Source organism: Niastella caeni (genome assembly GCF_004834005.1).
GTDB classification, from domain to species: domain Bacteria; phylum Bacteroidota; class Bacteroidia; order Chitinophagales; family Chitinophagaceae; genus Niastella; species Niastella caeni.
In genome coordinates, this window is the sequence record NZ_STFF01000011.1 from 115,343 (window position 1) to 173,013 (window position 57,671).

General features: G+C 44.0%; 45 protein-coding genes and 1 tRNA gene (2 of these 46 running past the window's edge). 27 read left to right on the plus strand and 19 right to left on the minus strand.

All coding sequences use genetic code 11. From position 1 onward, the window contains the following. Positions 1–938, plus strand: partial view of a Gfo/Idh/MocA family protein gene (locus tag FAM09_RS27245; RefSeq protein WP_136580336.1) — the 3' portion only. The gene continues 481 nt to the left of window position 1, outside the view; 938 of the gene's 1,419 nt are visible here — the last part of the coding sequence; the start codon falls outside the window, past its left edge; its stop codon occupies positions 936–938. A gap of 501 nt (positions 939–1,439) precedes the next feature. Next, entirely contained in the window at positions 1,440–2,876 is a 1,437-nt protein-coding gene (locus tag FAM09_RS27250) for a Gfo/Idh/MocA family protein (protein WP_136580337.1), read from the plus strand. Between the two features lie 46 nt (positions 2,877–2,922). On the opposite strand, the gene FAM09_RS27255 is transcribed toward FAM09_RS27250, so the two are convergent. From FAM09_RS27255 to topA, 3 genes are all read right to left on the minus strand, one after another. Next, the gene (locus FAM09_RS27255; RefSeq protein WP_136580338.1) at positions 2,923–3,843 is read right to left on the minus strand and encodes a transglutaminase family protein; all 921 of its coding nucleotides are present in this window, start codon (positions 3,841–3,843) and stop codon (positions 2,923–2,925) included. Positions 3,844–3,931: 88 nt separating this feature from the next. Continuing rightward, positions 3,932–4,480, minus strand: coding sequence for a YcxB family protein (locus FAM09_RS27260; protein WP_136580339.1), 549 nt, complete (start codon positions 4,478–4,480; stop codon positions 3,932–3,934). A 159-nt stretch (positions 4,481–4,639) separates the two neighbouring features. Beyond that, the gene (topA, locus tag FAM09_RS27265) at positions 4,640–7,222 is read right to left on the minus strand and encodes a type I DNA topoisomerase (RefSeq protein ID WP_136580340.1); all 2,583 of its coding nucleotides are present in this window, start codon (positions 7,220–7,222) and stop codon (positions 4,640–4,642) included. 425 nt (positions 7,223–7,647) lie between these two features. On the opposite strand from topA, the gene pxpB reads away from it, so the two are divergent. The 5 genes from pxpB to FAM09_RS27290 all read left to right on the plus strand — a co-directional run bounded on the left by pxpB (position 7,648) and on the right by FAM09_RS27290 (position 13,506). After that, the gene (gene pxpB / locus FAM09_RS27270; RefSeq protein ID WP_136580341.1) at positions 7,648–8,400 is read left to right on the plus strand and encodes a 5-oxoprolinase subunit PxpB; all 753 of its coding nucleotides are present in this window, start codon (positions 7,648–7,650) and stop codon (positions 8,398–8,400) included. Positions 8,401–8,486: 86 nt separating this feature from the next. Beyond that, positions 8,487–9,479: a 5-oxoprolinase subunit C family protein gene (locus FAM09_RS27275; RefSeq protein WP_136580342.1), complete on the plus strand. Its 993-nt coding sequence runs from the start codon at positions 8,487–8,489 to the stop codon at positions 9,477–9,479. Beyond that, positions 9,473–10,237, plus strand: a complete 765-nt coding sequence (locus tag FAM09_RS27280; protein WP_136580343.1) for a LamB/YcsF family protein — start codon at positions 9,473–9,475, stop codon at positions 10,235–10,237. Before FAM09_RS27275 ends, FAM09_RS27280 begins: the two co-directional genes overlap by 7 nt. A 433-nt stretch (positions 10,238–10,670) precedes the next feature. Further along, complete coding sequence (locus FAM09_RS27285; protein ID WP_208025664.1) at positions 10,671–11,870, plus strand: NRAMP family divalent metal transporter; 1,200 nt, start codon at positions 10,671–10,673, stop codon at positions 11,868–11,870. 370 nt (positions 11,871–12,240) lie between these two features. After that, positions 12,241–13,506 carry a DUF4407 domain-containing protein gene (locus tag FAM09_RS27290; RefSeq protein ID WP_136580344.1) on the plus strand — a complete coding sequence of 422 codons (1,266 nt, stop codon included), beginning with the start codon at positions 12,241–12,243 and terminating at the stop codon, positions 13,504–13,506. Here the strand turns inward: FAM09_RS27290 and FAM09_RS27295 are convergent. The 5 genes from FAM09_RS27295 to FAM09_RS27315 all read right to left on the minus strand — a co-directional run bounded on the left by FAM09_RS27295 (position 13,498) and on the right by FAM09_RS27315 (position 18,818). Next, the gene (locus FAM09_RS27295) at positions 13,498–13,989 is read right to left on the minus strand and encodes a hypothetical protein (RefSeq protein WP_136580345.1); all 492 of its coding nucleotides are present in this window, start codon (positions 13,987–13,989) and stop codon (positions 13,498–13,500) included. The genes FAM09_RS27290 and FAM09_RS27295 overlap by 9 nt on opposite strands. A gap of 161 nt (positions 13,990–14,150) precedes the next feature. After that, complete coding sequence (locus FAM09_RS27300) at positions 14,151–14,762, minus strand: SGNH/GDSL hydrolase family protein (RefSeq protein ID WP_136580346.1); 612 nt, start codon at positions 14,760–14,762, stop codon at positions 14,151–14,153. Positions 14,763–15,097: 335 nt separating this feature from the next. Next, the gene (locus FAM09_RS27305; RefSeq protein ID WP_136580347.1) at positions 15,098–17,752 is read right to left on the minus strand and encodes a TonB-dependent receptor family protein; all 2,655 of its coding nucleotides are present in this window, start codon (positions 17,750–17,752) and stop codon (positions 15,098–15,100) included. 261 nt (positions 17,753–18,013) lie between these two features. Further along, positions 18,014–18,622, minus strand: a complete 609-nt coding sequence (locus FAM09_RS27310) for a DUF445 domain-containing protein (RefSeq protein ID WP_136580348.1) — start codon at positions 18,620–18,622, stop codon at positions 18,014–18,016. Between the two features lie 122 nt (positions 18,623–18,744). After that, positions 18,745–18,818: transfer RNA gene (locus FAM09_RS27315), tRNA-His, on the minus strand. 152 nt (positions 18,819–18,970) lie between these two features. Between FAM09_RS27315 and FAM09_RS27320 the strand changes: the two genes are divergently transcribed. The 6 genes from FAM09_RS27320 to FAM09_RS27345 all read left to right on the plus strand — a co-directional run bounded on the left by FAM09_RS27320 (position 18,971) and on the right by FAM09_RS27345 (position 25,950). Beyond that, positions 18,971–21,121, plus strand: a complete 2,151-nt coding sequence (locus FAM09_RS27320) for a carboxy terminal-processing peptidase (RefSeq protein ID WP_136580349.1) — start codon at positions 18,971–18,973, stop codon at positions 21,119–21,121. A gap of 226 nt (positions 21,122–21,347) precedes the next feature. Then, positions 21,348–21,869 carry a KdsC family phosphatase gene (locus FAM09_RS27325; RefSeq protein WP_136580350.1) on the plus strand — a complete coding sequence of 174 codons (522 nt, stop codon included), beginning with the start codon at positions 21,348–21,350 and terminating at the stop codon, positions 21,867–21,869. Positions 21,870–21,979: 110 nt separating this feature from the next. Then, on the plus strand, positions 21,980–22,924 hold the full coding sequence (locus FAM09_RS27330) for a geranylgeranylglycerol-phosphate geranylgeranyltransferase (protein ID WP_136580351.1): 945 nt from the start codon (positions 21,980–21,982) through the stop codon (positions 22,922–22,924). A gap of 2 nt (positions 22,925–22,926) precedes the next feature. Next, positions 22,927–23,511, plus strand: a complete 585-nt coding sequence (locus tag FAM09_RS27335) for a Maf family protein (RefSeq protein WP_136580352.1) — start codon at positions 22,927–22,929, stop codon at positions 23,509–23,511. 280 nt (positions 23,512–23,791) lie between these two features. Beyond that, complete coding sequence (locus FAM09_RS27340; RefSeq protein ID WP_136580353.1) at positions 23,792–25,081, plus strand: DUF2851 family protein; 1,290 nt, start codon at positions 23,792–23,794, stop codon at positions 25,079–25,081. A 116-nt stretch (positions 25,082–25,197) separates the two neighbouring features. Beyond that, positions 25,198–25,950, plus strand: coding sequence for a glycosyltransferase family 2 protein (locus tag FAM09_RS27345; RefSeq protein WP_136580354.1), 753 nt, complete (start codon positions 25,198–25,200; stop codon positions 25,948–25,950). A gap of 819 nt (positions 25,951–26,769) precedes the next feature. On the opposite strand, the gene FAM09_RS27350 is transcribed toward FAM09_RS27345, so the two are convergent. From FAM09_RS27350 to FAM09_RS27375, 6 genes are all read right to left on the minus strand, one after another. Then, a complete protein-coding gene (locus tag FAM09_RS27350) occupies positions 26,770–29,220 on the minus strand; it encodes a TonB-dependent receptor (protein WP_136580355.1) in 2,451 nt (816 codons plus the stop codon). Between the two features lie 236 nt (positions 29,221–29,456). Beyond that, positions 29,457–29,783, minus strand: coding sequence for a hypothetical protein (locus FAM09_RS27355; protein ID WP_136580356.1), 327 nt, complete (start codon positions 29,781–29,783; stop codon positions 29,457–29,459). Between the two features lie 159 nt (positions 29,784–29,942). Then, the gene (locus tag FAM09_RS27360; protein ID WP_136580357.1) at positions 29,943–32,375 is read right to left on the minus strand and encodes an NHL domain-containing protein; all 2,433 of its coding nucleotides are present in this window, start codon (positions 32,373–32,375) and stop codon (positions 29,943–29,945) included. 185 nt (positions 32,376–32,560) lie between these two features. Further along, positions 32,561–34,987: an NHL domain-containing protein gene (locus FAM09_RS27365; RefSeq protein WP_136580358.1), complete on the minus strand. Its 2,427-nt coding sequence runs from the start codon at positions 34,985–34,987 to the stop codon at positions 32,561–32,563. Between the two features lie 369 nt (positions 34,988–35,356). Beyond that, positions 35,357–35,779 (minus strand): hypothetical protein, encoded by a 423-nt coding sequence (locus FAM09_RS27370; RefSeq protein ID WP_136580359.1) that lies wholly within the window; start codon positions 35,777–35,779, stop codon positions 35,357–35,359. A 934-nt stretch (positions 35,780–36,713) separates the two neighbouring features. Then, complete coding sequence (locus tag FAM09_RS27375; RefSeq protein WP_136580360.1) at positions 36,714–38,795, minus strand: S9 family peptidase; 2,082 nt, start codon at positions 38,793–38,795, stop codon at positions 36,714–36,716. A gap of 162 nt (positions 38,796–38,957) precedes the next feature. Here FAM09_RS27375 and FAM09_RS27380 point away from each other — a divergent pair, with 162 nt between their 5' ends. Further along, positions 38,958–39,785: a mechanosensitive ion channel family protein gene (locus FAM09_RS27380; protein ID WP_243751793.1), complete on the plus strand. Its 828-nt coding sequence runs from the start codon at positions 38,958–38,960 to the stop codon at positions 39,783–39,785. 72 nt (positions 39,786–39,857) lie between these two features. Here the strand turns inward: FAM09_RS27380 and FAM09_RS27385 are convergent, their stop codons facing one another. Both FAM09_RS27385 and FAM09_RS27390 read right to left on the minus strand, forming a co-directional pair. Next, a complete protein-coding gene (locus FAM09_RS27385) occupies positions 39,858–41,378 on the minus strand; it encodes an FAD-dependent oxidoreductase (protein WP_136580361.1) in 1,521 nt (506 codons plus the stop codon). Between the two features lie 95 nt (positions 41,379–41,473). Next, the gene (locus tag FAM09_RS27390) at positions 41,474–42,673 is read right to left on the minus strand and encodes an NAD(P)/FAD-dependent oxidoreductase (RefSeq protein ID WP_136580362.1); all 1,200 of its coding nucleotides are present in this window, start codon (positions 42,671–42,673) and stop codon (positions 41,474–41,476) included. A 411-nt stretch (positions 42,674–43,084) separates the two neighbouring features. Between FAM09_RS27390 and FAM09_RS27395 the strand changes: the two genes are divergently transcribed. Further along, positions 43,085–46,102: an ATP-binding protein gene (locus FAM09_RS27395; RefSeq protein WP_136580363.1), complete on the plus strand. Its 3,018-nt coding sequence runs from the start codon at positions 43,085–43,087 to the stop codon at positions 46,100–46,102. A gap of 31 nt (positions 46,103–46,133) precedes the next feature. Here FAM09_RS27395 and FAM09_RS27400 read toward each other — a convergent pair whose 3' ends face one another. Further along, the gene (locus FAM09_RS27400) at positions 46,134–46,967 is read right to left on the minus strand and encodes a hypothetical protein (RefSeq protein ID WP_208025665.1); all 834 of its coding nucleotides are present in this window, start codon (positions 46,965–46,967) and stop codon (positions 46,134–46,136) included. A 205-nt stretch (positions 46,968–47,172) separates the two neighbouring features. Between FAM09_RS27400 and FAM09_RS27405 the strand changes: the two genes are divergently transcribed. From FAM09_RS27405 to FAM09_RS27435, 7 genes are all read left to right on the plus strand, one after another. After that, positions 47,173–47,457, plus strand: a complete 285-nt coding sequence (locus tag FAM09_RS27405) for a hypothetical protein (protein WP_136580364.1) — start codon at positions 47,173–47,175, stop codon at positions 47,455–47,457. 39 nt (positions 47,458–47,496) lie between these two features. After that, a complete protein-coding gene (locus tag FAM09_RS27410; RefSeq protein ID WP_136580365.1) occupies positions 47,497–47,748 on the plus strand; it encodes an RNA recognition motif domain-containing protein in 252 nt (83 codons plus the stop codon). Positions 47,749–48,008: 260 nt separating this feature from the next. Next, entirely contained in the window at positions 48,009–49,259 is a 1,251-nt protein-coding gene (locus FAM09_RS27415; protein WP_136580366.1) for a DEAD/DEAH box helicase, read from the plus strand. A gap of 26 nt (positions 49,260–49,285) precedes the next feature. Then, positions 49,286–49,537 carry a short-chain dehydrogenase gene (locus FAM09_RS27420; RefSeq protein WP_136580367.1) on the plus strand — a complete coding sequence of 84 codons (252 nt, stop codon included), beginning with the start codon at positions 49,286–49,288 and terminating at the stop codon, positions 49,535–49,537. 112 nt (positions 49,538–49,649) lie between these two features. Continuing rightward, on the plus strand, positions 49,650–50,723 hold the full coding sequence (locus FAM09_RS27425) for a 3-oxoacyl-ACP synthase III family protein (RefSeq protein WP_136580368.1): 1,074 nt from the start codon (positions 49,650–49,652) through the stop codon (positions 50,721–50,723). Between the two features lie 187 nt (positions 50,724–50,910). Then, complete coding sequence (locus FAM09_RS27430) at positions 50,911–51,198, plus strand: RNA recognition motif domain-containing protein (protein ID WP_136580369.1); 288 nt, start codon at positions 50,911–50,913, stop codon at positions 51,196–51,198. A gap of 142 nt (positions 51,199–51,340) precedes the next feature. Next, complete coding sequence (locus tag FAM09_RS27435; protein WP_136580370.1) at positions 51,341–52,273, plus strand: hypothetical protein; 933 nt, start codon at positions 51,341–51,343, stop codon at positions 52,271–52,273. 173 nt (positions 52,274–52,446) lie between these two features. On the opposite strand, the gene FAM09_RS27440 is transcribed toward FAM09_RS27435, so the two are convergent. Continuing rightward, complete coding sequence (locus FAM09_RS27440) at positions 52,447–52,923, minus strand: LEA type 2 family protein (RefSeq protein WP_136580371.1); 477 nt, start codon at positions 52,921–52,923, stop codon at positions 52,447–52,449. A 423-nt stretch (positions 52,924–53,346) separates the two neighbouring features. Between FAM09_RS27440 and FAM09_RS27445 the strand changes: the two genes are divergently transcribed. From FAM09_RS27445 to FAM09_RS27455, 3 genes are all read left to right on the plus strand, one after another. Continuing rightward, complete coding sequence (locus FAM09_RS27445) at positions 53,347–53,745, plus strand: hypothetical protein (protein WP_208025666.1); 399 nt, start codon at positions 53,347–53,349, stop codon at positions 53,743–53,745. 12 nt (positions 53,746–53,757) lie between these two features. Continuing rightward, positions 53,758–54,639 carry a hypothetical protein gene (locus FAM09_RS27450; RefSeq protein ID WP_136580373.1) on the plus strand — a complete coding sequence of 294 codons (882 nt, stop codon included), beginning with the start codon at positions 53,758–53,760 and terminating at the stop codon, positions 54,637–54,639. Positions 54,640–54,766: 127 nt separating this feature from the next. Next, entirely contained in the window at positions 54,767–55,048 is a 282-nt protein-coding gene (locus tag FAM09_RS27455; RefSeq protein ID WP_136580374.1) for a hypothetical protein, read from the plus strand. 61 nt (positions 55,049–55,109) lie between these two features. Here FAM09_RS27455 and FAM09_RS27460 read toward each other — a convergent pair whose 3' ends face one another. Beyond that, positions 55,110–56,444, minus strand: a complete 1,335-nt coding sequence (locus FAM09_RS27460) for a hypothetical protein (protein ID WP_136580375.1) — start codon at positions 56,442–56,444, stop codon at positions 55,110–55,112. Between the two features lie 94 nt (positions 56,445–56,538). Between FAM09_RS27460 and FAM09_RS27465 the strand changes: the two genes are divergently transcribed. Both FAM09_RS27465 and FAM09_RS27470 read left to right on the plus strand, forming a co-directional pair. Continuing rightward, on the plus strand, positions 56,539–57,354 hold the full coding sequence (locus FAM09_RS27465; RefSeq protein WP_136580376.1) for a helix-turn-helix domain-containing protein: 816 nt from the start codon (positions 56,539–56,541) through the stop codon (positions 57,352–57,354). A 61-nt stretch (positions 57,355–57,415) separates the two neighbouring features. Further along, on the plus strand, positions 57,416–57,671 hold the 5' end (the start) of the coding sequence (locus FAM09_RS27470; RefSeq protein ID WP_136580377.1) for a hypothetical protein. Its footprint extends 437 nt past the window's final position; the window shows 256 of its 693 coding nt (coding positions 1–256); the start codon lies at positions 57,416–57,418; its stop codon lies beyond the right edge, outside the window.

A 57,671-nucleotide genomic window follows, 5' to 3' on the forward strand; every position in this document is an offset into this window, starting at 1 on the left:
AAATGGGTAATCAGGGTAGCAGCGGCAATGATACCCGTATGGTAGAGACCTGGATCCAGGCTGGAGTCATTGGCCCGGTGCATACAGTGCATGTGTGGACGAACCGCCCCGTATGGCCGCAAGGCATTCCTACACCTGCGGGTAAGTTTGATGTTCCAAAAGAAGTTGACTGGGACCTGTGGCTGGGCACTGCGCCTCAACGTGATTTTAACCCCGCTTATTTGCCGGCTACCTGGCGCGGCTGGGTCGACTTTGGTTCCGGCTCGCTTGGCGATATGGGTTGCCATTTCATCGACGTTCCGTTCCGGGCGCTGAAATTAGGTTACCCGGTGTCGGTAGAGTGCAGTGTTGGCTCAGTGTATACCGGTTTTTTTAAAGAAATGTTTTATACCGACAGTTATCCGCCTTCTTCAAAAATTCATATTCAATTTCCGGCAAGGGAAAAAATGCCGCCGGTAGAACTGATCTGGTACGATGGTGGCATAAAGCCTGAACGTCCCGCCGAATTATTGCCCGATGAACCGTTTGCCGAATGGGATGGGGGCATATTATTTGAAGGCAAAAAAGGCAAGCTGGTTGCGGGTTTATTCGGAAGAAATCCCCGGTTGTTGCCAACAAAAAAGTTTAAAGACGCCAAACTGCCTGCTTCGAAATTTCCGTTCGTAGAAAAAGGCTCCGAAGGTCATCAGCAACAATGGGTACAAGCCTGTAAAAAAGGTTTTGGTACCTATACCAGTTCGTCATTCGATGCCGCCGGACCGTTAACTGAAACGGTGCTCATGGGCAACCTCGCCATCCGCAGCTATAATATTAAAGAAGGTAATAATTTCCCGGGTCGTAAAAAGCTGTTGTGGGATGGCGCCAACATGCGCATCACTAATTTTGAAGCGGCCAATGCGTTTGTGAAACGGGAGTACCGGGGAAGTTACAAGTTATAAAGTCTGAGTAAGATGTTTAGGGTTACAGCGCTTGCCCCGCCATAGCGGGGTTTCAAAGTTTTCTCCAATATAGTTTACTTATAAATTGTCAGAAGTAAGAGGTATAAAGCAATTTCTGATTTTGAGATTTGGTGATTTGGGGATCTGGTACTGGTTGGAACCTTATAAAAAATCTCAAAATATCTTTTATACTTCGTTTTACTTCCTACTTCCGGTTACCGGGCTTGGGGTCTCAGTTTTTAGCTTATTGCCTGTTGCCATTTGCCTATTACGCAATACGGCCCAGGTGTAAAGCAGCCATTCCGCTTTCTATTCTATTAACCTTCCGCTGAATTTTCGTGCTGCTTTTTGCGGTGTATGCGCTCATTGGTTTGCAAAACTTTTTTTGCAAACCAATTATCCAAATTCATGTAATAGAAATGAAAAGATTAAAGTAATTTAATGTGCTAAATCGGTTTAAATCTATACATTCAGCGTCCTAAAACTCAAGGCTTATCACGTATGAAGAAAAGCAAAAAAAACAACCAATCACGCCGGGACTTCCTTAAAAACACCTCCCTGGCTGCTGCCGGATTTTTCATTGTTCCCCGGCATGTACTGGGCAGAGGCTACATTGCGCCAAGTGATAAATTAAATATTGCAGGTATTGGTGCGGGTGGGAAAGGAACAAGCGATCTGGCGGAATTTGCAAAAAGCCCCAAGGTGAACATTGTAGCTTTGTGCGATGTAGACGACCGTCAGGCGGTTACTTCCCGCAAAAACTTCCCCAACGCGCCTTACTACCGCGACTTCCGCGAAATGCTTGACAAGGAAAAGAAAAATATTGATGCCGTTTCCGTTTCTACCCCTGATAATACGCACGCGGTAGCAGCCTTATCGGCTATGCAATTGGGAAAGCACGTATATGTTCAAAAACCATTGACGCACGATATTTACGAAGCCCGCACACTTACCGAAGCGGCTAAACGCTATAAAGTAATTACGCAAATGGGCAACCAGGGCGGCTCTGGCGACGGCGTTCGTAAAATGAAGGAAATGGTGGATGCCGGTCTTATTGGCAATGTGCATACCGTGCATTGCTGGACGAACCGTCCTGTATGGCCGCAAGGCATTCCTACACCTACCGGTACGTTTGAAGTGCCAAAAGAAGTTGACTGGAACCTGTGGATCGGTCCGGCAAAGATGATTGATTTTAACCCGGCGTACCTGCCTTTTAACTGGCGTGGCTGGTGGGCTTTTGGTACCGGCGCCCTCGGCGATATGGCCTGCCATATCATGGACCCTGTGTTTCGCATCCTTCCCATCGATTACCCCACTTCGGTAGAATGCAGCCTTGCTACCATTTATAAAGAAATGTGGAACGAAAGCATGAATCCCGATAGCTGTCCGCCTTCCTCTATTATGCACCTGGTATACCCACGTAAGGATGGAAAAGGCAATATCAAAGTATCCTGGCATGATGGTGGCTTACTGCCTGAACGTCCGGAGGAATTATTATCCGAAGAACCCATGGGTAACTGGGATGGCGGTGTGATCATGATAGGCACCAAAGGCAAGGTCATGTGCGATTGTTATGGCGCTAATCCCCGTTTATTGCCAACCCGATTAATGAAGGAAAAGACCATGCCGAAGGAAACCATTAAACGGGTTCCTGAAGGCCATTATATTCAATGGGTAAATGCCTGCATTGATGGTTACGGTAAAGGACAAACCAGCTCTCCGTTCGAGTATGCCGGTCCGTTTACAGAAAGCATATTGATGGGCAACCTGGCCATTCGCAGCTTTTTAATGAAGAACCCGGCCGCCAAAGGCGATGCCAGATACCCGGGCAGAAAACGTTTGTTGTGGGATGCGAAAAATATGAAGATCACCAATTTTGAAGAAGCCAACCAGTTTGTGAAGAGGGAATATCGGGAAGGGTGGAATTTAAGCTTGTAAATATTGAATAACCGTGTCACGGTTCCAAACCGTGGCACGGTTAATTTTATTCATTTTCATTTTCTTCGTCCTTATTATCACTCTCGGGCTTTTCATTCTCCGTGATCAGTTCCGCCAACGCCAGCAATTCTTTTTGCTTGTAGTTGTTCTTCTCATCAGTAAAGCATTTGCTGAACTCTTCCATCAAAAATTGGATCACGCGTTTGTTGGAAAGCTGTTTGAAATAAGAAGCAGCCGGCGCCACATTGATGCGCTTGAAGTAATTCTCAACGTCTTTATGGGTAAATACCTGTCCGCTCATGGGATCAATAAAGAACTCCGTTTTATACAACGGGTTTTCTACATGACGGGTAAAATCGTAGTCAGTTTTAAAATACCCCAACACAAACTGATGCGGAATGTTGATGGCACGAACCGGCACATCGAGCAATTCGCATAGTATCAGGTACAGAATGCCGTTGGCAATAGTATTGCCGCGCTTGGTTTCAAGCTGTTTGTTTATCAAAAACTCTTCGGGGTTCTGATATCCGATCTCAACGCCGCGTAAATTGAAATAATTATATAGAATGCTGGTAACTACGTTCACCTGTTCAAGGGGGGTGAGGTAACTGTTCAGCTCAAGCCATATGTTGCGACGTAATTTTTCAACTTCCTGGTAAACCTGCGCGGGCGCCAGGTCGGGATACTGAAAGCGGGCGGCCAGTAAGGCGCCAGTCAAAAGATCCTGGTGTATATTATTGTTCCATTGCGTTAGTTCTTCCGTCAGATCGCGGTAATGCAGGCGATGTATCAACATTTCAATGCGTTCCTGCACATCTTCGCTGATGGTATTTTCCCAAAGATTTTCGAGATTGGGGATGATCCCTTTCCCGTAATCAATAATGCGGGTTGATACCATGTTGAAGACCTCTTCATCGGGATCGTCAATTAAATGGAACAATGCCGATATTTCTTTGTTTTCTTCCATTTGTGTAGCTACTGTTCTTGCCGTTTAACCAGCATCAATTTCGCGAACTTGTAAAAGATATCAATAAAAATCTTATCCACAAATTTCTTCATTTTGTGGGGAACTCTGAACTTAAAGGCAGATACTGGTTAAATAATCGTTCCAGCTCTTGTTTTTCCTGGGCAGTTATAATCACCCTCCGGGGTATAACGATGGCATGATACGAATTCGTATACAAATAATAACAGGCCGGCGTTTCCGCTTTTTTTACAATCGCTTCCCAGTGGTACTTGCTTTCCGATGCATTGTCTTTATCAATAATGCCGGAATCTGTCAACACTACTTCCGCTTCTTCCAATACATGCTGGTTCTCGGGTTTGGAAAGAATGTTCCTTACCCGGCGCAATATTGACCTTTTAATGAGGTAGGGCACCATTAAGAAATAAACGGTAGCAATGACGCCAAATATGATCAGGTCGATAAAGATCTGTTCTGAACGACGGCTGAAAATGTACAATCCGGCCACGGCGCCATACAGCACAAACACGCGCACGTAATACCAGGTACGGTATGCCTTTTTATCGGGTGCTGCCCAGGCCGTATAGTAATTGTAATCGAAATATTCTTCTTCAGTAAGGTGGTACTTGAGACTAAGCATGTGCTAAATGATAATTTGTAGTTAATTGTAATATTTACTAATTATACAAAATCCTACAAATAAATAAAGGGGCAATATAGCCCCTTTACGTTTTCAGAATGCAATTAATATGTTTTTACCCCTGCATTTTATTCCACAACACCTTTTGTGGCAATCTATCTACTTCGATTTTTTCTTGGGCGCTGCTTTCTTCGGCGCCGCTTTTTTGCCAGGTGCTTTTTTCGCAGCCGCTTTTTTGGTGGCGAATGCATTGGGTATTTGCAGCTCGATCATTTTCTTTACATCATCCAATGGCACGGTAGCCAGTTCTTCGGCGGTGTATTTGGTGTCATCGGCTTTCCTTCCCACCTTCAGTATTTTCTTGCCAAATTTCAATACCGGGCCCCAACGCGCATTTTCAATGGAGATCTTTTCTGCGGGCCAGTTTTGTATATACCGGTTCTCTTCTTTTTTAATTTTTGCTTCAACCAGTTCATCAATGTCCGATTGTCCCAGCCCTTCAAAATTATAGCGCCTGGGCACATTGATGTACATGTCGTTCCACTTGATAAACGGACCAAAACGGCCGGTGCCTTTGGTTACCGGTTTATTGTCGTAATAACCGATGGGGGAGTCTGCCTTTTGTTTTTCGCCGATCAGTTCCAGTGCTCTTTCCATCGTCAATTCGAAAGGATCTTCACCGCGCGGCATGGAAATATTCTGCTCGCCGAATTTAATATACGGACCAAAGCGGCCCAGGTTTACCGAGATCTCCTGTCCTTCGAGTTCGCCCAACGTTTTCGGCAATTGAAACAACTGCAGCGCTTCTTCGAGGCTGATGGTCTCAATACTTTGTCCTTTGCGCAAACCGGCAAAACGCGGTTTCTCTTCATCATTCGCATCTCCGATCTGTACAATGGGGCCAAAGCGGGCCATGCGGGCCACGATCTTTTTACCGCTTTGCGGGTCAATGCCCAGTTCGCGTTCTCCTTTTATGCGTTCCGCCTTTTCAATAGTATTGTCAACGTCTTTTTTGAAGGGAAGATAAAAGTCGTCGATCATGCTATTCCACTTCAGTTTACCGGCAGCTACTTCATCAAATTCGCCTTCAATACGGGCGGTAAACCCGTAATCCATGATATCGTCGAAGTATTGCTTTAAAAAGTCGGTCACCACCAGGCCAAGGTCGGTAGGGAAAAGCTTGGATTTTTCCGCACCGGTGTTTTCCTGTTCGGTCACTTTAGAGATCTGGTCGTTCTTCAATCGCATGATGCGGAAGTCGCGTTTTACGGCTTCCTTATCGCGTTTCTCAACATAACCACGGGTAAGAATGGTAGAAATTGTAGGCGCGTAGGTAGAAGGACGGCCGATGCCCAGTTCTTCCAGCTTCTTCACCAGCGAAGCTTCCGTGTACCGGGGTGAAGGACGGCTGAAGCGTTCAATGGCCTTCATTTCATTCAAAGGCAATTGCTGGCCAACTGTTAATGGCGGCAACATGCCTTCCTGTTGTTCATCTTCGGTAATGTCTTCATCGTCGCGGTCTTCGCGGTATACCTTTAAAAAGCCATCGAATTTCAATACCTCGCCACTGGCCGTTAATTCTTCCTTATTAGTTGAAATTTCAATTTTGGCAATGGTCCTTTCCAGTTCAGCATCAGCCATCTGGCAGGCCATGGTTCGTTTCCAGATCAGCTCATACAGGCGGCGGCCATCCGGGTCATCCACGGTACTGTTTTCCATATACGTGGGGCGAATGGCTTCGTGCGCTTCCTGCGCCGATTCGTTCTTATTCTTGTATTTGCGAGGTTGATAATAATTATTACCGTACTGCCCAACAACCTGTTTGCGGATATCGTCTATAGCGGTATCGCTCAGGTTCACACTGTCGGTACGCATGTAGGTTATGTAACCGGCTTCATACAACCGTTGCGCTATCTGCATGGTGCGTTTAACACCGTAGCCCAGTTTACGGGCTGCTTCCTGTTGCAGGGTAGAAGTGGTGAAAGGCGCGGCCGGCGATTTTTTGGCCGGTTTAACCTGAATGTCGTTTACCTTGTACTTTGCGCCAACACAGGTTTGCAGAAATTTTTCAGCATCGTCTGCTGTGTTGTACTTTTTACCTTCGGCAACAAACGTTACGTTTTTACCGGTGATATCGGGTGTTGTGAAAAGCGCTTCAATTTTAAAAGTGCTGGTAGCGGTGAAGGCATTGATCTCCCGTTCGCGTTCAGCTATGAGGCGAACAGCCACGCTTTGTACGCGACCGGCGCTCAGGTTATTGCGGGTGCTGATCTTACGCCAGAGTACCGGGCTCAGTTCAAAACCCACAATCCTATCTAACACCCGGCGGGCCTGCTGCGCATTTACCAGGTTCATATCTACCGTACGCGGACTGGTCACCGCTTTTTGAATGGCAGGCTTGGTAATTTCATGAAAAACAATGCGTTTGGTAGTCCTGGGGTCAAGGCCTAATACCTCGCACAAATGCCAGCTAATGGCTTCCCCTTCACGGTCCTCATCCGTTGCGAGCCACACTTCGTCAGATTTCTTTGCGAGTGATTTAAGCTCTTTTACCACTTTTTCTTTTTCGTCGGGAACTATATATCGGGGTTTGTAGCCATTCTTTATATCAATACCCATTTCTTCCTTTTCCAGGTCACGGATATGCCCATAACAACTCTTTACCTCGAAATCTTTCCCAAGGATCTTTTCGATGGTTTTGGCTTTTGCAGGAGACTCAACGATCAATAAATTCTTCGCCATAGGTTCAATAAATGGTTTTAAAGGCTTAACGCTTAATACTTAGCGCTCAAAGCTAACTTCTCAAATTCGAAGCTGGCGATCAGCGTTCTGCATTTTGCCTTCTGCGCTCCGCGTTCAGCGTTCCGCGTTTAGCAACTTGGGTTTTTAGCTATTTCATTCAAAATCAATGATCTTCTTACATCAATTTCTGTTTTACCAGCGGCAGAAAGGGCCTGTTGCTGGTGTGCAAGTTTAATGTATAAGTGGGAAAACAACAAATTGGTACTTAAACGGTAAAAGTGTAACATGCCGAAATGTCGGTTATTTTTTAATTTTGAAGGGAGCCTGACTAGGCAGTCAGCAGCCTGTACTCCTAACGATTTTGTAAGTGAAAACCAGTACAGATCAACATAATAAAAATATAATGTGGCTGATTTTATGACAGAATGCGCGGTTATGTGGTAAAAAAATTAACTTCAGTCATTTCTATTCAAGTTTTGACCAACCAATACAAAATATTTCCGCTCGGGGATGCTGCTGTAACCATAGACATGGGGAATGTGATCAGTGAGGCATTGAATCAGAAAGCATTGGCAATGCAACAATGGTTACTGGCCCATCCGTTTGAGGGAATGAAGGATTGCCTGGTAGCTTACAGCTCATTAACGGTGTTGTATAATCCGGTTATTATTAAAAAGTACTACCATCCCCGGCATACTGTATTTGCCTGGGTTGCCGACCGGTTACAACAGGCATTTGAAAAAGCGCTTCAAACAGGGCAGGCCATCAGGGAGGTTATCCGCATTCCGGTTTGTTATGACGAACCGTTTGCGCCTGACCTGGTTTCACTGGCTCGGCAAAAGCAACTGCCGGTAACCGATGTGGTGAACATTCATACATCGACTGTTTATAATGTATACATGATCGGGTTTTTGCCTGGTTTTTCCTATATGGGCGAGGTCAATGAAAGAATTGCAGTACCGCGAAAACAACAACCCACACAGGTAATGGCCGGAAGCGTTGGAATTGCCGGTTCGCAAACCGGGATCTACCCTTTACAAAGTCCCGGAGGCTGGCAGATCGTAGGCCGCACTCCACTAAAACTATTTGATGCCTTTGGGCCCGAACCGGTAAAGTTACAAGCCGGTGACCGGGTTCAATTTTATGCGATAACTAAACAGGAGTTTGATAGTTATTAAGTTATTCAGTTATTAAGTTCCTTGCTCCCTGAACTGAATAACTCATGAACTCAATAACTAAATAACTCACGAACTAAGGAACTAAGATGTCTTTAACAATTATTAAACCAGGTCTACTAGACACCATCCAGGATCTGGGAAGAACAGGATACAGCCGGCTGGGAATAAATACCGGTGGGGTTATGGACCGCTATGCCGCACAGGTGGCCAATATGCTGGTGGGCAATGATACGTTGGAGGCTGTTATGGAGATCCATTTCCCCGGCGCGCAGTTCCTGTTCGAGCAAAATACACTCATCAGTATTACCGGCGCCGATTTTACGGCAATGGTCAATGATGAGCCTGTTCCGTTATGGCACCCAATCGTAGTGCGAAAGAACGCAGTGCTGCATTTTCCCAAACTACAGCATGGCAGCCGGTGTTACGTGGCCGTGCATGGCGGTTACTGCGTGAACAAATGGCTCAACAGCTACAGCACCCATTTGAAGGCCGGTGCCGGTGGCTTTCATGGCCGCAAACTTGAAAAACGTGATGAAATACCATTTAAAGAAAGCCGCATTTATTTTGCCGGACTGTTAAAACCAGGAAAGGAGTTTGAAGTGTTGAAGTGGCATGTAGATACCGGCAGCACCTACCTGCATCCCAATGAGATTTACATTATAAAAGGAAACGAATGGGACCAACTGACCTGCCAGTCGCAACAGGATATGCTGGAAGATAATTTTACCATTCACCCGTTTTCAGACCGCATGGGCTACCAGTTAAAAGGCGTTGACCTGAAACGCAATGAGCGTACCGAACTGGTTTCCTCAGGTGTTAGCTTCGGTACTATACAGTTATTGCCTAACGGACAACTGATCGTGCTGATGGCGGATCACCAAACTACCGGCGGCTACCCACGCATAGGGCATGTGATCTCGGCCCATTTACCCAAACTGGCGCAATTGCGCCCAAGCGATTGCATTCATTTCAAAATAACGGATATTGCTACTGCCGAAAACCTGTTGATTGCCCAACAACAGGAATTGAATATCTTACAACGCGCCTGCCTGGAGCGGCTGAATCACGTAGTATGTTAAGTATAGATATCAATTGCGACATGGGGGAGAGCACTCACCTGTGGCCATACCATATTGAGAAAGACCGGATGTTGTTATCATATGTAAGCAGCATTAACCTGGCTTGTGGTTACCATGCCGGTGATGCACATACTATGCATGAACTGGTTGCCGCGGCCATTACAGCCGACGTAGCTGTTGGCGCGCATCCCGGGTTTGCCGACCGGGATAATTTCGGAAGAACCAATATGCAATTGCCACCGGGCGCCATTTATGACCTGGTAGTGTACCAGGTTGGCGCACTGGATGCTTTTTTAAAAGTCATGGGGGCACGATTGCATCATGTAAAACCACATGGGGCTTTGTATAATATGGCGGCAAAAGACGAAGTAATGGCGGATGCAATTTGTAAAGCGATATACGATTATGACAGCCAGTTGTTGTTGTACGGTTTATCGGGCAGTAAACTGATAGAAGCGGCAAAGGCTACCGGTCTTACTACCTGCAGTGAAGTATTTGCCGATCGTACGTACCAGGATGACGGGCATCTTACGCCGCGAACACATCCGCAGGCCTTGCTGGGCAGCACGCAGCAATCGATACAGCAGGTTTTGCAAATGGTAAGGCAAAGAACCGCTACCAGCGTTAACGGTAAGGAAGTACCGTTGGTGGCCGATACCGTTTGTGTGCATAGTGATGGAGAGTATGCCGTGGAGTATGCGCGTTCTATTAAAGAAGCATTGGTGAGCGAGGGGATCCTTGTTGGAAATGAGAAATGAAAAATGAGAAATTAGGAATGAGAAAGTGAAGACGGAATATAGAATATTGAATATCGAATGTTGAAGTGGAAGAAGGCGGGGAAATGAAGAATGAAAAATGAAAAACAGAGAGATGAGAAAGTGAAGACGGAATATAGAATATTGAATATCGAATGTTGAAGTGGAAGAAGGAAGGGAAATGAAGAATGAAAAATGAAAAACAGAGAAATGAGAAAGTGAGGACAGAATATAGAATATTGAATATCGAATGTTGAAGTGGAAGAAGGAAGGGAAATGAAGAATGAAAAATGAAAAACAGAGAAATGAGAAAGTGAGGACGGAATATAGAATATTGAATATCGAATGTTGAAGTGGAAGAAGGAAGGAATGTGAGTGGCTGGCGATAGCAACTACAAACTACAAACCATAAACCACAAACCATAAACTGGAATTAGTGAAGCCCACAACAAGATCCGCAATAACCGGTGCCGCTTTCCTAATGGCCACTTCAGCCATTGGTCCCGGATTTATAACCCAAACCACTGTTTTTACCCAACAACTACTCACCAGTTTCGGCTTTGTAATACTGGTGTCGATCGTGCTGGATATTGCGGCGCAGTTGAACGTCTGGCGCATTATTGCCGTTACGGAAATGCGGGCGCAGGACCTGGCGAATACCTTGTTACCTGGCATGGGTTATTTGCTGGCTATACTCATTGTTGCCGGTGGGTTCGTATTTAACATTGGCAATGTAGCCGGGGCCGGCTTAGGCATGAATGTCGTTTACCCATTTGATGCAGACCTTAAGCATCCGGTAATTGGCGCAGCTATCAGTTCCGGTATTGCACTGATGATCTTCTGGATAAAAGAAGCTGGCTTAGCCATGGATTGGTTCGCAAGGATATTGGGATTTGTAATGATCGGTTTAACGCTGTATGTGGCCATTAGTTCACATCCCCCGGTGGCAGAGGCCATTTATCGGTCGTTCGTGCCCGTTCAAATAAACACAACAGCTATTGTAACCTTAGTTGGTGGCACTGTAGGCGGGTACATCAGTTTTGCCGGTGCGCACCGGTTGCTGGATGCCGGTATAAAAGGACAGCAACAATTACCGCAGGTAACGCATAGCAGTGTTAGCGCCATATTGCTGGCATCGTTGATGCGCATCCTGTTATTCATGGCGGCGCTTGGCGTGGTAACAAGCGGCGGTCTGTTGCACAAAGACAATCCTGCTGCTTCTGTGTTTCAAATTGCCGCTGGTGATATAGGGTACAAGATCTTCGGTATTGTACTGTGGAGTGCTGCTATAACTTCTGTAGTAGGGTCGGCATATACATCGGTTTCGTTTTTGCGAACCCTGCATCCGGTGTTTGAAAAATACCAACGGCTCATTACTACTTTATTCATTTTGCTCTCCATGGGCACGTTTGCCTTTCTGCAACAGGGCGCTGTACAATTATTGGTGATAGCCGGCGCGTTGAATGGATTGATATTGCCCGTTTCACTCGCCTTATTATTAGCAGCGGTTTTGAAAAAGAAACTGATCGGTAATTATAAACACCCGGTTTGGTTATCTGTCGCCGGCTGGATAGTTGTCGTGATCATGGGTATTATGGGAGCGAAAGCCATTGTTGATCTGGTCTCCAGGGCATAGATCAATGTTGTCGCCGGTTAATGATCGTGACTGATTCCGTAACAATGTGGCTATCTCCAAACAGGGTTGCATTGCAGGCCTCCCTGTTCCGTGCAATCCGGTGGCAGGGTAGGTGCAGGATGTGCTCCTGTAATTACCATTTTATGCACGTAATTTTTCCTGTGTATTGCGGTATTTACCAAACTTATAAAGAATTTGTGTTAAATGTTTTTACGGCACTATTTTAGCGTACGTTAAAAGCGTTTCTTTTTTACGTTTCCTTTACACATATACCGGTTTTTTTATCGTTATTTGTGTTGTTCCAACCCGCTCAACCCACCTATAAGAAATTTTTCTTAACAATTATTCCATTAATTAAACCGTAACGGTTATGGCTGACAATCAGCAAGGGCCTGATACTGGCTTGTATACCTATGACTCTTTTACCGGCAGAGGCCCCGGAAAAAAGGCCGACACTAATTTTTTATGGTGGTGTTCCGGTGCTCACCAGGAACTATTGAAACAATTTCCCTCTGAACACAGCAAATACTGGGGACTCGGCGGCGTAATTCTGGCCACTTTTGTGCTGGCCGCATTATCTGCAGGGTATGCCATATACAGCGTGTTTGGCAACTGGCTATGGACAATATGCTTTGCCATTGTGTGGGGACTTATCATCTTTAATTTCGACCGTTTCCTCGTATCTACCATGCGTAAGTACGGCGTAAGCCGTCGCAAACAATTATCAATGGCATTACCGCGTATGGCGCTGGCTATACTCATCGGTTTTACCATTGCGCGTCCGTTGGAGCTGAAAATTTTTGAAAAGGAGATCAATACAAAAGTGATTGAGAACACGCACAAAAAAATTCAGTTGAACGACAGTTTGCTGCAGGCGGAAAATACGGCTTTGATGCAAACCACCGAAGCAGAGAGGAACCGGTTGTTTGAACGGAAAAAGACTATTGAAGATGACCTGAGCCGTTTGCAACAATCTTACGTGCAGGAAGCAGACGGTACAGGCGGTTCGCAGGTGCGCGGCGTGCAAAAAATTGCGAAGTTGAAAATGGACGCCTATACTTCTTCCGCACAACAGGCAACGCCTGAATTGCAATCGCTCGCCAATAGCATTCATGTGCAGGACAGCATTCTGGCCAATGCAAAAAGTAATATGGAAGCCAAACGGGCGAAGTATGAATTGAGCGCCCTGGAAAATGTGGGCTTCCTGGAACGCAACAAAGCGCTCACCGACCTGGCTTCGGAAGAAAACAGTGTTTTCTGGACCAGCTTCTTATTATCCCTGCTCATCATCCTGATTGAAGTAGGTCCCATCATTTCAAAACTGATCATGCCGGTTGGACCGTACGATATTGCATTGGCAAAGGAAGAATTGACCAGCATGGCCGCCGCCGAAGAAGAAATGCGCAGAAACAAAGAAATGCTGGTCGATAAAAAGAACACCTGGTATAAGAAACAGAAAGAAGTTTCGGAACAGTTGGTAGAAAAAATGACAACGCTGCAGCAAAAACACATCGACCAGGAATTAGACAAATGGGAGCGCGGCGATTGGAACCCGCGCGATCACCGGGCATCTATGGACGAAGTAATGCGCAAAATAAAGGAACGTTACCAGTTCAATGGCGAAGACCTATTGTAAGAACATATAAGCGCCGCCAAGGCCAATAAATAACAGCAGGGTTAGTAAAAGCACGCCTTTACTAACCCTGTATTTTTGCCGGGCAGAAGGCAGCAACAGAAAAAGAATGGCCAGCAATAACAGGAAGATACCCACGCCAAAACCGATCATGGAGTTGTCGAATTTTTTGGCTTTCAATACCTGTTCCACAGTTATGGTACCTATAACGGCTGTGATGAACAATAAGATCGGGAGGCCTAACATCCAGCCTAGTCTTTTTCCTTTCAACAAGCACCAGCCGGCAATAATACCCGCGAGGATCACCGAATATGTTTTGAGATCGGAGAAGGCTTCATTTTTATTAATAACAAAACTTCCATTTTGAATAGAGTAGGGGCCAGACCTTTCGCCCACCAATGAGGCCAGCTGCATCAGCAGGTAAATAATACTTATCAGTAACACCAGGATGCCGGCGTATTTTTCTTTCCAGCTTAACTTAACCATAGGATTTTTATTAGAAATATTTAGTTGAAAACGAACTGCGCGTTTATAAAGTATGTGTTACCTGTTGCCGGTTCCGGGCAAAAAATTTGGAGAGCCCCATTACCAGTTGAAGTGCTTAAAATTAAAGCCCTGGAAACCGGTAACTGGTAACCGGCAACTGTTTATTCAGCAATCAATTGTTGAATAACACCGGCAAGTTTCATTGCCCACAATCCATATTCCTTTCCTGACGGATGCAATTGATCGGTTGCCAGTAAGGTTACGTCATTGGCGGCCAACCGGGTTCCCGGGGTAATGTCGATATAGTTCACCGAATACTTTTCAGCAAAAGACCTGTTCACGGCATTGAAGGCATCTATTTCATGCGCAATGGTGGCGCTGTTCCTGTCTTTGGCAAATGGCGTTACGCCCCAATCGGGAATGGATAAAACAAAAACATGTTTCTCCTGGTTGCCGGCAAAGCCAATGGCCTGTTGTAACAGCGCTTCAAATTGTTGGGTATACTCCTGCAGGCTTCTGCCGCGGTATTGATTATTCACCCCAATGAGTAAGGACACTACATCGTACGCAGGGAGCAAGCGACTGTTCACAATACCTGCCTGTAATTCGTCGGTTGTCCACCCGGTTTTTGCAACAATCTCTGCGGCATATAAGGAATAGCCGGCTTTGCGTAACAATTGTACGGTTTGATATGGAAAACTCTCATATATAGGAACGCCTTCACCAATGGTGTATGAATCGCCTAAAGCCAGGTAAGCGTATGTTTTTGACATGGAATGCAAATAAGGCAGAAAAATACTAAAATTGGGAAATTAAGAATGAGAAATGTTAAATGAAAAATGAAAAAGGGAAAACAGGATGTTGAATATTCAATTTCCAATACTTTCTCATTTCTCTGTTTTTAATTTTTAATTCTTCATTTCAATAAAAAAAGGGCTGATTGCTCAGCCCCCGCAACATAATCATGTAGTTTGTCCTGATGTTGCTTTATTTGTGAGTTGTGAATTGTGAGTGGGTTCATGAATTTTTCAGATTTCTGAACAATCGCGAACTTCACGAATGGTCAGACTTTTTATAATTCGGAGGTCCACTCACAACTCACCACTCACTACTGTTGTATCCCCTGCATCCCGTTTTGCATACCTTCGGCATCGCCACGCATGTTCTTGCGTTTGAACAAGGCCACATCAAATTTCCCGAAGCGGTAACTGAAGTTTACCCGTACGATCTGCGGGTCTCTTCTGCGCCAGTCATCCTGCACAAAACCGGTTGCTTCCGAGTGCACAAAATAACGACGAGTTCTGAATATATCGCTCCAGTTAACTGAAATTGTTGCCGTATTCTTTTTTATAGCAATGTCTTTACGCAACCCCATATCGACCCCATAGTTGGCATTGATGTATCCCTGGGTAGTTGTAGGCTGGCCGCCACCAAAACCGCCACGCATGCCTCCGCCGCCGCCACGGCCACCACCACCGCCATCACCACTGTTGCTGGTGCTAACGGGTAATGCGCTTTTGCCCTGGTATTCGCCGCTGATCTGAACACTCCAGCCTTTATTGAATTTAAAGTTGTGGTTCATTTTGGCCGACCAGCTTGTGCGTTCATTTTCCAAACCGGCAATTACGTTGCTGCCATTGATCTTTGAATAATATACATTGGTGCTCGTCGTAACATCCCACCATTTGGTTAGTGTATTGCGGAAAATCAATTCCAGTCCGCTTGCATACGCCGTGGAGGCATTTACATACGTGGAGACATAAGCGGAGTCAATACTTTGACCCAGTTTACCCCAATTCTGGTAGCGGGCGATCAGGTTCGTGGTATATTTCCCGAACAGGGTTGCCAGGAATGTATTGCTTTTTTTACCATAGGTTTTCTGGTACGACAATTCAAGCGAATGCGTGAACTCCGGTTTCAGGTTGGGATTACCGGTTTGGTAATTTAACGGATCACTGAAATCGGTATTCGGCATTAACTGGAAGAAATTGGGCCGGTTAATACGACGGGTGTAGTTTAATTGCAGGTCCTGTTTATGCCTTAAGGTCCTGTTTAAAAACACACTGGGGAATAAACTGATAGGGAAATCATTCGTATACGTTCCTTTATCGATCTGTTCTCCTTCATATCCGCTGCTTTCAGCACGTAGTCCCACCTGGTAGCTGAAACTATCCTTTATTTTTTGAGAGAAGGTCATATAACCGGCGTATACGTGATCGGTATATTTAAAATTATTGCTTTGTAAAGCATTAAATGTACCATTGATGTAGGTATACTGGAAACTTTCGAAGTTACGCACCTGGGCGCGCAGACCTGCTTCCCATTTAATATTTTCGTTGACCGGTTTTATGTAATCGGTTTGCGCAATAAAGAATTTGTTCTCGCCGCCGCCATCGATCGATTGCAATTGTTCCCCGAATTTGGGATTCGTTTGGTCGAGGTCATAGAAAGAACGATAGCGGATATCGTTGTAGTTGGTATTCCTGCTTTGATTAATGTTTACGTCTGCTGTCCATTCTTCTCCTGCGCGGGCAAACATGTGTTTGAAGCTGAGCTGCGTACCGTAATTGCGAAAATTATTTTTGCCCAATGTATTTCGGTATTGCGTTTCCAATCCACCGGTTGCCGTATCTATGATCGTATTGGTGCGGTTATCGGGTTTGAAATCGCCGTTCACAATAGATTGCGAGATAGAAATGGTATTGCGATTGTCAATGAAATAATCCAGCCCGAAACGGCCAAACGCAAAGGCGCCGTTGAACACGCTTTTGTTGTATTGGGTAGTATATGCTTCCTGGCCGTCTATGATACTGGTCCTGTCTGTTTCGCCCCAGCCTTTTGATTTACGCTGGTTATACATGGCATTGGCAAATACGTTTATCTTACCCTGGCGCACATTCACATCGCCGCCGCCATTGAACCGGGCGCGGGAATCAACGCCGGCACGCACGCTTCCGTTATAACCCGCTTTACGATTCTTTTTTAAGATAATATTCAAAATGCCCGACTGGCCGCCGCTGGCATCATACTTTGCTGAGGGGTTGGTAATAATTTCAATGCTTTGAATGGCATCGGCGGGTATCTGGTCCATGGAAAGGGTAGTGGGGCGACCATCTACAAAGATCTGCGGCGCAGCATTGCGCAGGGAAACATTGCCGTCGATATCTACATTGATCGAAGGCACATTGCGCATAACGTCTATTGCCGTACCGCCCGCTGCGGTAATGCTTTTTTCAACATTGAATATTTTGCGATCAACACCCATTTGTATCATGGGTTTGGTACCGGTAACCGTTACATCCTGCAGCATGGTAGCGTCCTGCTCCATTTTGATATTGCCCAGGTCTTTATCAACGGCTGAAAGTAGTTGAGACCTGTCCACACCGGGGCCCATTTTAATATCAAAAGCTATCTTTTGCTCAATACGTTTATAGCCAATGGCTGTAATTACCAGTTTGTACTGGCCAAAAACAGGCAGGTTTTCGAGGCTGAAATCGCCATTGCGGCTGGTAAGCATACCGCCTATCACAGCGTCTATTCTTTTTTTGCTTACCGTATCGAATTTGTTTTGGATTAATTGAACAGAAGCGGCGTCAAGGCCTTTATTGGTTGTTTTGTCAATGATACGTCCGTAAAAGTGACCGATATTCATTTGCTGACCACCGCCTTGCCGGTTTCCCCCGGCTGAACCGGGGCCGGGAAACTGAGCCTGTACAATAGAAGAACTGATAAGGAGAACAAAGAGCCATCCAAAATTTTTCATGTTAGGTGCTATGGTTGAGATCAATTAGACGCAAAATTGCCGTAGAACTTGTGAAGCTGGTGATATTATGTGATGAACGGCGAAGCCGGGGTGCCAGTTACCAGTTACCTGGTACTGGTTCAGGGTACAAGTTTCAGTGTAACAAGCTCGATGTTCACTTGCGTTCCGGGTCTCAGGTGTGCAGCGTGCTGCTGTATTCCCCCGGAAACCGGAAACTGGTAACCGGTAACTTTTCGTACTTCTTGCTTCCTGCTTCGTTTTCTAAATCAGGACCATTATAATCAACACCTGCACCAATCCTACCAGGAAACCCACGGCGCCACAGAAGAGACCAGCGAGCCTGAGTTCTTTTGACAGCGCCTGGTACAGGTTGGCTTCCAGTTTTTCAGTGGACACGGCTGCTATTTTGCCGGTGACCATCTGTTCAAGGTCAAGGTCTTTTTGCAGGTTTTGTACATACTCTTTCATGATGATCGGGAAAATGGTTTCCAGCTCCTTCATGAAAATGGATTTCAGGGTACCAATGGTTTTTTCTCCAATGAACATACCTATCATGGGAAAAGCCTCACCGAGTTTGTGGCGCAAAAATTCATCGATGTGTTTTTCTGCGACCGGCATGATCTTTTTGACATTTTCTTCGTTAGTGATCTTTGCCTCTATATCGGTGAAGGACAGCAATTCATTGCTAACCAGCGCTCCCAGCTTTTGTGCAAACTGGGATTGCCGTTTGGGGAAAATACCCTGGATGGTAAAGCCCAGAAAATGAACAGGTTTTACAGGATGGAAAAGCATCCTGATAAATTGCCGGTTGGTAACCCAACCAATAAACGCCGAAGTGAGCGGAATAATGATCATTAACCACCAGTTCATAAAACCAATTTTAAGGATAAACCTTGCATTTCTCCTGGGGAAATTATATATTTCCATTGCCAGAATCGGGCGGGTTCAAAAAATAAAAAACCCCGAAGTGTACCTTCGGGGAGTTATCTGAGGGAGGATGATGGGTTTCGAACCCACGACCTCTAGAACCACAATCTAGCGCTCTAACCAACTGAGCTACAACCTCCGTGTTCAGGCTGCAAATGTAGGAAAAAAAATGTTTTACTAAAAAATCTTTCTAAAACCTTTCATCAAAATGGCTTGTTAATTATAACATTAGTGCAACAACCCATCTTTTTTATCGTTATTTTTGAATTGATGCCAAAAGTTTTAAATATTATGCTACAACGTAAAAATTTACCCATAGTCTTGCTGTTATTCGGTGCAGGTTTGTTCCTGGCGTTCAAGTCGCTGGGATTTGGATTGGGTAATGGTAATCCGCCTACCAAGTATGAAAAAATACTTCACAATGTAGGGGAAATGCTCTCCGAGATCCATTACAGTCCCAAAAAGATCGATGATAACTTTTCCCGGGAGATCTTCAAGAAATACCTGGGCGAGAAGATCGACGATCAGAAGAACATTCTGCTGCAGTCGGATATTCAGCAATTGAAAAAATATGAAACCAAGATAGACGATGAGATCCTGGGCGGCTCCGTTCAGTTTGTACCGGCTGTTGTGGAGATCTATAAAAAGCGTTTACCTGAAACCGAGGCGATCTATAAAGAAATACTCTCTACTCCTTTTGATTTTACAAAAGACGAAATAGCCAATTTCAATAGTGAGAAGCTGGATTATTCAAAATCTGAGGCAGACAGAAAAGAATCCTGGCGCAAACGGTTAAAATACCTTACGCTCGAGCGCTATTACGATCTGATGGAAGATCGCGAAAAGAATAAAGGCAAGGAAAATTTTGTAGTAAAAACAGATATAGAGCTGGAGAAAGAAGCCCGTGACCGGGTGTTGAAAATATTGAACAGGAACTACGATCGCCTGAAATTTAAAGTAAGCGACGACGACCGGTTCAATGAATTTGTGAAAACCATCACCGAGTCAATGGACCCGCATACAACGTTTATGCCGCCGGTTGACAAACGGTATTTCGATGAAGAAATGAGCGGTCGTTTTTATGGCATCGGCGCTTCATTGCGGGAAGAAGATGGAAACATCAAGATCGGTTTAGTACTGGCCGGCAGCCCTGCATTGAAATCAGGTGAAATTGTCATCGGCGATGCTATTATAAAAGTGGCCCAGGGGACTGCTGAACCGGTAGACCTTACTGGTTATACCGTTCAGGATGCAGTGAAACTGATCCGTGGTAAAAAGGGAACAGAAGTACGTTTGACGTTGAGAAAAGCAGACGGCTCGGTTAAAACCGTTACGCTGATCCGCGATGAAATTATACAGGACGAAACCTTTGCCCGCAGCGCTGTTATCAACACGCCCAAAGGCAAACTTGGTTTCATTTACCTGCCTGAGTTCTATGCCGATTTCGATAATCCAAAAGGCGCCCGTTGCTCAGAAGATGTGCGCAAAGAGATCATCAAATTAAAAGAACAGAAAGTAGATGGCATTATCATGGACCTGCGCAATAACGGCGGCGGTTCCTTATACGACGTGGTACAAATGGTTGGACTGTTCATTGAAGGCGGTCCGATCGTACAGGTAAAAGACCGTGAAGGCAAGCCTACAGTGTACTACGATCGCGATAAAACAATTTTATACGATGGTCCGCTGGCTGTAATGGTAAATGAGTTCAGCGCTTCGGCTTCTGAGATCTTTGCCGCCGCCATTCAGGATTACGACCGCGGTGTTATTATCGGTAGCACTTCTACTTACGGAAAAGGCACCGTTCAACGTAACATCGGGTTAGATAAAACAATGGGCTTCCTGGACCCTAACAGCGAACTGGGTACCATTAAGCTTACGCTGCAAAAATTCTATCGCATCAACGGCGGTTCAACCCAATTGCGTGGCGTATCATCTGATGTGAACATCCCGGATATTTTTGAATTTACGAAGATCAGAGAGAAAGATAATCCGGATGCATTGGCTTGGGATGAAATACAGAAAGCCGATTATAACCGCTGGAAATATGGCCTCGACCTGGGACCGATCAGAAAAGCCAGCACAGAACGTATTAAAAGCAACGCACTGTTCAATACCATTCATAACAATGCAGAATGGCTGGCTAAACAAAGCGACAAAAACGTTTCTTTAAGCCTGAAGAAATACCAGGAAGAACAGAAAAAGAACAAAGCGATCGCCAAACAGATCGAGACGCAGAATAAATTACCGCATGAACTGAACGTAGCGGGATTACAGGATGATCTGAAACGCCTGGAAAATGCTGACAGCGCCAAACTGGAGCGTTTTAAGAACTGGTTGAAAAACCTGCGTAACGATCCTTACCTTGATGAGGCTACCAACGTATTGAACGACATGGTAACCCAAACCAACCTGGTGTATACCAACGTAAATAAAAATTAGTACAGTCGATTTTTTGTATATAAGAAAAAGCCGTTCTGACAACAGGACGGTTTTTTTTTATAATGCGATAATTAGATAATCCCGACTAAAGCCGGGATAAGTTGTGATAATGCTTTTATGCGGGAAGCTTGCAAAAAAATCAGACTCACTGAATTTAATTATCAAATTATCGAATTTTCAAACTATCACATTTTTTTCCGCTTATTTTTGCACTCATCTAATGAGTATGAATATTTTAGATCAATTTAAGCAGATAAACACTTTCGTCTTTGATGTAGACGGCGTACTTACTGATGGTACGCTGTTTGTTTTTGATGACGGGCAGTTTGTACGGCGAATGAATATTAAAGACGGGTTTGCCCTTCAACTGGCCATTAAAAAGGGATACCGGGTAGTAATTATTTCGGGTGGGGCAAGCGATGCCGTAACAAAGCGATTGAACCGGTTGGGCATAAACGATGTTTATATGCAGGTAACGGATAAAAAAGGTAAATTAATGGAGTATGTGCAGCAGCATTATTTAAATTGGAACGAAGTGTTGTTCATGGGCGATGATATTCCGGATTATGAGGTGATGCAACAGGTTGGGTTGCCTTGTGCGCCTGCAGATGCAGCTACCGAAATTAAACAGGTAGCCAAATTTATTTCCTTATTGACGGGCGGACAAGGTTGCGTTCGCGAGGTAATAGAGAAGGTCTTAAAATTGAATAACCATTGGGAGCTACATACTGATGTAGCAAGTAAATGATTTCTGATTTTGAGATTTAGTGATTTAATTTATTTTAAGCAGCTTGTATTATTTCTAAATCCCCAAATCCCAAAATCGCGAGATCCCGAAATCCCAAAATTGTATTTCAAATGAAGCTTCTGGCAGCATTTATACGTCTTATACGATCAGTGAACCTGATGTTCATTGCCGTTACCCAATTGCTGTTCCAGTATTGTATAGTAACGCCGGTCTTTCAACAGGCCAATGCGCCGGCGGTTCTTACTGCGCCCATTTTTATTACCCTCATTGCCGCTTCTGTACTGATTGCCGCGGCAGGTTATATCATCAACGATTATTTTGACCTGAACATTGACCTGGTGAACAAACCCGATAAACTGGTGGTAGAAAAGATCATCAAGCGCCGCTGGGCCATTATCTGGCATTTGGTGCTTTCGGGAGCAGGCGTTGTGTGCAGCGCATATGTAGCCTGGAAAACAAGGGCCTGGTGGTTATTGCCAGCCAATATAGGTTGTGTGGCCGCGCTTTGGTTTTACAGCACCATCTTCAAGAAGAAACTGCTGAGCGGTAACATCATTATATCCCTGTTGACGGCCTGGGTTATTTTAGTGATCGGTTTTATTACGCATTATGTGGTGATCAAGAAACCGGATGTATATGCGCTGGTAGATGCGTCGAAGCTCATGCGGCTGACATTCCTGTACGCCGGTTTTGCGTTTGTTATTTCCCTCATCCGGGAAGTGGTGAAGGATATGGAAGACATTAGCGGCGATGCACGCTATGGATGCAGGACCATGCCGATCGTTTGGGGTATAAACGCATCCAAAGTGTTCACCGCTACCTGGCTCATTGTATTGCTGGCGGCCGTAAGCATCATGCTGGCTTATATATTACCCTTTAAATGGTGGTGGGCCGCTGCCTACTGTGGGGTATTCATTGTTATTCCTTTGCTTTCCCTGTTGCGAAAACTCATAAAAGCTGTAACACCAGCCGACTTTCATAAAATAAGCACCTGGTTAAAGGTGATCATGTTGAGCGGCATTTTATCTATGGTGTTCTTTAAACTCTACTCATAAACATGAACGGCACGCGCATCATTTTGGCTTCCCAATCGCCCCGGCGTAAGCAATTGCTTGAATGGGCGGAAATTCCGTTTGAGGTAATGGTTCAATCAACTCCCGAAACGTATCCGCCCGATATGCCGGTACCTGAAGTTCCTGTACATATTGCCCGGGAAAAAGCCATTGCTGTGCGGCAGAAATATGAGTCCCTGCACACTGCTGCCAATATCATCATTGCTGCCGATACGGTTGTGGTGTTGGGTAATACCATTATCGGCAAGCCTAAAGACCGGGAAGATGCATTGGACATACTTGCCCGTTTAGCAGGTAATAAACATCAGGTAATCACCGGCGTAGTGTTGTTAAAAGGGCAACAGGAGATAGCCTTTGCCGATACTACGGATGTTTGGTTTCACCCGTTAACCCCGGAGCAAATTGCTTTTTATGTTGATAAATATCAACCTTACGACAAGGCCGGCGCTTATGCCATACAGGAATGGATAGGGGTAGTTGGTATCAAATCTATTCAGGGTGATTTCTATAACGTAATGGGCCTGCCCGTTAGCCGGGTGGTGACAGCATTAACTAATTTGATAATTTGAAAATGGAATACAATTCGATAAGCGTGAATTCCAATAATTTGCGAGAAGCCAGTTTTTAAAGCATTATCACAACTTGTCCCGGCTTTAGTCGGGATTATCGAATTATCGCATTATCACATTATTTTTTGTTAGCTTTAGGTAGAATTAAGGCGTTCTTATCCTACACTCGCTCTGTATAGTAGTTAATTAGCTGGCTGGCTAATTGTATTTTCTCATTGTTAAGGTCGTTCGGGATCATAGTAGCATTGGCATCATTGCTAAATGTAATTACACTATTACTATGACAGAAAGGCTATTGCAATATATCTGGCAATTCCAGTATTTTAATAAAGAAGCATTGATCCTGGATAATGGCGACGCCTTCCAGGTCATTCATCCCGGCCGCTATAATACCAACCAGGGCCCCGATTTCCTGGAAGCGAAGATCAGGATTGAAGATACCTTGTGGGTTGGGCATGTTGAATTGCATCTCAAAACCTCCGACTGGTTCAGGCATGCGCATCAGTTCGATCGTAATTACGACAACGTCATATTGCACGTAGTATGGGAAAACGACCTGCGGGATAAGGACGCCAGGATCCCGGTTTTTTCATTGCAGTCAAAAGTGCCCATGTTGCTGTTGAAGCAATATGAACACTGGATGAACAGCGCCGGTTTTATTGCTTGCGGTAACCAAATCAGGGATGTATCGCGCATCAACTGGATCTCGTGGCGGGAAAGACTGTTGGCAGAACGGATGCAACGCAAATCGGCTACCGTTTTTTCTTTCCTGCTGCAAACCAACCAGCATTGGGAAGAAACCTTCTGGTGGTTGCTGGCCCGCAACTTTGGCGCCGTATTGAATTTTGAACCGTTTGAAGCGCTAGCCAAAACCTTACCGGTAACCGTGCTTGCCCGGTATAAAAACAAGTTACCTGTGCTGGAAGCCTTATTGTTAGGGCAAAGCGGCTTACTGGAAGGCGAATTTGAAGATGAGTACCCAATGATGCTGCAAAAGGAATACCTGCACTTTAAAGCCAAATATAAATTGGAACCCATTCGGCAGGCCGTTCATTTTATGCGCACGCGGCCTGTTAATTTTCCCACCGTTCGCCTCGCGCAACTGGCGATGTTGGTCCACCAGTCGAATCATTTGTTTGCTTACATCAGGGAAACAACCGCTCTCCACGACATAAAGAAATTGCTGGCGGTAACAGCCAGTACATTCTGGGACCAGCATTATACGTTCTACAAAAAATCTGTTCACCGGCCCAAGAAGCTGGGCAACCAGATGATAGACACGCTTATCATCAATGCTATTGTGCCGGTACTGTTTTCATATGGATTATTACATAATGAAGAACAATACAAGAACAGGGCTTTAAACTGGTTAGATGAACTGGAGCCCGAAAGAAATGCCATTACAAATGGCTTTGAAGAACTGGGCATTGTAAATAAAAGCGCCTGCGATTCCCAGGCCTTGCTGGAATTAAAAAGCCATTACTGCGATCCTAAAAAATGCCTCGACTGCGCCGTGGGAAATGCATTGCTGAAAAGATCGGTTTCGGTTTCCCTTGAAACCTGCACCTGATAACCCGCTTACTAAAAAGCACTAATATTTCAGATGAATTTTGCCTTAAATGCTTTATTATTGCCGGATTATCCCGGTATGGGACCCTTTATATTTGATAGATTGTTTATATAAGTATGATTAAAGGACAAAAAGTAGTAGTTGTGCTGCCGGCATACAATGCAGCCAAAACTCTCCAGCAAACCTATGATGAAATCGACAGATCAATTGTGGATGATGTTATCCTGGTTGACGATGCAAGTAAGGACGACACGGTTGGCGTAGCCCGCGAAATTGGTATTCAACACATTGTACGCCACGAGAAAAATAAGGGCTATGGGGGTAATCAGAAATCATGTTATCTGAAAGCCCTGGAAATAGGTGCTGATATCGTTGTAATGTTGCATCCCGACTACCAATATACGCCCGCTTTAATTACCCCAATGGTTTCCCTGATAGCCAACAAAGTGTACCCCGTGGTGCTGGGTTCACGTATTTTAGGCAAGGGCGCTTTAAAAGGTGGAATGCCATTATACAAGTATTTCTTCAACCGGATGCTTACGGTTACGCAGAATGTGCTGATGAACCAAAAGCTATCGGAGTACCATACCGGCTACCGGGCATATCATAAAGATGTTTTATTGTCGATCCCTTTCCAGGATAATTCCGACGATTTTGTATTTGACAATGAACTGTTGGCCCAGATCTTCTTTAAAGGATATGAAATAGCAGAGATCACTTGTCCCACAAAGTATTTTGACGAAGCTTCTTCCATTAACTTCAAACGCAGCTCCATTTACGGAATGGGCGTTTTACGCGTGAGTACGCAATATTTTCTTCACAAAGCAGGTATTGCGAAGTTTAAACTGTTTAAAGGGATCAATAAGTAAGTTATAAGTTAACAAGTTGATAAGTTGACAGGTTAACACGTTAACCTGTCAAAAACCATTACTTCTTACCGAAGAAAATAGATCCTGCGGTCAATAAAAAGAGGCATCCGGCCAGCTGGCGGATGCCTCTTTATTTGCTGATCATAGACATTGGCGGGTTCTTCCGGAATTGGACCCATTTGTTTTAATAACCCGCATAGCGGGAAATTGTAACCGGTTCCTTATTTAACATGAAAAATGGCTGCTCAACTAAAGCAGAAATCATTTTATATGTATAATAAGAAACATAATACATGGTTTTCCAAAGTGTATTTCTGAACTATGAACAAAACAAGCTATGTTCCGTGCTAAAGCACAGACAGAATCAATTACATCAGCTACAAGTAGTGGAACTGCTTTTATGGATGGTATACAGCGCCTTTACACACTAATGCTATCAGGAAAAGGTCGCTAATAAAAACCGGGGAATAATGAGTCCGTCTCCTGGTCTACAGTTTTTTTTAGAATTGTTGGATTTCCTCTTACCTCACTAAAATCATTCCTATCTTTTTATTTCCAGAAAAAAATGTATATGATCAATTTATTTGTTGCCTTTCATTACAAGCATTATGCCATCCTTATTTTCAATTAAAAGTGATTCGCATATTCAACCGGTTGAAATTTACCTTATTAGTTTTTAATTACCGTCTGCAGCCTTATAAATGCCTGATAAGGTCACAGCATGTTATTTTTGAGTCAGGAATACACTATGCCAAAAAAAATTGGCCATCCACCAAACGTGAATGGCCATTGATCATTGCCTATCGAAACTTTCCCAACTTAATTCCATGTAAAGGTGAGCGGTACATTCAGCTTGATGCCAAAATTTCTACCCATATTAAATACACCGGTGCGACCAGTTACATTATTTACCGCCGCATATTTTAACCGGCTTAAATGATTTTGGTATGCCACATTGCCGAGGTTGTATGCTGTGAAGCGAAGACTGAAAAGCGTTTTTCCTTTGCTCACAAAGTCGCTGCCAATACCAGCATTGATCAACCAATAATCAGGCGTAGCTGTCTCAGTATCAAACCCGGTGAATGGGTGATCTTGTTTAAAAGTATAATCGCTTTCCAGGTTAATGTGCAGGTTGCGAAGCGATTTCCCCTTGGGAAGCAGGCTCACCGCCAGATCAGTGAACAGCCGGGCTGCAGGAATGAAAGGAATATTTTTTGTGCCATCCACTTCCCCGGTAAACTGTGCACGGGTAAATGAAAAAGCATTTCTGAAGTGTAACCAATCCAACGGATGGGGATGGATGTCAATCGCCAGTTCCGCCCCATATAAATTGGCGTCTTTCTGATCAAAGCGATACACATTCAATTCATCGCCGGTATCGGGATCGGTAAGAATGGAATCTGTGCCGGCGCCGTTCAGCACTTTTTCGTAAAAGATAAAATTATTGATATGATTATAGAACAAACTTGTTTCCAGAGAAACGTGTTCAGAGTTCAGTTCAAAACCACCATCTACCTGCAAACTGGTTTCTGATTTCAAATTATTAACGCCCACTTCGTACCGGTTGGTGCCTTCATGTGCACCATTGCTGGCCAGCTCGGCCAGGTTGGGCGCTCTGAAACCCCGGGCCACATTGAATTTAAGTGTAACCAGGTTGCTGGCTGCATAACTGAGGCCTGCACTGCCCGAGATATTTGAAAAGTTGCGGGAGAACCCGGCGAACTTAAGCTCGTTGTCGATATTCATCGGTTTGCCATGTACGTGACGGCTATCGAAACGAATACCACCCGTAAGCGACAATTTGTTTTTATTGTAATGCGTAAACACAAAGCCGCCGATATCGAACAGGTCATAGTCAGGGATGATCACTTCTTCGGCTTTGTTGGTATTGGTTTGCGACATGCCATTGACGCCAATAGTTGTTTTCCAATATTGGGTAGAAGGCAAATGCCAACGCACCGCATAATTAACGGTCTTTAAATTAAACCAGGCGTCGGGCGTGGCGGCCTCATCGGGATTGCCGAATTCCTGCCGCTGGTTTTGCTGATAGCCAAGTAGTACATCCAGGCTGCCTTTGCCCACCGCGAAGTTGTTGTCGGAAGAAATTTTAAAGTGGCGGATTTGCTGATAAGGAAGTTCAGGGGATATTTTATTGAAATCTGAATTAGTAGTTATGGCTTCTGCGCCGCCAGGCATTGCTTTGATGAAAGCGCCTGTTGCGCTGTCGCGATCTCCTTCCACCATACCAATGCGTTGATTAAAATTACTTACCAGTAAATGGCTATATCCCCAGGTGCCGCTGTAACCCAGCATGCCACCCACATTCTGGTTATAGAATTTGGAATTAAATACGCGGCCATCGTACTTATTCTTATAATCTTCAGCGCCTTTGTAAGAACCATAGGCATTAAAGCTGAATCCGTTTTTGGTACCGGCTACATCGCCATAAAAACCACGAAGCGCATTGTTGGTCTGGTATTCGCCCAAGGCGTTGGCGATTATATGCCCTTCGGCTACGGGCCGTTGGCTGATGATATTGATAACACCCGCCAGGGCATCGCTGCCGTACATTAAAGAAGCGGGACCTTTTAATACCTCTACGCGCTGAATGCTGTAATCGTCAATTTCAATCCCGTGTTCGTCGCCCCATTGCTGGCCTTCCTGGCGCATTCCATCATTAATGGTAACCACGCGGTTGTAACCCAGGCCACGAATAAATGGTTTTGAAATAGCCGGACCAGTTGATAAGCCGTTAACGCCAGGTACTGTTTTGGCGAGAGCATCGATGGCATTGGTTGCAGACACATTGAAGAGTTGTTCTTTCTTCAATACATCTACCGGTTGGCTCGATTGCCTGATGCGTGTAGCAGACGATACGCCGGTCACCGTCACTTCTTCATTTTCTACTACGGCTTCTTTTAGCACAAAATCTTTTTGGGTATCGCCGTTAACGGTTACTGTTTCTATAATGGTAGAATATCCGCGGTACGTGATCTCGATCAGGTATTTGCCGCCATTCAAATTGGCAATGCGGTACATACCTTTATCATCTGACATGGTCCCTTTCTTCAGGTCGTGTACGTAAATGCTGGCGCCCGGTAATGCCTCTCCGGTTTTAGCATCTGTTATTTTACCCGTTAGGACACCACCTGCTGGCGGAGGAACAGGTACAGGGGGAGGATTATTACCGGATGTAAGATCTTGTTGGCTATAGGTATATAAACTAATTAACAGGAATATAAATGTAAATATTGCATTTACAGATTTCATAAATGAATAATTTGAATGGCCTGCAAAGAGGCCTGGTTGGATTAAACTGGCTGATGTGGTTGTTTCCCTGGGGGGATAGTCGTGAATGGTGAATGATGAATAAGCCAGAAGCTAGTGGTAAATGGCTAGTGGGGTTTATAACTCGTTCGTGTTTTTGCCCTGCTCGCCGCTCGCTACTTACTACTCGCCTTGTCTTTTACTTCCTCATTTTTCATTTAACATTCCTCATTCTTCATTTAACTTAAAACAGGGGGAGCGCGAAGGGAGTGGAAATATTTATATACAGCCGGGATAGAAAAAACAGGAGCCGCGTATGGTTTGTTTACCGTAATTACCGGAGCCTGAATTGCAGGAACGGTTGTTTCAGTGAACGGCAGGTTGAAGTCGTTGATACAACCGCACGCAAATTGTATTTCCTGGCTTGAAATGGGTTTTGATGACGTTGTATGCTGATTGGCAGCGTGTAACCAGTTATGAAAAAACAAACTCATACCCATTTTCTGGCTGAACACGAGGATCAGCGCCAGGGTGGTAAGTTTTGTTATGATGCGGTTACCTGTCATCGGCTACAAAAGTATAAAAAAATGCAACATTATTACAAATTAATGTGCAAATGCCGAAAATGGCTTAGCGAGCGACGGCGGGTTTAGTATTTGATGATCTATAAAATAAAAGAAGGAGCCTGGTTCAGGACTCCTTCTTTATTATGAATATTGCGTTACTTATTGAACAAGCAGCTTATGCACCTGCTTATCCTTGTTAGCGAACACTGTCACAAAGTAAATGCCTTTTGGTAATTGGTGCAGCGGCAGGGTAGTGGTGAACGCCCCGTTTTGTTGCATGTCTTTTTGTTGGGTCGCAATTGTCTTTCCCCACATGTCTGTCAGCGTTATGGTTGTTTTTCCATTGAAGTTTCCTTGTACATAAACAGACACGCTTTCATGCGCGGGGTTAGGATACATTTTAGTTTTTATATCGGTAGTAATTGTTGTAACCGGGTTATTGGTGGCCATTCTCGCTGCGGGCGGAGGTGTGGTAGCATAGGTTACTTTACGTAATCTGTAATTACCCCAATCCCCGATATATAAATTACCGGCGGTATCCAAACAAACCGTGCTGGGATATTTTAGGCCAGCCCAGGTTGCAGGAATGTTATCACCATTATAGTTTGATGAACCGTTTCCTGCAATAGTGGTTATTATGCCGGTTGCAATGGTGACCTTTCGTACCCGGAAGCCAAGCTGACTGGCAAAAATTACATTGTCATCTTTATCTACCGTTATTCCCAGGGGAGTACTGATAGTGGCTGTAGTGGCCAGGCGGTTATCATAGTTGTAGCCAGCACTTCCGTGAACCCCGGCGAAAGTGGTAATAATGCCGGTTACGCCATCTACCCGGCGAATAAGACTATTATAACTATCAGAGATGTATATATTACCGGAACGGTCAACTGCAACACCAGCCGGTTTGTCCAATTTTGCTAACGTTGCCAGGCCGCTGTCGCCCGAGAGCCCGGCTATGCCGGAACCTGCCACGGTAGTGATAATACCGGTAGCGGCTGTTATTTTGCGGATGACATGGTTCTCTTTATCGGAAATATACAGGTTGCCAGCCTTATCAAGCGCCAATGCATTTGCCCGGTTAAACAGCGCGGAAGTTGCAGGTCCGCCATCTCCGCTATACCCATATTGAATTCCACCGGCCACGCGTGTAATGATACCAGTTGCTGTATTTACTTTACGCACCGCCATACCATTTTCTATAAAATAAAAATTGCCGCTTGTATCTGTCACCACACCGGTGGGGGCAACAATATTAGCGGCAGTAGCTGGTCCGCCATTGCCATGATTCAAACCCTGGTTACCCGTACCCGCTACGGTATTGATGATGCCGGTGGCCGCCTCGATGCGATAAATTTTATGATTGTGTAAATCCGACAGATAAATATTACCGGGTCTGTCAACCGAGATGTAAAAGGATTGGTAAAGCTGCGCCAGGGATGCAAGGCCGCCTATACCGCTGACGCCCCTGGAATAATTGCCGCAATGGTTAGAAATGATATTCGTTGCAGCTGTTATTTTTCGAATAACATGATGTTTGTAGTCATTGATGTACACGTTGCCTGCAGGGCTCACGAGCAGGTGACGGGGATCAGAAAAGGAGGCGTAAGACGCATCGCCACCATCGCCGGTAGTAGTGCCCGGGCCGTTACCGGCAATCGTATTTATGATACCGGTTGCAGCATTTATCTTTCGTATTCTGTTATTATCCGATAAGTACAGGTTACCGGCTGCATCTGTTGCAATGCCATAAGGACGATTGAACTGAGCTGCTAATGCCGGCCCGCCATCACCACCGAAACCCTGTGCGGTGCCCCTGCCTGCATACCTGGTAATGATACCGGTAGCGATTGTTACTTTTCTAATTACATTACCGGTATACTCTGCAAAATATAAATTACCTGCATTATCTGTGGTAAGTGCCGAAGCGCCTGCAAGATTTGCATTAATGGCCAGGCCGCCATCGCCTGAATTGCCGAGTGTGCCGGTACCGGCAACAGTAGTAATAATACCTGTTGCGGCGGTGATCTTCCTTATACGGTTTGTTTGTGTTAAATAAATATTGCCAAATGTATCAACGGTAAGGGCAGAACCGCCTTGTATCTGGGCGTTTATGGCCAGTCCGCCGTCACCACTAAAGCCATAAGTACCTGTTCCGGCAATGGTAGTAATGATGCCCGTAACCACATCAATTTTGCGAAGACTTCCGCTAAGGGAAAAATAAATATTTCCTGCCCGGTCACAGGTCATAGCGTTAACATAGCCTAACCCTGCAGTGAGGGCAGGGCCGCCATCACCTGATACAGTAACGCTTCCATTACCGGCATAGGTGCTGATGATGCCCGTTGCTGCTGAAACTTTTCGTATCCGGTAGTTAGCCATATCAAGAATATACAAATTTTCCGCTGCGTCGATCGCAACTCCTTCAGTAAGTGCGTCAGTAAGTGCGATACCTATTTCCGTAGCACGTTTACCGTCACCGATACTGCCACCGGCTAGCGTAGAAATTTTCTGGGCCGACAGTAAGTGTGAAATAAACAATAAAAGGAATGTGAAAAAATAACGGGAAGGAAGGCAAATGTAATTTTTGCTCATAGTAAAAGGTTTGATTAATGGTTTAAAAAAGTGAGCAAAAATATCAGTAAGGCTTATATCATGCAACAGTTGGTACGCATTTATTAAAAGCCCATATTTAGTCTGCTGCTAACCGTATTAGCATTAAAAAGAGGCTGTCTTTTTATTGTTGAGACAGCCTTTCATCTTTTTGTTTATTTTGTTGCTTATTGAATAACCAGTTTATGCACTTGTTTTGCCTGGTTGGCAAAGATCGTCACAAAGTAAATGCCTTTTGGTAATTGGTTGAGCGGCATGGTAGTGGTGAACGCCCCGTTTTGCTGAATTGTTTTTTGTTGCGTTATTATTGCCTTACCCCACATGTCTGTCAGCGTTATAATTGTTTTACCATTGAAATTTCCGGTTAATAAAACGGACACGCTTTCACGGGCGGGGTTAGGATAAACTTTTGTTTTTATTATGTTGGTTGTAATAGTGGATGCCGGGTTGTTAGTGATTAATCGCAGCGCCGGTATGGTATCGGCAGGCACGGTGTCATAGATGATCTTACGGATCCTGGAATTGGCAGATTCGCCGATGTATAAATTCCCGGCTTCATCGAAACAAACGGCGGTAGGGTTACTTACATTGGCCGTTGTTGCGGGAATGCTATCTCCATTGTACAGTGTGGTACCGGTACCTGCAATGGTGGTTATAATACCGGTAGCAATGGTGATCTTCCGCACCCGCGAGTTAAACTGATCGGCTAAAATTACGTTGCCGGCTGTATCTGTTGTTAACCCATAAGGATACCTGATCCGGGCTGCAGTGGCCAGGCCGCCATCGCCGCTGTAACCACCGGTTCCGGTGCCGGCAAAAGTGGTAATAATACCTGTTATGGCATCAACCCGGCGAATAACATTATTGGTATTGTCAGAGATGTAAATATTACCAGAATGGTCAACCGTAACACCAAATGGTTTGTTCAATGTTGCGGAAGTTGCCAGGCCGCCATCGCCTGAATACCCGGCCGTGCCGGTACCTGCAACGGTAGTGATTATACCGGTAGCGGCCGACACTTTACGGATAACGTTGTTATCTCTATCGGAGATAAACAGGTTACCGGCCAGGTCAAATGCTAAACCATTTGCCCGGTTAATTTTGGCGGAAGTGGCAGGGCCGCCGTCACCGCTATACCCATATTGAACTCCATTGCCAGCTACGGTTGAAATGATGCCGGTGGCTATATTTACTTTTCGCACTGCAATACCATTATCTAAAAAATAAAAATTACCAGTGGAATCAGTCGCTACCCCGGTAGGTGAAATAATATTAGCTGAGGTTGCGGGTCCGCCATTACCATGATTCAACCCCTGGTTTCCGGTGCCGGCTACCGTATTGATAAAGCCGTTTGCCGCATCGATGCGATAAACTTTATGATTGCTGTTATCGGTAAGATAAATATTATTGAGCTTGTCAACCGTTATGCTGTTGAACTGATAAAGTTGCGCATCTGCCACAGGACCGCCAATACCGCTGGTGCCCACCGTGTGATTGCCGCAATAAGTATTAATAATATTTGTGGCGCCTGTTACTTTACGAATAACATAATTATTGAAGTCGTGGATATACAGGTTGCCGGCGCGGCTGACGGTCAGGTACCGGGGATTTAGAAAAGTGGCTAATAACGCATGGCCGCCATCGCCGGTATAACCAGCACCATTACCTGCAACGGTTGTGATAATACCGGTAGCAGCTTTTACCATTCTTATTTTGTTGTTATCTGATAAGTACAGGTTGCCGGCTGCATCTGCTGCAATAGCATAGCTATAAGCCAACTGGGCCAAGGTGGCAGGTCCGCCATCACCACCTGAACCCGAAACACCCGTACCTGCATATGTAGTAATGATGCCGGTAGCCGCAGTAATTTTTCGAATAACATTATTGTTATTATCTGCTATATACAAATTGCCGGCGTCGTCGCATGTAATGGATTTGGGGCCTGCGAGCTGTGCATTGATGGCCAGGCCGCCATCACCGGTATAGCCTGCCGTTCCGTTGCCACAAATAGTATTAATAATACCGGTTGCGGCGGTGATCTTTCTTACCCGCTGAAAATCTGTAAAATAAATATTACCTGCCGTATCAATGGTAATAGAAGATGGACTTTGTACCCGGGCGTTTATGGCCAGGCCGCTATCGCCGCTAAAGCCACCCTGACCTGTTCCTGCTATTGTAGTAATGATGCCGGTGGCTGCATCAATTTTTCGAATGCGGCCGCTGGAAGTGAGATAAATATTTCCCAACAGGTCAATTCCCATGGCATTAGGAATTCCTAAACCTGCATTAAGCGCCAATCCACCATCGCCATTGATGACAAAATTTCCATCACCCGCAATGGTGCTGATGATGCCGGTTGCTACTGAAACTTTACGTACCCGGCGATTAATGTTATCAAGGATATACAGGTTGTCGGCCATATCGGTTACAACCCCGTTATTTGATACAATGCCAATAGTGGTGGCCGGTTTACCATCACCGATACTGCCACCAGCAACCGTAGTGATTATTTGAGCCGAAAGCAGGTGGGTTATCAATAATAAAAGGAGTGTGAAAATATACCGGGAGGTAAAGGAAAGGTAATGTTTAAGCATAGAGAAAAGGTTAATGGTTAAAAGGAAGCAAAAATAGACAATGTCCCAAACCGGGCAAGAGGTAGCAGGTGCTATTTGGTAACTGTGACAAATTGGGCTATAACTGCGTAGAAAAAGGTAATTAGTGTGCAGCACACCGTAATTTCCGAGGCGTTGCAGGGAAAGTGGCTGCCATTAAAAAACCCCCTCGGCTAAACCATGGGGGTTTTATATTTCGACATGTTTGGTGAGGCAGAAATAATTATGAAACTTTTGCAGACGAGGGGGGATCACAAAGACGAAAATGTACCTGCATCCTGCTCCCTGTAGGGCTTCACATTAAAATACTTACTCCATTGGACACACTTTTTATTATACCATCAACGCACATTAAACGCTTTCCCACATGGTATTTTCGGTGGCTATCACCTGCATGGTTCCGTTAGAGGACAGTGTTACATTTTTTAATGTGTACAAGCCGGGTTTGCAGTTTCCTGGAACTGTTAACCCATCAATGATTGCTTCAGCCGGTAAGCTGCCTCCGTCACCGGCGTTAACCTTTTCAACGATCTCAATTGATTGCATCGGACAGAAATAGAGAACCATTTTGCCGAAATTGCTTTCTAATCTTACCGGAGAAATGTTTGCTGTCACTGTTTCACCATGTGACAGTTTTTCTTCTTTCATTCTTTGTTGCAGCACATGCGGCTGAGAATAAGAAGTAATAACTACCGGTGTTGATTTTTCTGTCTCAGCTGGTTTGCCCTTTGCACCAAAGAGATTGCTGAAAAGGGAGGTGTGTTCTTTTTTCATATCTCTTAAATTTTTAGTTAACTAAAAACAATACTAAAGAGGTTCATCTTATACGAGCGTATAATCTGGCTTAATAACTTATTGTTCCGATCTAAACAGTAAATAGGATACAGCGATGTACAATTCGTCTTTCTTCGGATCTGTTAGCGGTGTTAAAAAGGTTCTGCTACATATTATCGGCTAAATAGGGTAGAGCTAAAAAGAGGATAATATGATACCCAATGATTCTTCTGAAAAGTCTACTAATAAGACAGCGTTTACCTGTGATTTGCTGCTTGTGTGAAATGAATGAAAGGCATGCAAAAAGGTATGCTGATACAAGCTATGCTTTTCTCCGGATGGTTCTCAAAATGGCGGTGATCAAAGTTCGTGTGTCGTAAATTCATCAATTGATCCGGTACCTGTTGTGAAGTTGTTCGAATGCTAAATCCCCACTTTGCAAACGCACTGGTTGTGTGCATACTTTCTTATTAAAAAAGATCAAAAATTATGCCGGCAAACTATCCCTCGTTGCTTCTGCTATCTTCCTTCTTCTTTTATGATATCCTTAATCGATGTTATTATTTACAATGGCCGCAAGCAGTTTGTTGTTGGCGCTTCACTTCTTCCCATATACGGTAAATAGCTGTTATGGGTTGGGCTGTTATACTGCCCCGGTACGCACAGTGAAAGTAATGTCATACATGCGTGGTGCATTATTAATAACGCATGTATCATTTGGCCTTAACAAAACAATTGCTGAAAGCGATACAAACTATATCCTTTCTGCTGATAGCAATCGGAAGTTTTACAGCTAACCTAATTTAATCATTTTTTCTGGTATAGTAATGCACATGCCCGGATTAAAATTTAATTTTTACATAAAATCCCAACGGATCAATTCGTCAATAAAAAATGGGCTTTCCTTACAGTAGTTTTTGCAGGTGATGGTGGCTTATTCTACAGGAATATTTTCTTCTTTTTCGCCAAAGACGTATTTGTTAAACCACTGCCAATTGTGCCATATGGCTGCCAAACGTTCTTTGGGTTTGTTAATGCCATGCCCGAACCCTTTGTAAACAATTAAACGGGACGGCACTTTTCTGTCCTGCAGGCCGCGGTACAATTCATAAGCGTTGGGAATGGGAACGCGTTTATCGAATTCGCCATGTTGTATGAGCGTTGGCGTGCTGGCCTGGTTAATATTTGTCATGGGGGAGGTTTTGAGATAGATCTCCATGTCGTTCCAGGGCGTATTCTGCAGGTATTCGCGGGTAAACGGCGTTATATCGGTATTAACATAATAAGTAACCCAGTTGGAAATGCCTGCACCCACCGAGATCGCCTTAAAAATATGGGTATTGGTGGTAAGAAAGGCAGAAATGTATCCACCCTGGCTCCAGCCCATAGCGCCCATTTTTGAAGTATCGATCATTCCCCTGCTGTTTAAATAGTCTACACCGCTCACCACATCCCACATATCGCCCACGCCGAGGTTGCGCACATTGAGGGAACGGAATTTTTCGCCGTAGCCGGCACTGCCCCGGTAATTGACCCGTAATACGAGCGCGCCCTTTTCAACCCATTGCATAATGGGATAAACATAGGTGGCTGTAGGGTCGGGAATGTCGATGCCGGTGGGACCGCCATGGATCACAATCAGCAACGGATATTTCTTTTGGGGATTATAATTGGCTGGTTTTACCAAAATGCCTTCAATGGAGGAGCCGTCTTTGCTTTTCCATTGAATAATTTCATTCACCGGCGTATTCCAGTTGGCAATTTGTGCGGTGCTGTTGGTGATCTTCTTTAAAGGCAGTTTAAATGAACCCGTGAACGATCCGGTATACACATCACTCAGTTCAGCATAGTTCCGGGCAGTGAGTACGATCTTATCGGTGTTCTTGCTAAAAGAGATATTCATGGTAAGATCGTACGGGAGATCAACCATTTTTGTTTTACCTGTTTTAACATCAACGGTATATAATCTTTGTTTTGTTTTTTCCAGTGCGGCCAGGAACAAGCCATGATTGTTCCAATCTACAACATACCGTTGTTCATCAATATCGGTGGCAATTTCCCGGCTGGTTTTCGCAGGTATATCATATATGAACAAGCGATTGTTTTTGTAATAATCTGAAATACTGTCATTAACGGAGCTTTGATAAATAAATGATTTTCCATCGGGGCTCCAGCGGGCAATGTAATCACCGGTGGGATGGCTTACCAGGGCATCTGTTTTTTTAGTGGCCACGGTCAACAGCATGATGTCGGCAGTAATACCGGAAAGGATCAGCGGGTTGATCTGTTTGTTAAAAAGGATCTGTTTTCCGTCGGGGCTCCAGGCAAAATTGGTCACCGTAAAGTTGCCATCAGTGAGCTTTTTTGAAACCGGTAAAGCAATGCAATCCGTTTTCGCGGTAGAATCTTTTTTGGTGCTGTCTTTTTTGCTGTCGTAACAAGGAAGTTGACCGGCCAATACAATAGAATCGTAATTAAAATTGAGCAACCACAAATGCCGGTGTTTGTATGCTGACCCTTCTACTTCATAGGCTCCATAACGGTCTTTTAGCGTTTTATCCTTTTTGCTATCCGGTTCCGTCTTTATCAAAGCGATCTGGTTTCCGGCCGGGTTCCATTCATAGCTGTTAACACCATCTTCTTCCTTTGTAACAGGCAGGGCTTCGCCGCCATATACAGAAATAATATATAACTGGGTTTTATCGCCCCGGTCGGCCAGGAAGCTTACAAACCGGTTATCTGGCGTAAACCGGGCGGCAAAACTGCTTCCTTTGGCCGTACGCGTGAGTTGTACCGGCGCTTCTCCGTCGCGGCTCATCCACAGCTCTGCATCGTAGGAGTTATTGGCCCAGTCGGTAGTGTTGATCGAATACACGATCGTTCTGCCATCAGGGGAGATCAATGGGGCCGACACGCTTTTCAGGCTTAACCATTTTTCAAAAGATACTGAAGCGCCTTTTTGTGCAAAGACCGTAGTTGATGAAAACAAAGCCAGGAAGAAGATGAGGCGAAACATAATAATGGTGGTTTTTTTAAATGTACAAAGAAAGAATGTTGTGGGAAGGGCAGAAAGTGATAAGTGGGGTCATGTTTCCCCAATACGGCGATTATCCTGCGCTGTTTTTATAATTGGCCAGGCCAGTTTCCGGGTGGCATTGATTTACTGTCACTAACAGGTATGAATCAAATGATATCCGCTATGGAAAAATGGATCGTCCTGATAAAAGAGAAACTACAATCCTGGCTGGAAACTTTTATTACGATGCTTCCCAACCTGGTATTGGCCATCCTGATATTTATCGCATTCTTTTTCGTGGCCAGGCTCCTGCGAAAGGTCATCAATAAGCTGTTACTTAGAATTACCAATAAGCCTTCCATCAGTGGTCTTTTCAGCAGTATATTTTTTTTACTCATTCTGTTTGTGGGGCTTTTTATAAGCCTGCAATTACTGCATCTTGAGAAAACTATTTCATCATTGCTGGCAGGCGCCGGTATCATCGGGCTGGCATTGGGTTTTGCTTTCCAGGACTTAACATCAAATTTTATTTCAGGTGTATTTATCATATTCAGAAAGCCATTCGATGTGGGTAATATTATCGATACCAACGGATTTACCGGTATTGTGGAAGAAATACAATTGCGCTCTACCACTATACGCACTTTTCAGGGCCTGCACATTATGTTACCGAATAAAGACATCTTTCAAAAGCCGATCACCAATTACTCGCTGAGCGGTAAACGGCGCATAGATGTGGCGCTGAACCTGCCTGGAAAATCGAATGTAAATGAAGCCGAGCAACGCATAAGAGCAGCGCTGGAAATTATGCCCGAAGTAAAAAAAGATAAGTTCGAAATCCTGTTCACCGATTATAATGGCGACGTGATAAAAATGGAAGTGCATTGCTGGATTGACAATACCATTGAGATGGACTTTAATAACAGGCGGGATAAAATTTTGCGGCAGATACATCTGGCCATTACACCGCATGAAGAAGTTCATGCTTAATAAGAACGAGCCGCAGGCCACCAGTTGGGGCAAATCGTTTTCTGTATTTGCTTGCAGCGGTAGCTTGCATTTTTATAGTTTGATCTTTTGCAGGTCCATATCGGCCGGGCCTGTCAGCACTTTTCCATTGAAATCGTACCGGGCGCCGTGACAGGGGCATTCCCAGCATTTTTCAGCGAGGCTCCACGATACCGTGCATTTTAAATGGGTGCAACGCGGGTTCAGCGAATGTAATTCGCCGGCTTCATCTTTATACAGAGCGATGATATGGCCTTCCACATGAACAACCTTTCCTTCTCCCGGCGCAATGTCGGCCAGCGCGTGTATTTTTTCTTTCGTAAAGAACCCGGTTATCAGTTGTTTTGCAACATCTACATTCTCTTTAACAAAATTGGTAAAGCCTGCAATTGGTTTTAACCTGTTCGGATTGAACAGTTGGATATTGGGGTTCTCTTTATTCAACACGATATCGGTTAGCGTACGGGCAGCCACTGTACTATAGGTGATACCGTTACCGCCAAATCCCGTAGCCACCAGAATTTTTCCCGGTTGTCCGGGCAGGTGGCCAATATAAGGAAGCCCATCGGCCGGTTCAAAATATTGCGACGACCACCGGTATGCTATCTCCTTTACATTATTGAAATTGGAACGAATATGACTTTCCAGTTTGGTAAAGGGCATCATGGTATTATCTGCATGGGCTGTTTTATGATCTTCGCCGCCGATAATAAGATATTGTTCGCCATCTATCACCTGGGTCCTGTAATAGTGGTACGGATCGTACATATCGTACGTAAGGCCGGCCGGGTATTTGTCATCAGTTAAACGAACAGCCATGGCATAGGAGCGGTAGGGCGCACAGCGAAGGTGCAATAAGTTTACACCGGGCGGGATATGTGTTGTATAGATCAGCCATGAAGCGCGCACATCACCTGCTTCGGTTTTAACCACGAGCGGATCTGTATTGTCTGTATCCATCACCCGGCAATTTTGCACAATGGTACCACCGGCTTCTTCATATGCTTTTGCCAATGCCATTACATAGCGCACCGGGTGAAATTTAGCCTGGTTCTTTATTTCCAGCGCCTTTTCAAATTGTATCGGCAACGGAATACCATCGGTATACGATACGAAAACCCCTGCCTCCATGGTAGCTTTCCTTATTTCTTCCAGTTCCTGCGTTTGTTTTTCGTTCTGTGAGAACAAAAAGCCGGTTGCTTCTTCAAAGTTACAATCTATCTGGTACCGGGCTATATTGGCCTGAACCGTGTTGATAGACTCGCGTGCAGCGCGCGCAACCAGCGCGGCTTTTTCTTCGTCGAAATTTTTAGCAATGGTTGTATACGGAGTGTCCAGCAATGTGTTGAGGTGCGCCGTAGTGCCGCCGGTTGTACCAAAACACAATGTATGGGCTTCTATCAACACACAACGTAAACCAGCCTGTTGTAAAAGCAGGGCTGTACTTACTCCTGTAATACCGCCGCCTGCTATTACCACATCATACGTTTGATCAGCAGATAAGTTTCGGGTAGGAATGAAAGGTTCCGCTGTATTTTGCCAAAGACTTATGTTGGCGCCGTCCCTTGCTATCATAACGATCATTTACGTAAACACTGCAAATTTCATCCTGCAGTTTCGGATGTAGAAAAAGAATAATATGCAGGGAAAAAATTCCCCGGTCAGTGTTATTACCGGTCAAAACCAAATAACCGGGCGTTGTTGTCCTGTTTACCTGAGATCAGATTGGCAATGATCTGCCCTGCAATGAGGCTGAAGGTAATACCATTGCCACCCAGGCCGAGTGCGAAATAGGTATGCGGTTTACCCGGCAAACAACCGATGTAAGGCAGGCCGTCTTTGGTAGAAGCGAATGAACCCGCCCATTTAAAATCGGTTCTAAAATGTATGGAAGGAAATAGTTTGTTAAACGCACGCTCCAGTGCTTTTGCTTTGGCAGGAAGGGCTTTGTCGCGCCTGATGGGATCAGAAAAATCATCGTCTTTTCCGCCAACCAGAATGCGGTTGTCTTCTGTTGTGCGAAGGTATAAATAAGGACGGGCAGTTTCCCAGATCAGCGCATTATGATACCAGTGATGATTGGTAGTGTAAGGCTCGCTGATGATAGCATAGGTAGACTGCAGCGTTTGCACTTTCTGGGGTATATAGCGGGCCGATTCATAGCCGCAGGCAATGACCAGCTTGCGTGCTTTTATCTTTTTCCCCTGATCTGTTATCAATTCAACATTGCGTTTATTTTCTTTGAAATTGCTGATAGTTGTATGATCGTATACTTCGAGCCCCTTTTGCCTGCAATGGTGCAACAGCGCATGCGTGAGGCCGTATGCTTTCACTTCGGCGGCATCGCGGGAGAGAATGGCGTCATCTTTTTCAAAACCAAACTTGTTTTTAATGGCAGTATGATCGAGCCATTGCACCGCTATGCCGTACTGCTTGCGGAGTTCATATTCTTTTTTTAACAGGGGAACGTCTTTTTTATAGGAAGCATATTGCAGACTGGGTCGCCGGGTGAAAGAAACTTCCGGCCAATCACCACAAATTTTTTCAAGGTCTTCAATGGCTTTCAGGCAAAGCAAATAACTGCTTACCGCGTCGTACTCGCCGCATTTTGTTATCAGCTCCGAAAGCGGCGTGTCTATTTCATATTGCAACAGGGCGGTACTGGCGGCTGTACTGCCCATGCCAACATGCCGTTTATCTACGATCACTGTTTTAAAGCCGGCATCACAAAGATGCCAGGCCGCCAATGCACCACTAATGCCGGCGCCCATAATCACAACATCGGTACTGATATCTTTTAACAACGAAGGGTAGGAGTGGATAAGGCCTTTATCAAGAAGCCAGAAGGGAAAGTCTGATCTGAGGTCCATATATTACTGATTGATGAACGTGAATAGTGAATACAGCTTCAAGCTCAAGCTGCAAGCCCCAAGCCAAAAGCAATACCGTTACACGCTTTACACCGCTATCCAATTCAGCAGGCTGTATTTTATTTTCATATTAGCAAATTAGCTTATTAGAACATTGACCTTCCGGTGGCATATCATTTGAAATTATGGGGTTATGGTACGCCCTATAAACGGACAATACATAGCTAAAAGCATTATGTTTTCAATTGCTAAGTTTGATCGGGCGGTTATTGGAGGTACATCTTACCAAAGAAAAAAGCAGTTACCGCGATTATTGTAAAGATCGAAATTGAGAAACTTATTGCTCAAGCTGAGGCGGAACTTTGAACACCAGCATTTGGAAAAACACTTGGTTAATATCATGATTCCAACATGAATAAAAATATTACAATAGAAAGTCAGCTTGATTTTTTATCAGGAGGCGGGGAAATGGGCGAACGGATTCGCAGATTTGACTGGACAACAACCCCGTTAGGCGATCCTGAAACCTGGGAACAAAGTTTAAAGACCTGTGTACGTATCATACTTACTTCAGCCCAACCAATGTTTATTTGGTGGGGGCCTTCCCGCATTAATATCTATAACGACAGCTATGCGCAGTTCATGGGAAAAAAGCACCCGGCCGGTTTAGGGGCAAAAGCAGAAGAGTTATGGAAAGAGATCTGGGAGCCGCTGGTGCCCAGAATAGAAAGTGTAGAACGTAATGAAGGCACCTACGACGATTCTTTTTTCCTTATCATGGAGCGTAAAGGTTACCAGGAAGAAGTGTATGTATCGTTTTGTTATAGTCCTGCATCGGGTGATGATGGAAAGGTAAAAGGTCTTTTTTGCGTTTGTTCAGAAACTACCGAAAGGATCATTAATGAAAGATCATTGCACACTTTACGCGATCTGGGAGCGGTTGTTTATGATGAAAAATCGCTTGATGATATTTACCTGAACGTAGTGGAAGCGCTGGGAAAAAATGATAAGGATTTTCCTTATGCCATTATTTATAAAACAGAAAATAAGGGAAGTGATGCCATCGCAGTTGCCTCAACAGATAAGAATAACAGACAATATATTTTACCCGGAATCATTGATATGGAACATCCGACAATTATTACCAGTGATTTTTGCCGGGCGTATAATTCAAATAAGATAATTGTTACAGAGGTAAAAAAGCCAACCAATGATATTCCCAAAGGTTTTTGGAAAACGGCGGCTTCCCGGTTTATCTATATTCCAATAAGCGCTGCCGGCAGTAACCATCCCTATGCCATTCTTTTTGCGGCACTTAATCCATACAGGGAGTTTGATGAAGCCTACCTGCAGTTTTGCGAGCACATTGGGCAAAGGATCTCCCTGGAGATAAACAAAATGCTGGCACTGGGCGAAGAACGGAAGCGGGTGGAAGCGTTAGAGCAAATTGACAAGGCAAAAACTGTATTCTTCAGTAATATCAGTCATGAATTCAGAACGCCGCTTACCTTAATACTGAATCCATTGGAAGAACTGCTGAATCAACAAACCAGCACCCTGTCTCCTGAAGAGCGACAGAATATTGAAACGTCGCACCGCAATGCCGTGCGATTGTTGAAGCTCGTCAATACCTTGCTCGATTTCAGTCGTATTGAATCGGGACGGCAGCAGGCAAGTTATGCGCCTACTGATATCGTACAGTTTACTAAAAACCTGGCTTCCAATTTCCGGTCGGTCATTGAAAAAGCAGGTTTGCAATTGATCATAAAAGCCAGTGCTTCCATTAAACCTGTATATCTCGACCGGTCGATGTGGGAGAAAATAGTTTTTAATCTTTTGTCCAATGCATTTAAATATACACTTACCGGCAGCATTACAGTAGAACTTGGTGCAGAAGATAAATTTGCTGTGTTACAGGTAAAGGATACCGGTGTTGGCATACCGAAAGAGGAGTTGCCGCATATGTTCGAGCGGTTCCACCGGGTACAAAATGTAACGGGAAGAACTTTTGAAGGTACAGGTATCGGTTTATCTTTGATAAAAGAATTGGTGTTATTACATGCAGGAGAGATCGGTGTTGAGAGTGAGCTGAATAAAGGGAGCGTTTTTACTGTCAGGATCCCGTTTGGCAAGGAACATCTTCCACAAAAGCAAATAACAACCGGCAGCGAGGAAAGGCTAACTTCAAGCATGTACGTAGAAGAAGCCGGAACGTTACTGGTGACAAACAAAGTAACTGAAGCTGTAAAAACGCCCGAAAAGGGAGACCTGCCATTGGTGTTGGTTGTGGATGATAATGCAGACATGCGGGAACACATTCAGTTGGTGCTGCTGAAACATTTTAATGTGATCACGGCTACCAATGGCCTGGATGCTTTACAAAAAGTGAATGAGCAAATGCCGGCGCTTGTTGTAAGCGATATCATGATGCCGGTAATGGATGGCATTGGTTTACTGAAAGCAATGAAATTAAACAAAGCTACCGCGCATATACCTGTTATGTTGCTTACCGCCCGTGCCGGCGAAGAATCAAGGATTGAAGGGTGGGAGACAGGTGCTGATGATTACCTCACAAAGCCATTTTCTTCTAAAGAACTGATCTCGCGGATCTCCTCTCAAATTAAAACACAACAAATAAGGACCGAAGCGTTAACAGATGTTATAGAACAAAAGAAACATTCCAGGACGCTGGAAGAAAAGAACAAGGAGCTCAGGAAAATGAACGATGAATTAAGCTCCTTTGCTTATGTGAGCAGCCATGACCTGCAGGAGCCTTTGCGCAAGATCCAGATGTTCAGTAAACGTATTATGGAAAAGGAAGTACATGTATTGAGCGAAGAAGGAAAAAACTTTTTTTTGCGCATGGACAATGCTGCCAAACGGATGCAACTTCTCATCAATGATCTGCTTACCTATTCCCGTACCAATACCTCGCAAAAGCATTTTGAAAGAACCAATTTAAACGAACTGATAGCAGAAGTAAAACAGGAATTGTACGAAAAAATTATGGCTACCGGCACCATTATAGAAAGTGAACAACTGCCCGAACTATCGCTCATACCTTTTCAGTTCAAGCAATTGTTTACAAATCTTATTGCAAACTCCATCAAATTTGCCCGTACCGATGTGCAGCCGCATATTACAATAAAGTGTGCCCAGGTTAATGCCTCACAGATCGATGAGCATATCAGCAATAAAGAAAAAAAATACTGGCGTTTTTCCGTTGCTGATAATGGCACCGGGTTCGATCCGAAATACAATGAACAGATCTTTGGCTTGTTCCAGCGGCTGCATGGCAGGAAGGAATATGAAGGAACAGGCATAGGGCTGGCCATTGCCAAGAAAGTGATAGAAAACCATAATGGCTTCATTACCGCCGAGGGAAAGGAAGATGAAGGGGCAACGATCCATATTTATTTGCCGGTGTAAGGGTGCTTAACCTGCCCGGGCAGTTGTTTTGTCACCATCCGGCTACCAATAAATTCCTTGCGGCCTTTTCGCCACATTTCTGATACCGGGCATAGGCCCTGGCAGCGTTGCTTCTGATACTTTCAACCGGTTCATTTTTAATATAACTGGTCAATGCATCATGCAGGGTATAAGCTTCGGGGCACATTAAACCTGTAGTCCATACCAATGGGTTTGCTTTAGTGGGTGCTAACAGGGGCGTGAAGTACTTTTTACTTTTACAGGCTAATATAATGGCATCGCGTGTAAGGCTATCTGTATTTTGAAAACGCTGGTTCAGGCTGAAATCCATAAGCCCATCGTGGCCTATATAGGCAATTAGTTTTCCGTTGCCATTGATGCCTACTGTATGACCGTTGATTTGCAGCGTATCTTTCACCTGCCCGGCACAGCTTTTAAAAAAATCAATGGTACATTCCTTAATATACCTTCCGTCATAGGCATCCGCTACCAGGTAATACTTCTTCCATTTGTGCTTAAACACCAATCGCTCCAGCCGTACATAGTCTGTCTTGTATTTTTTTATAAACACCCATTCCTTACTGTTTTTAAAATATGTGCTAATGCCTGCACTGCATCCCCAGTATAAATTACTGTTGGGGTCCTGGCCGTTTCCGATGCCGGCAGGAACAGGCACTATGCCCTGGTATTTATTATCGCATAATGCTACAAATACATGAACAGTTTTTACCGATGTATCGTACCGGCTGGTCTGGAACGCTGAAAGCGATTGTGATTGTATCGTGCCTGTATTGATGGGGGAAGGCTGGTATTGACAGCCCATGAATAACTGGCCTAATAAAGAAAAAAGCATTAGTCGGTTCAAGCAATGGTATTTTAATATCGTTAAGATTCAAAACGGCCTGAATTCCATAAAGGTGTAACACAAATTGGTTATAGCACGCTTAAAAGTAATTCGGCAATTGTACCCAAAAAAGCGTATCTTCAGGCAAATAGTAGTTGAAAGGCGTACCTGGTTTGCCACATCCCATAATCTTCCTTCCTTCTGCTTCTATCTTAAAAGGTATCACATGTTATTCTTAAAAGAACATCTTAAAGGCAATGAGTATAACTGGAAAAATAATGCCATTCATTCTTTTTATGCCACTGAACCAGACCGTCGCCTCTTTGATCGTTTAAACGGCAACCAGATGCTATTCATTATTAACTACTTTGGTAAGTCATTAGGAAGATTGACGTTGCGGGATGGCCAAAAAATTGAAGATCTTATTTTAACTCAAATGCCTGAAAATACAAAAAGTGAATTGTCGGTCTTTAACTGGTTGCGTGGGGTCTATTTGTATTACGGTAATTAATAAAACCTGAATTATTTTAGTCATCAAAACCCTGTTTCCATGAATATCCAGGTTTACAATCTAAGTAGAAATACCAGTGATGCCGATCTAAGGAAATTGTTTTCGCCATATGGAGTTGTTGATTCTGCAGAAGTAATGCGCGATAAATTGAACGGCCGTTCAAAAGGGAACGGCATTATAGATATGCCGGTTGAACGCGATGCAAGGCAGGCCATTGTGGCCCTTGATCAAACGCTTATGGACGGTAAAAAGATCTCTGTAAGCGAGTTACGATTACCCCCCAATTGGTAGCCGCCAGGAGAAGGGTTGTGTTTAAATTACATAAAAGTGATGCCGCCACGGCGTAGTTAACTCATACTAAATGAGCGAATTAGCCCGATAATTGAATGTTTTTCAATAATAACTATAAAAAAACCGTACCTTCGCGTAACTTATTTCCTCCCTGCACTATCTTGATTTCTGCTTTTCAACATTTGTGAAGGTAAGATCGTAAGCTTGGTATGTGTCTTTCATTGGCCGCTTACCATCATTATTAATTTAAATTTCAATCATTGTCATTCGAAAAGTTAAAGGTTATTGAGCCCATATTAAAAGCGCTTAAAAACGAAGGTTATACACAACCTACTCCCATTCAGGAACAATCTATTCCGGTTATACTTCAACGAAAAGACCTTTTTGGCTGTGCCCAAACCGGCACAGGTAAAACGGCTGCTTTTGCTATTCCTGTTCTTCAATTATTACACGAGCAGCAACAACCTGTAAAACAAAAGCCGGCTATTAAAGCGTTGGTACTAACGCCTACCCGCGAACTGGCTATTCAGATCCAGGAAAGTTTTGAAGCTTATGGAAAATTTACCGGGTTAAACCAGGTAGTTATATTTGGTGGGGTATCGCAGGTGGCGCAGGTAAATGCATTGCGAAGAGGGGTGGATATTTTAGTGGCCACACCCGGTCGCCTGCTCGACCTCATCAATCAGCGTATTGTAAATCTCAGCGACATCCGGTTATTGGTACTGGATGAAGCAGACCGCATGCTGGACATGGGATTTGTGCACGATGTACAAAAGATCATCGCCAGGGTTCCTAAGCAAAGGCAAACGCTCTTCTTTTCCGCTACCATGGCGCCTGCCATCCGCAAGCTGGCAGACACATTATTGATCAACCCGGTTAAAGTTGAAGTAACACCAGTTTCCACAACTGCTGAAACCGTAAGACAAACCGTTTGTTATGTGGAGAAAAGAAACAAGCCATCGTTGTTATTGCACCTGTTGACCAACAAGGATATTCATATGGCGTTGGTTTTCACCCGTACCAAACATGGGGCTGATAAGGTTGCCAAAGGCCTGAATAATGCAGGCGTGGCGGCAGAAGCTATACATGGGAACAAATCTCAACAGGCACGGCAAAGAGCCCTGAACCTGTTCAGGTCAAAGCAAATAAAGGTACTGGTGGCCACAGACATTGCAGCCAGGGGTATAGATATAGATGAGCTTTCGCATGTTATAAATTATGAATTGCCCAATGTTCCGGAAACCTATGTGCACCGCATTGGCCGTACCGGCCGGGCAGGCGCCCGCGGCATTGCGCTTTCATTCTGTGATAGTGAGGAAAGAGTATACCTGCGTGATATTCAAAAGCTCATTACCAGTACAATACCAGTAGATAATGAGCATCCTTATCAGGATGCTATAGGCAATAATAAAATCGGTCAATCTTTCAAAACGCCGGTTACCCCTAAAACTTCCAACCATTTTTCAAGGGGTAATAAGCCACGAAGAAGATACCATAAATCAGTTCAATAATTGTCTTAAATTATAAATGTTTATTTATGACAAACGCGCAGATAGAAAAATTCCTGGAAAATAATTACCTTGATAAAGCTCCTGTTAAGGTTAGCTTTAAAACAAGGAAGCCCCTGGTAGGCATTTTTATTAAAACAGCCGATTATGGTGAACTGAAGTCAAAGAACTTCTGGCGGATCGTTGGCGAAGTGAATATCGAGAGCTACAAAAAGTCGAAAGATATGAACCTGGCAAGGATGTTCAACGGATCTGAGATCACCAAATTATCTGCTCCCTGATCAGTAGTTATTAGTCCGTATAATATCAGCAATTGATTACCCGCTATTGCGTTGATCCGGATGGTAATGCATCTGTCAATGGCAATGAGTGCTTAAACCTGCTTGTCATTTTATGTTACGTTCTATCATTACCGGTACAGGATGTTATATTCCACCTGTTATTAAAAAAAACAGCGACTTTATTACCTGGAGTTTTTATGGGGTAAATAACCAGCCGCTCAATCTTCCCTCGCAGGAAATTGTAAAGAAGTTCGAGCAAATTACCGGCATAGAAGAGCGCCGCTATGTTCCTGACAATACCAATACGTCTGATATTGCTGCCCTGGCCGCGAAACTGGCTATTGAAGATAGCGGTATCGATGCGGAAACAATTGACCAGATCATTGTGGCCCATAACTATGGAGACGTAAAAAAAGGCAGGGTGCAATCCGACACAGTGCCTTCTTTGGCATCGAGGGTAAAACATTTGCTGGGGATCAGTAATCCGTATTGCGTACCATATGACATCCTGTTTGGTTGTCCCGGATGGTTACAGGGATTGATACAGGCGGATGTTTTTTTTAAAGCCGGCAGCGCAAAAACCTGCCTGGTCATTGGCGCCGAAACGTTGTCGAGAGTGCTCGATGAATACGACAGGGACAGTATGATCTTTTCAGATGGCGCCGGAGCCTGCCTTGTTGAGTATAAGGAAACAGGTAATGTGCAGGCAGGTATATTAGGTACCAGTACGAGGTCCGATTGCCTGCAGGAAGCTTATTTTATAGATTTTGGCGAATCCTTTCAGCCCGCATCAAATTCGGGTACGCGTTATATTAAAATGAAGGGAAGAAAAGTGTATGAGTATGCGGTACGCCATGTGCCAGAAGCCATGAAAGGATGCCTTGAAAAAAGTGGCATCGCCATTGGGGAGTTGAAGAAAATATTTATTCATCAGGCCAACGAAAAAATGGATGAAGCTATAGTCAATGCTTTTTATGATCTGTATGGCATGCAGGCGCCGGAAAACATAATGCCAATGAGCATACACTGGCTGGGAAACAGTTCTGTAGCCACCATTCCAACATTATATGACCTGGTGCGTAAGAGAAAAATAGAGGACCAGCAGTTACATTCAGGAGATGTGGTTTTATTTGCATCTGTTGGCGCCGGTATGAATATAAATGCAGTTTGTTACCGGTGCGAATGATGACAGATCAGCAATAAACATTTATAATTGGCAGTATCCTTTTTAAGGGTTATCTTTATTTACGACAATTGAGTTTTACAGCTTAAAGTAATTGAAACGATATTTTGCTTTATCATTCTTCTGTAAACTTTCGCTTTTTCTACTTTTTGTGAATGCTCAGTTTATTTAACATTTTAATTTTACAGTAATGAACTTGTACGTTTCAAATTTAGGTTTTCATGTTAATGAAAATGACCTAACGAATTTATTTTCGGCTTATGGTAATGTTACCTCAGCCAAAATAATCACCGACAGAGAGACCGGCAAATCACGTGGTTTCGCTTTTGTTGAAATGCAATCTGAAGATGAAGGTAAGAAAGCCATCGCGGGTTTGAATGGTAAGGATATTGAAGGCAGAAGTATTTCTGTTTCAGTTGCAAGGCCAAAGACCGACAGAGGTAATTCGTTTTCGGGCGGCCGTGGTAACAGATGGTAATCATTTAACAATGTTATCTCTTGAATAATTAATAAGTAATAGGTTTATTCGAGCTAAAAAAGCCTCCAGATCATTAGATTTGGAGGCTTTTTGTTTCTAGTAGAATTGAAGGATTTTTACACCAGGACCAATTAAAATAAACATGCCGGGCAAAATTGGAAGAATAATAGAACAACGCACGGGGACCGAAGACCTGATCGGGCTACTGGTTGAAAAATTATCGGGAGCTGACCTTAATTCTTTGTTGCTTGAAGTTTTTTCGCGCAGGGCACAACAGCTAACTGCACCCGAACTGTTGAAACTGTATGAGAAGAACCGCTTTGTACAACCGGCGGAAACGGATTTCATTCACCTGTTAGAAAGATCGCTGCAAACGCTGCAATGTTTAACCCGTCATGGCTTTGTAGCCAGGCAAGTGTCGCCGCTTTCTCCATTGGGCGCAAGTTCTGTAGTAGCAACGGTTCACCAGGATAAGGTCGTATCGGCGCTCAGGAACTGCGAGGTGTTGTCAGATGCAACGAATGCCCTTGCGCTGCATATCGCCAGTGAGAAAAAGCGCCATCCCAATAATGTGCATATACAATACTGCACGGTGCAACGGCATGTGCGGGCGCAGCTTTTCAATATAAAAGGATTTTCACCACACTTCACGATCGGTTGCATGGTATCTGCCGGCGTTGATACCGGCAACTATAACTTTGAAAAGAAAGCGATAAGTGAACATTTTATAGGGCTTAACGACGTGCTGACCTCCGTATTCAAAACCGGCCAGGTCAGGTTTAAGTTACAGAAAAGGGAAGGGTACCATGCATCCTTTATACCAGCCATCTTAACTTACCTTCATACAAATTTGCCGCAGCTGGAGGTAACGCAGGATGAAACGCCCGGAACGAATAATTACTACAAGGGGCTTCAGTTCAAAGCCATCATAACGTTGCAGCAGCGCGAGTTTGAGATTGCAGATGGCGGACTGGTTGATTGGACACAACAATTGCTCAACAATAAAAAGGAGCGTTTCTTCATTGCAGGGTTCGGACTTGAACTGCTGAATAAACTGGAAGAAGGGCTGCTGTAGATAATGAGTAAGGCCCTGCAAAAATGCAAGGCCGACCTGTTTATTAAACGTCCCTATTTGAAATTTTTTGATTTATTTTACCGTATCGTATTTAATACGGCTCAAACTTAGGGTACAATACAACCAACCAGGTTCAATTGTATGTGAACGACTGGGTTTTGTATGTGAACACATTACCTGGAAACCAGCACCCTTAATTTGTCGAGGTCCTGTTTCTGCTCATACCTGATGGGAATTTCTTTCGAGAGCCCCGATTTCCTTACAAATGCCCGGCCCTCGATGCGAACCAATGCTTCTTTCTTTTTATAGATCTCTGTGTGGTTTTTAATGGCTCCCAGGTTGTCAATTTTAATGGTAACCGGCAGCATGAACTCCGCATTCTTCTTTACCTGAATTTCCTGGTCCAGTACAAAGCTGCCGAAATAAGCATTATCAACATACACATCGCCTCTCGCCGCCGACAACTTTATGCCGAAATTGTTTGGATTATAATAGATCATGTTGGCCCCCACCGTTGTTTTTAGCACCCCTGTTTCAATGAACCGTACGTTGCCAATGTCACGGAACTCCGGCTCTCTTACCTCGCCAGTGCTTTTACATGCGGAGAAGATCAAAACAAAAGCTGAAAGTAGTGTTAAAGTGAATTTCATAATTACTGGTTTAGATAGCTGTAATAAAAGAAGATTTGTAATTGGAAGGGAAACTATCAGGCCAGTTTAAGTTAACAGTTTATAAAAACAGTTTTTTAACAAATCTGGTAGAGCACCGCAAACAAGACATAACCCTGGAAGAAATGATCCATTTGTTGCATGTAATGCGCCAAAAAAGAAACCGATAGCGGTTTTGTGTACCGGATTAATTTGGATATAAATATAGTAATGAATGCAGCTATGCAATTTGAGTAAACCCGTATCTTGCATTGCTGATTCCCGATATAAAATAGCATTAAGAATAAATTTAACATGAAGCGCCTGACTTTATTCCTGTCCTTAATCTTTTTATCCTTCTTTGTATTTAGCCAAAAAAATGAATCGGCCGACCGTAAAGACATTAAGAAACTTTTGTCGACGTTTATGAATTGCTTGATTAAAAAGGACAGCGTGACTTTTTATAACCTTTTTCATAACGAACCCATAGTATGGGTTGGGGTTTTTAAAGATAAAACCCAGCAAGACCGGTTAAAGAAAGATAGTACCAGGAAGAATTATTTCGCAAGTTCCTATAAAAGCTTTTATCGCAGTATTTCCGATATGGGCGCTGATGAAGAAAAGTTTTACAACATAGATATTAACGAAGATGGAAATATTGCGGCCGTAACTTTTGATTATAGCTTTTGGGAAAGCAGGAAAAAAATTAACTGGGGTAAAGAAAGCTGGGGGCTTGTAAAAATTAATGGACAATGGAAAATTACAAGCGTCATCTTCTCCCTTGAATTTGAAAGTATCAATCCTGAACCTAATAAGAAGAAATAAAGCACTGAACTGGTGAATTCGGAACGGATAAAGAACCGCATTGGCATAGCAGCGTACGAACTGGGCAAAAGTCCGGTTGTTCATTTTGCCGATCAACTGGCAATGGCCAATGAGTTGGCTGAAGGGGTGCAGTCACCTAACGATTTTGAAATACTCCATCATCATTTATATAATCATAGCCATCCCCATATGCGGAGGCTTGGTAGTCTGGCTTTGCTGAACCTTCCTTACAGCTTATACCAGCAGGCGGCCAAATGGGCGGAAAAAGATCTGCAAGACGAATTCAAATGGGTACAGTATGATGCTGTACGCTTTTTTTATGTAAACGCTACCCTTGACGAACAGATTGTACAACGCATAGGGGAGATGCAAACGCAGGACAGCGACCTGCTCAAGGCTATTCAACAGGTACAAAACGCCTCCCGGGAAATTAAAAATTCCTACCAGGCAACTTTAACTGCCAGGAGCCATTTCAATTTGCAATTCAGCATTCCTGAAAACTGGGTTGTAAAAGAGAGTAATGAAACGACTGTTGTTTATTCATCACCTGATTTTGAAAGCCTGCAATTGTCAAAAAACAAATGCCTGTCAACCTTGAAGGTCCAGTTTATACCTGGTCTCACCCCGGAAGAAATAAAAGAAATGATTGAGCTGAATATGGAGCTGATGGAAGATACGAATGAGGTATTGGCCGGCTATGAAACAGGAAAGAAAGATAGAAGAATATTATTTACCCGTAAGCCTGCAGCAAATTTCCCTGATTTTATTATCCGCGAATTTATCGATTGTGGATCGGCCCTTGCTGTTGTTAGTGTGCTGTCTCCTTTGGCACACATAGAATTTGCCCTGTCAAGGAATACGTCTACTTTAAATTCTTTTACGTTTTGCCCTTAGAATTATTCGTTTAGATATCCGGTTTATTTATATGTTATGTCTATGTTATAAAATTATCTATTTTGCCAGTAATTGAATCCGACCTATTATAAAGAAAACAAATATTCAAAAAATCTAATGATCTAGTATGGAAAAACCTTCTACTACATTTCATGTCGAACCCCAAAAGGTATACGACAAACAAAGCAACATGTTAACCTGGTATGTTACGGAAAGCGGTATAGTTAACGTATGGTTGCAACATGGCGCTTCTGAAAGCTACAAGCTAACTGATATAAATGGGCGTATAATTAATCAGGGAGATTTAAAAGATGGACGGGTTATGTTCACTGAGCTGGAACGGAGCATATATACGATACACGTAAATACCGCCAAAGGAACCATAAGAAAGGAAATAGATATTCAATAGTATACGGCAACTAAAAAAAATCCCCGCTGGTAAAAGCAGCGGGGATTTTTTTTGATCATAGCTATTCCCACCATAAAACAGGCGGTTGGCTTTGGTCGCCGGTGTTTTTAAATGGTTTGTTGGCGGGTGGTGGTGTCATATCAGCAGGCAGGTTGCTAACCTGCAACGGAAGGATCAGGTTGTTGAGCTCCTGTGCGGTGCTGTAAGAAATGGTTTTAGTTTGAGCAATACCTGCATTGCTGTAACAACCATCGTAAATATATTGAGCTGCAGTTAAGTTACCGGTAAAGAACAAAGAATAAAATTTACTTTTTACGGTTGCCTGCTTTATATACGCATAGCTGTTAAATACCGTATCACTGGTAGCGCCATTCACATGCGTAGGGGCAACGCCGATAAGCCCGCCGCCTGAATTACAAACAACGGAATAATTGCTGTAGCACATATTCACATAAGAAGAATCCAGGCTTCCGGATAACCCGCCTGTTATATGTACAGACTCGAGGGTGCCGGTAAATGAGCTGCCGATCAGTCTGCCTCTGATCGTTTCGCCGGCAAGGCCTCCTACCAGTGACCAGTCGCCACCTTTTATGGTACCCTTAACAGAACAATTAAGGATGGTGCCATAGTTAAAAGCGGCAATTCCCCCGCAATAGCCATCGTTCGGTGTATTGATGCCAGTGGCAGATAATTCCAGCTTTACATTTTTTACGGTCACGTTCTTACCAATGAAAGAAAACAAACCCAGAAAATCGCTCATGCCACCAGTACGGGGAGGCACAACGATCGTCAGGTTGGTGATTTTAAATCCCCGGCCGTCGTAATTGGCTTTTAATTCATAAGCAACGGGCGCCTTTGTTAAAACAGTATCAGGAAAAGCAATATCCTGTGCCTGTATATAGGTGTCAGAAAGGGTAGAACCGGTAAAATCGGTGATGGACAAGATATCTTTGTAAGTACGAATTATAAACTCTTCTTTTTTCGTAGTACTTGTAATGGTGGTATTTTCAGTATTGTTGAAACGGACATTAATAGTCAGCGTTCCATCTTTGTAACGGATCAGGAGTTGGGCGAAAATAGTAGCCTTGCCCGAAGCATCTGTTGTTCCGGTACCTTTGATGGTAGTGTCGGCTGCAGTTTTCATTCCGTTACTGCCGGTAATTTCATATGAAAAACTTAAATTGGGTGCGGCGCCCTGGATGGAAGCAGCAGTTTTCGATGGGTTCATAAACAAAGAAAACAGATCAGCAGCGCCATATTGCGGCGAACTAAAAGCAACTGCCGGTTGATAGGTTGTGATAGGCGGGTTGGTATTGTTGTTGTCTGTGGAATCGCCTTTTTTACAAGAATAAGTAGCAAATAATAATGCCAGTAAACATAGGGGAAAAACTCTCATATATGATTCGGTTTAATTTGTGGGTCGCAAGGTAAATAAACTATTTATTTCGTGCAATGTTTACTGTTTCATATTGTAATTTTAATAAATTATTATGGTAACACTCGAAACTTACATACCAGCAAGCCTATCCCAAATTGTAAAATCATTTTGGTGTATCAAAGTGGCAGGTTTAACAGATGAGAGTTATACCGAGAATATTTTACCGGATGGCCATCATGAAATTATTTTTCATCTTGCCGTGGATAACGCCAAACGAGGCAATAGCACTACCGGCTGGATAAAAGAACCTGACTCTTTTTTTGCAGGGCAAACGCTTACTAGTTATTCCCTCGAATTAAAAAACAATTCCGTTTTATACGGCATCAGGTTCTATCCGCATACGTTGAGCTTTTTATTCGATTTTCCCGCCGACATCATAACCAATAACATCCTGCCACTACAGGAAATAAGTGCGGCAAAAGAGTTACGACATTGTATTTCGGAAGATGCGCAGGACACATTTACAAATTTTGAAAAGGCATTACTACAGCAATACAAAAGAACTGACCTGTCTGCCAACAAATTCCAATACATCAACTATTCCGTAGGACAAATACTTAAAAACAAAGGGGATATTATCATTGACCCGTTAATAAAATCAACAGGCGTTTCTCCAAGGTATTTCGATACCATTTTCAAGCAAGCCGTAGGTATAAACCCAAAGCCTTTTTGTAATATTATTAAGCTGAATCATTTCATCAGTTACCGGAAAAATCATCCGCACAGGAACCTGACGGAATGCTGTTATGAAGCTAACTTTTTCGATCAGTCGCACCTGATAAAGTTATTTCAGAAAGTGGCCAATCAATCGCCCAGAAAGTATTTCAACGATTCCAACCACATAAATAATTATTTCTCGGAATTGTAGCAAGTTCATTTTTTTACAATTTTCCTTTGTCTGGTGAAAGTAGTTTTGCAAAAACGAACAGATGAAGTTAATTGTAGTCATGCTGCTATTTATTTCGGGTGAAGTAATAGCGCAGCATCATGTAGCCCATTTTTCATACTGGAAACCCAGGGCAGGGGAGGCGCAGCGTTTTGAAAACGGGTATAAGCAACATCTCAAATGGCATAAAGACAATGGTGACAAATGGAGTTGGTATGGCTGGTATATTATATCCGGACCAAGGTATGGTTTGTTTGTTGACGCTACTTTCAATCATGCGTGGAGCGACTTTGATAATC

Excerpts from the sequence above, each read along its gene's own strand:
- FAM09_RS27295 (WP_136580345.1), bottom strand. The coding sequence starts at position 13,989 with ATGGTTAAGTTAAGCTGGAAAGAAAAATACGCCGGCATCCTGGTGTTA.
- FAM09_RS27345 (WP_136580354.1), top strand. The coding sequence starts at position 25,198 with ATGATTAAAGGACAAAAAGTAGTAGTTGTGCTGCCGGCATACAATGCA.
- pxpB (WP_136580341.1), top strand. The coding sequence starts at position 7,648 with ATGCGCGGTTATGTGGTAAAAAAATTAACTTCAGTCATTTCTATTCAA.
- FAM09_RS27465 (WP_136580376.1), top strand. The coding sequence starts at position 56,539 with ATGGTAACACTCGAAACTTACATACCAGCAAGCCTATCCCAAATTGTA.
- FAM09_RS27340 (WP_136580353.1), top strand. The coding sequence starts at position 23,792 with ATGACAGAAAGGCTATTGCAATATATCTGGCAATTCCAGTATTTTAAT.
- FAM09_RS27395 (WP_136580363.1), top strand. The coding sequence starts at position 43,085 with ATGAATAAAAATATTACAATAGAAAGTCAGCTTGATTTTTTATCAGGA.
- FAM09_RS27275 (WP_136580342.1), top strand. The coding sequence starts at position 8,487 with ATGTCTTTAACAATTATTAAACCAGGTCTACTAGACACCATCCAGGAT.
- topA (WP_136580340.1), bottom strand. The coding sequence starts at position 7,222 with ATGGCGAAGAATTTATTGATCGTTGAGTCTCCTGCAAAAGCCAAAACC.
- FAM09_RS27445 (WP_208025666.1), top strand. The coding sequence starts at position 53,347 with ATGAATTGCTTGATTAAAAAGGACAGCGTGACTTTTTATAACCTTTTT.
- FAM09_RS27370 (WP_136580359.1), bottom strand. The coding sequence starts at position 35,779 with ATGAAAAAAGAACACACCTCCCTTTTCAGCAATCTCTTTGGTGCAAAG.
- FAM09_RS27360 (WP_136580357.1), bottom strand. The coding sequence starts at position 32,375 with ATGAGCAAAAATTACATTTGCCTTCCTTCCCGTTATTTTTTCACATTC.
- FAM09_RS27365 (WP_136580358.1), bottom strand. The coding sequence starts at position 34,987 with ATGCTTAAACATTACCTTTCCTTTACCTCCCGGTATATTTTCACACTC.
- FAM09_RS27440 (WP_136580371.1), bottom strand. The coding sequence starts at position 52,923 with ATGAAATTCACTTTAACACTACTTTCAGCTTTTGTTTTGATCTTCTCC.
- FAM09_RS27380 (WP_243751793.1), top strand. The coding sequence starts at position 38,958 with ATGAATCAAATGATATCCGCTATGGAAAAATGGATCGTCCTGATAAAA.
- FAM09_RS27425 (WP_136580368.1), top strand. The coding sequence starts at position 49,650 with ATGTTACGTTCTATCATTACCGGTACAGGATGTTATATTCCACCTGTT.
- FAM09_RS27455 (WP_136580374.1), top strand. The coding sequence starts at position 54,767 with ATGGAAAAACCTTCTACTACATTTCATGTCGAACCCCAAAAGGTATAC.
- FAM09_RS27390 (WP_136580362.1), bottom strand. The coding sequence starts at position 42,673 with ATGGACCTCAGATCAGACTTTCCCTTCTGGCTTCTTGATAAAGGCCTT.
- FAM09_RS27410 (WP_136580365.1), top strand. The coding sequence starts at position 47,497 with ATGAATATCCAGGTTTACAATCTAAGTAGAAATACCAGTGATGCCGAT.
- FAM09_RS27250 (WP_136580337.1), top strand. The coding sequence starts at position 1,440 with ATGAAGAAAAGCAAAAAAAACAACCAATCACGCCGGGACTTCCTTAAA.
- FAM09_RS27280 (WP_136580343.1), top strand. The coding sequence starts at position 9,473 with ATGTTAAGTATAGATATCAATTGCGACATGGGGGAGAGCACTCACCTG.
- FAM09_RS27320 (WP_136580349.1), top strand. The coding sequence starts at position 18,971 with ATGCTACAACGTAAAAATTTACCCATAGTCTTGCTGTTATTCGGTGCA.
- FAM09_RS27325 (WP_136580350.1), top strand. The coding sequence starts at position 21,348 with ATGAATATTTTAGATCAATTTAAGCAGATAAACACTTTCGTCTTTGAT.
- FAM09_RS27255 (WP_136580338.1), bottom strand. The coding sequence starts at position 3,843 with ATGGAAGAAAACAAAGAAATATCGGCATTGTTCCATTTAATTGACGAT.
- FAM09_RS27330 (WP_136580351.1), top strand. The coding sequence starts at position 21,980 with ATGAAGCTTCTGGCAGCATTTATACGTCTTATACGATCAGTGAACCTG.
- FAM09_RS27430 (WP_136580369.1), top strand. The coding sequence starts at position 50,911 with ATGAACTTGTACGTTTCAAATTTAGGTTTTCATGTTAATGAAAATGAC.
- FAM09_RS27420 (WP_136580367.1), top strand. The coding sequence starts at position 49,286 with ATGACAAACGCGCAGATAGAAAAATTCCTGGAAAATAATTACCTTGAT.
- FAM09_RS27355 (WP_136580356.1), bottom strand. The coding sequence starts at position 29,783 with ATGACAGGTAACCGCATCATAACAAAACTTACCACCCTGGCGCTGATC.
- FAM09_RS27335 (WP_136580352.1), top strand. The coding sequence starts at position 22,927 with ATGAACGGCACGCGCATCATTTTGGCTTCCCAATCGCCCCGGCGTAAG.
- FAM09_RS27375 (WP_136580360.1), bottom strand. The coding sequence starts at position 38,795 with ATGTTTCGCCTCATCTTCTTCCTGGCTTTGTTTTCATCAACTACGGTC.
- FAM09_RS27260 (WP_136580339.1), bottom strand. The coding sequence starts at position 4,480 with ATGCTTAGTCTCAAGTACCACCTTACTGAAGAAGAATATTTCGATTAC.
- FAM09_RS27435 (WP_136580370.1), top strand. The coding sequence starts at position 51,341 with ATGCCGGGCAAAATTGGAAGAATAATAGAACAACGCACGGGGACCGAA.
- FAM09_RS27300 (WP_136580346.1), bottom strand. The coding sequence starts at position 14,762 with ATGTCAAAAACATACGCTTACCTGGCTTTAGGCGATTCATACACCATT.
- FAM09_RS27305 (WP_136580347.1), bottom strand. The coding sequence starts at position 17,752 with ATGAAAAATTTTGGATGGCTCTTTGTTCTCCTTATCAGTTCTTCTATT.
- FAM09_RS27460 (WP_136580375.1), bottom strand. The coding sequence starts at position 56,444 with ATGAGAGTTTTTCCCCTATGTTTACTGGCATTATTATTTGCTACTTAT.
- FAM09_RS27290 (WP_136580344.1), top strand. The coding sequence starts at position 12,241 with ATGGCTGACAATCAGCAAGGGCCTGATACTGGCTTGTATACCTATGAC.
- FAM09_RS27350 (WP_136580355.1), bottom strand. The coding sequence starts at position 29,220 with ATGAAATCTGTAAATGCAATATTTACATTTATATTCCTGTTAATTAGT.
- FAM09_RS27385 (WP_136580361.1), bottom strand. The coding sequence starts at position 41,378 with ATGATAGCAAGGGACGGCGCCAACATAAGTCTTTGGCAAAATACAGCG.
- FAM09_RS27310 (WP_136580348.1), bottom strand. The coding sequence starts at position 18,622 with ATGAACTGGTGGTTAATGATCATTATTCCGCTCACTTCGGCGTTTATT.
- FAM09_RS27405 (WP_136580364.1), top strand. The coding sequence starts at position 47,173 with ATGTTATTCTTAAAAGAACATCTTAAAGGCAATGAGTATAACTGGAAA.